This window comes from Sphingomonas sp. Leaf62, assembly GCF_001421915.1.
Classification (GTDB): domain Bacteria; phylum Pseudomonadota; class Alphaproteobacteria; order Sphingomonadales; family Sphingomonadaceae; genus Sphingomonas.
The window spans coordinates 516,567-574,237 of record NZ_LMLN01000028.1; the positions used below are offsets into that span (position 1 = coordinate 516,567).

Genomic DNA, 57,671 nt, shown 5'->3' on the forward strand with positions numbered 1-57,671 from the left:
ACCGCGCGGCCCTGCACCGGCAGGCCATCGAACGGCGTGTTCGCCGCCTTGCCCGCCAGTGCGTCGGCGCGGACCTGCCACGGCGTGTCCTGATCGACGACGATGAGGTCGGCGGGCGCACCGGTGGCCAATGTGCCGGTATCGAGGCCGAGCAGCTTCGCCGGGTTCCGCGCCAGCAACGCGAAGAGGCGGTCGAGTTCGATCAGCCCGTCGCGAACCAGCCCCAGCCCAAGCGCCAACAGCGTCTCCGCCCCCGCCATGCCGGGTTCCGAATCGGCGAAGGGCAGGCGCTTGGCCTCGGGACCGCGCGGATCATGCCCCGAACACAACACGTCGATCGTCCCGTCGGCCAGCGCGGCGCGCGCGGCGCGACGATCGCCTTCGTCGCGCAACGGCGGCGAGAGATGGGCGAAGGTCCGGAAATCGCTCATGACGATGTCGGAGAAATAGAGATGGGCGGGGGTGATACCGCAGGTGACGCGAACGCCGCGTCGCTTGGCCGCCCGGATCAGATCGAACCCGGCGGCAGTCGTCACCTGTCGGAAATGCAGCCGCGCGCCCGTATCCTCCGCCAGCATCACGTCGCGCGCGATCGCCAGCGCTTCGGCGATGGCGGGTGCAGCGGGCAGGCCGAGCCGCGTCGCCGTCTCACCCGACGTCGCCACCGCGTCGCCAGCGACGCCGCCGTCCTCGGCATGGGCGACCACGACCAGATCGCAGTCGCGCGCATAGGCCAGCACCTTGCGCATCACGCCGCTGTCGGCGATCCATCGCCGCCCGGTCGCGACCGCCACCGCACCCGCTTCGGCGTTGATCGCCATTTCGGCGAGGTCGGTGCCGCGCAGCCCTTGCGTCGCGGCCGATAGCGGGTGGATCCAGATATCGGGCTTGCCCATATGCGCCGCCCGCGCGACGATGCCCGGATCGTCGAGGACCGGGGCCTGATCGGGCATCAGTCCGACCCGGACGATCCCGCCCGCCCGGCAGGCAGCGGCATCGATGCCGAAGACGCCGAGATCGACGATCGCCGGTGCCAGCAGCTTGCCGGTTATGTCGATGCGTTCGGCGTTCGAAACGTCCGAGGCGATCGTATCGCCGCTTACGGCCAGATCGCCGCTGCGCACGCCGCTATCGGGACAGACCAGCGTGCCACCGGTAAAGATCATGCTCATGCCCAACCCTCCACGCCACGGCTGCGTCGGGTCAACACGTCGAGGCACGCCATGCGCACCGCGACGCCCATTTCGACCTGTTCGGTGATGGTAGAGCGTTCGGGATCGTCGGCGACGTCGCTGGTAATCTCGATCCCCCGGTTCATCGGTCCTGGATGCATCACGATCGCGTGCGGCTCGGCCCGTTTCAGCCGTTCGCGGGTCAGGCCGTAGCGGAGATGATATTCGCGGGTCGAGGGAATGAAGCCGCCGTTCATCCGTTCGTTCTGCAGGCGCAGCATCATCACGACATCGGCCCCCTCCAGCGCGGCGTCGAAATCGGTGAAGGGGGTGACGCCCATCAATTCGATCGCCTGCGGCATCAACGTCGTCGGCGCGACGACGCGGACTTCGGCGGCAAGCGTGGTGAGGGCGAGGATATTCGACCGCGCGACCCGGCTGTGCAGGATGTCGCCGCAGATCACGACGCGCCGGTGCGCGATTTCCCCCAGCCGCCGGCGGATGGTCAGCGCATCCAGCAGCGCCTGCGTGGGATGTTCGTGCCAGCCGTCGCCGGCGTTCAGCACCGGGCAATCGACCTTGTCGGCGATCAGCTGCACCGCGCCCGACGAACCGTGGCGGATGACGATCACGTCGGCGCGCATCGCGTTGAGCGTCACGGCGGTGTCGATCAGCGTCTCGCCCTTCTTCACGCTCGATTGGCCGGCATGCATGTTGACTACGTCGGCCCCCAGCCGCTTGCCGGCGATCTCGAACGACAGCAGCGTGCGCGTGCTGTTTTCGAAGAAGGCGTTGATCTGGGTCACGCCGTCCAGCCGATGGTCGCTGGGACCGCGGCTGCGATTGGCGTCGATCCATTGTTCCGCTTCGTCGAGCAGGAACAGGATCTCATGAGGCTGCAACCCCTCGATCCCGGTCAGGTGACGATGCGGGAAAACGGCACCCCCATCGATCATGGCGGCGGGGCGGTGGTCTGAGCTATGCATCGAGACGACCGGTTAGGCCGGGCCACGCGCTCGCGCAAGGTCAGCCGAGCGGAACGTTGACCAGCGCGTCGATCGCCCCTTGCAGAATATAGGCGGCGGCCAGCTTGTCGACGCGTTCGGCGCGTTTGGCGCGGCTGAGGTCTTCGGCGATCATCTGCCGTTCGACGGCGACCGTCGACCAGCGTTCGTCCCACAGGAAGATCGGCAGGCCGCTATCGTCGAGATTGCGGGCGAACGCCCGGATCGACTGCGTCCGTGGCGAATCGGTGCCGTCCATGTTGAGCGGCAGGCCGACGACGATGCCGCGCACCGATTGCTGGCGGATCAGGGTCGTGAGCTGCGCCTTGTCGGCGGTGAATTTGGTCCGGTTGATCAGGATCGCCGGGCTGGCGAAGCTCCATCCGGCATCGCACAGCGCGGTGCCGATCGTCTTGGTCCCGACATCGAGCCCGATCAGTCGACCGCCTTCGGGCAGCGCGTCGCGAAAGACAGCGCGGTCGTCGGTAATCATCGTTTCTCCCACGCGGCCAGCCGGCGCAGTGCGTCGGCGCGGACATTCGCCCAGAACAGGCTGTAATCATACACGTGCCAGTTGTTGCCCGGCAGCACATAGGGGCCGAGATTGGGCGGATCGTCACCGATCAGCAGGAAACCGCGTCCGTCGCAACGGGCGGGGACCAGGCCCGGCGTCATCGTCGCGTCGATCAGTTCCTTGTCTGGGATCAGCGTGCCCTGATTCGCGCTAGCCGGCGCGGCGGCGTTGGCGGTGCCGGTCAGCGGGTTGGTGCATACCATCGGCGTCCCGCTGCGTGCACGTCCATCGAACCCGGTCGACGCGTCATATCGTTCGACGATGAGCGTCGGGTCGGCAGGTTCGGCGAAGCTCTGCCACGACAGCAGACAGCGCACCTGATCGGCGGTGGTGCATTCGGGCAGGCCGAGCGCGGTCAGGTCGGTTACCTTCGATACCGGCCAGCCGGCGACATAAGCCGCGATGATGCGGCGGGCGAGCGGGGTGCCGGCAACCTTCTCCCGCAGCAGTCGCGTCAGGTGCAGTGCGCCCTGGCTGTGCCCGGCGAGAATGATCGGGCGCTTCGGATCGGCTTCGGCGACGAACGTATCGAACGCCGCGGCAACGTCACGATAGGCGAGATCGAGCGCCTGCGTGGCCGCGGCGTCGCCGGTCAGGAAGGCACCGAACGTCGCTTGGCGATAGCGCGGTGCCCAGACCCGACCGGCGGCGCGGAACGCGCTGGCCTGTCCGCGCAGGAACACCTGCGCCCGGCCGTTCGATTCGCGATCATCGAGCGCGGCGTTCCAGCGATCGGTGCCTACGAACGACGTCGGATGAACGAAGAAGACTTCGGCATCGCCCGGTGCCGTCGGTGCGATACCCTGCGGCAGCCAGTCGACCGGCGTATTGGTCAGTCCCGGCCGGGCGAACCACAGGGCGCGGTCGGCATAGGCGTTGGCCGGCATCGCGGGTTCGGCGCGAAACGCGACGCCCGGGACCATCGCCCGGCGCAACAGGTCGTTGCCGAACAGGCGAAAGGCGAACAGCGCGGCGATCGCCAGCACGATCAGTGCCGCCACCACATACAGGAATTTGCGCGCCAACCCCGTCTCCGCCGTTATCGCGGCATTGGTGGGGGAAGCGGCGTTCCCGTGCAACCGCTTTGCGGTGCTTGTGGGGGGCTCGCCGGAATGCTAGCCGCCCATGCCATGTCCGTCGAACCTGCAACCGTCAAACGCGTGGCCGGCCTTGCCCGTATCGCGATCACCGATGCCGAAGCCGAAAAGCTGGCACCCGAACTCGGCAATATCATCGGTTTCATCGAGCAACTGGGCGAGGTCGATACCAGCGGCGTCGAGCCGATGACCGCGGTCATCCCCAATCATCTGCGCCTGCGCGACGATGTCGTCACCGATGGCGACGTCCGCGACCGTGTGCTCGCCAATGCGCCGCAGGGCGAGCATGGCTTTTTCACCGTTCCGAAAGTGATCGAATAGTGTCGAACCTGACCGACCTTGGCGTCGCCGCGATCCGCGACGGCGTGCGCGGCGGCGATTTTTCCGCCCGCGACGTCGCCGATGCGTTCATCGACGCGGTCGCTGCTGCGAAGCCGCTCAACGCCTTCCTTGTCGAGACCCCCGACCATGCGCGCGCCGCTGCCAAGGCAGCCGACGATGCGCGCGCCGCCGGCGAGACGCTCAAGCCCCTTGCCGGCGTGCCGATCGGCATGAAGGACCTGTTCTGCACCCAGGGCGTGGAGACCACGGCGGCGAGCGACATCCTGAAGGGCTTCGTGCCGCAATATGAATCGACCGTGTCGGGCAATTTGTGGAATGCCGGTGCGGGGATGCTGGGCAAGCTGAACCTCGACCAGTTCGCGATGGGATCGTCCAACGAAACCAGTGCGTTCGGCAACGTCATCTCGCCATGGCGTCGGCCGGGCGATACCGCGCCGCTGGCACCGGGCGGTTCGTCGGGTGGTTCGTCGGCGGCGATCGCGGCGCGGCTATGCCCGGCGGCGACCGGCACCGATACCGGCGGCTCGATTCGTCAGCCGGCCGCGTTCGTCGGGATCACCGGCATCAAGCCGACCTATGGCCGCTGCTCGCGCTACGGCGTCGTCGCCTTCGCCTCGTCGCTCGATCAGGCGGGGCCGATGGCGCACGATACCCGCGACTGCGCGATCATGCTGGAGGCGATGGCCGGGTTCGATCCCAAGGATGCGACCTCGCTCGACCTGCCGGTCCCGGCATGGGAAGCGGGGCTGAACGCCGACCTGCGCGGCAAGCGCGTCGGTATCCCGAAGGAATATCGTGTCGACGGCATGTCCGCCGAGATCGAGGCGCTGTGGCAGCAAGGCATCGACTGGCTGAAGGATGCCGGCGCGGAGATCGTCGAGGTCTCGCTGCCGCATACCAAATATGCGCTGCCGGCCTATTACATCATCGCTCCGGCCGAAGCGTCGTCGAACCTCGCCCGCTATGATGGCGTGCGCTATGGTCAACGGGTGCTGCCCGATGGTGCCGGCCTGCAGGACATGTATGCCGCGACCCGCGCCGCGGGCTTCGGCGACGAGGTGAAGCGCCGGATCATGATCGGCACCTATGTGCTGTCGGCCGGTTTCTACGACGCCTATTACACGCAAGCACAAAAGGTGAGGACGCTGATTGCGCGCGATTTCGAAGCGGCGTTCGAGCAGTGCGACGTGCTGTTGACCCCGACCGCGCCGTCGGCGGCGTTCGCGCTGGGCGAAAAGAGCGCCGATCCGATTGCGATGTACCTGAACGACGTCTTCACCGTGCCGTCGTCGCTGGCGGGCCTGCCGGCGATGAGTGTGCCGGGCGGCGTCGACAAGGACGGGTTGCCGCTGGGGTTGCAGATTATCGGCCGACCGCTCGATGAACAGGGCGTATTGAACGCCGGACTGGCGATCGAGCAGCGGGCCGGATTTGTTGCCCGTGCGGATAAGTGGTGGTGATTCATTTCCTTGCCGAATTGCTCTTCCAGGCGATCGGCGAGGTCATAACGGAATTGTTCGGAGTGTTGTTTGATCGGTGTGAAAATGCCGTCACCAAACGCTTTGGTCGGAGCAGAAGAAAAAGACGATGACCGAATCCACCTATCGCATCCGTGGCGCGACCGGCGACTGGGAGGTCGTGATCGGCCTCGAAGTCCATGCTCAGGTCACGTCGAACGCCAAGCTGTTCTCCGGGGCGGCAACCGCGTTCGGTGCCGAGCCGAATACGCAGGTGTCGCTGATCGACGCCGCGATGCCGGGCATGTTGCCGACGCCGAATCGCGAATGCATTCGGCAGGCGGTGCGGACCGGGATGGCGATTGATGCGGTCATCAACAAATGGTCGCGCTTCGACCGCAAGAATTATTTCTACGCCGATCTGCCGCAGGGCTATCAGATCAGCCAGCTCTACCACCCGCTGGTCGGCGAGGGGTCGGTCACGGTCGTGCTCGACGAGAAGAATCCCGACAGCCCGACCAAGACGATCGGCGTGGAGCGCATCCATGTCGAGCAGGATGCCGGCAAGCTGATGCACGACCAGCATCCGACCCGCTCGTACGTCGACCTCAACCGGTCGGGCGTCGCGCTGATGGAGATCGTCAGCCGTCCCGACATGCGTTCGCCAGCCGAGGCAGGGGCGTATCTGTCGAAGCTGCGGACGATCCTGCGCTATGTCGGGTCGTGCGACGGCAATATGGATCAGGGGTCGATGCGCGCCGACGTCAATGTCTCTGTGCGCCGGCCGGGCGAGGAACTGGGCACGCGGACGGAGACCAAGAACGTCAACTCGGTCCGGTTCGTAATGGCCGCGATCGAATATGAGGCGAATCGGCAGGTCGCGGTGATCGAGGATGGCGGCCGCATCGTGCAGGAAACCCGCCTGTTCGATCCGGACAAGGGCGTGACCCGGTCGATGCGATCGAAGGAAGACGCGCATGATTATCGCTACTTCCCCGATCCCGACCTGCTGCCGCTCGAACTCGACGACGCATTCCTCGACGAATGCCGTGCGAGCCTGCCCGAACTGCCGGATGCCAAGCGCAATCGCTATGAGGGCGAGTTGGGCCTGTCGGCGTACAACGCCGCCGTACTGACCGCCGAGGTTGAAACGGCGCGCTGGTTCGAGGCGCTGCTGGCCGAATGCGGTTCGGACGTGCCGGCAAAGTCCGCCGCCAACTGGTTGATTTCTGACCTGTACGGGGCGCTGAACCGGTTGGGTAAGGGCATTGTCGACAGCCCGGTCTCGCCGGCACAAGGCGCGGAATTGCTGAAGCTGGTCGCCGACGGCACGCTGTCGGGCACGCTGTCGAAGCAGGTATTCGAATTCATGCTCGAAACAGGGCAGGGGGCGAACGCGATCGTCGAGGAACGCGGCCTGAAGCAGACCAGCGACACCGGTGCGATCGAGGCGGTGATCGCCGAGGTCATGGCAAAGAACGCCGACAAGGTCGCCGACTACCGCGGCGGCAAGGACAAGCTCTTCGGGTTCTTCGTCGGCCAGACGATGAAGGCGATGGGCGGCAAGGCCAATCCGGGCGTGGTCAACGACCTGCTGAAGAAGGCGCTGGGATGATGAAGACGACGCGACGCGCGTTGCTGTTGGCGCTGGCATGGGCAGGACCGGCGCTGGCACAGGCACCGGTTTCGACACCGGCCGAAGCGCCGCTGCCGCGCGTCGCGATCGTCACGACGGCGGGAACGCTGGTCGTCGAGGTGGAGACGAAGCGCGCGCCGATCACCGCCGCCAATTTTCTGCGCTATGTCGATCAGAAGCGGCTCGACGGCGTCAGCTTCTACCGCATCGTCAAGGTCGGCCCCGATTTCGGCTTCGTGCAGTTCGGCCCGCACACCGACGCGAAACGGTATCTGCCGCCGATCAAGCACGAACCGACGACTCAGACCGGTCTGTCGCACACCGATGGCACGCTATCGGTCGCGCGACTCGGCGTCGGAACGGCTCGGGGCGAGTTCACGATCTCGGTCGGGGATCAAAGGCGTTCGCTCGATGCCGCTCCGGGCGTACCGGCCGACGGGCAGGGCTATGCCGCCTTCGCGCGGATCGTCGAGGGGCGCGATGTTCTGACCAAGATACTCGATACGCCGGTCGATCCGGCGAAGGCGACCAATGGCGCGTTCAAGGGCGAAATGCCCGCCGCGCCGGTGAAGGTCATCACCGCGCGGCGGGTCGTTTCGCGCTGACCTATTGGCCGTCGCTTTCCTGATTGCGGACGACCCCGCCCGATCCACCGGCGCTGTCGGGCGAGACGGTCGGCTCGGTGGGTGACGTGGCACCGGCGTCGGTACCGGCCCGTTCGACATCGCCATTGACGGTATCGACTGTCTTTTCGATGTCGCTGCGGCGATCGGTGTCGCCTTCGGGCGGGCTGTCGGGGTGGCTGCTGCGATCCCGGTCGCTCATGTCAGTTCCCATCCATCACGGGTTGGCCGGGTACCGGCGTTACCCCGGGATCGCTGCCGGGCATGGGCGATGGCACGTCGATGTCAGGGCCGGGGACGTCGATTTCGGGCGGCGGGGCGGTCGGTTGTCCCGGCTCGGTCTGCGGCACCGGATATTCGGGCGGCGGCGTGGTCGGTGCGACGCCGGGATCGGGGGCGGGGGTTTCGGCGGGAATGGGTGGTTCTACGGGCATGAACGCGCTCTCCTTCATTTCTCCCAACGCGTCCCGCGGACGCGGGTTGCGGCCCGCACGCAACTCTGCGAAGCGTGGCGACTTGCCCCGGCGTGCATGGCTGCTATAGACGCGCCCGTGCCGGCGGCGTCCGCTCGGCGGGCGTGGCGGAATTGGTAGACGCGCTGGATTTAGGTTCCAGTATCGAAAGATGTGGGGGTTCGACTCCCTTCGCCCGCACCAGTGACGCCGCCGCCCGGTCGAGGCTGGAGCCGCCCCGAATCGATTCCTTTGACGAAAGCTTCGAGAATGCAGACTGTCGAGACGTTGAACGAGGGCCTGAAGCGCGCCTACACGCTGACCATCACCGCGGCGGATATCGACTCAAAGGTCGATGCCGAGGTGAAGCGCGTTGCCCCGACCGTGAAGATGCCCGGCTTCCGCCCCGGCAAGGTGCCGGCGAACCTGGTTCGCAAGATGCACGGCGAGGCGTTGGCGCAGGATGCGCTCAACAGCTCGATCCAGGACGGCATCCAGACGCTGATCGCCGAACAGAAGCTGCGCCCGGCCACCGCCCCGCAGGTGTCGCTCGACGGCACCTATGCGCCCGGCGAGGACGCTGCGGTTTCGGTCTCGCTGGAAGTCCTGCCCGACGTGCCGGCCCCGGCGATCGACGGGCTGCAGCTGGAGCGCCTGACCGTCCCCGCCGACGAAGCGGTGGTCGATCAGCAGATCGAACAGCTCGCCAGCAACAACAAGCGCCACGAAGACGCCGAGGAAAACCATGAGGCCGCGACCGGCGATCTGGTCGTGATGGATTTCGTCGGCAAGGTCGACGACGTCGCGTTCGACGGCGGCACCGGCGAAGGCATGTCGATCGAGATCGGATCGGGTCGTCTGATCCCCGGTTTCGAAGACCAGCTGGTCGGCGTGAAGAAGGGCGACGAAAAGACGATCAACGTCACCTTCCCCGACGACTATCAGGCCGAAAACCTGAAGGGCAAGGCCGCGACCTTCGACCTGAAGATCACCGATGTGAAGGTACCTGCCGAAGGCGGTCCGGACGACGAGTTCGCCAAGTCGCTGGGTCTCGAAAGCCTCGAGCAGCTGCGTGGCCTCATCAAGGGCCAGATCGAGCAGGAGCTCAACGGCCTGACCCGCACGCACATGAAGCGGAAGCTGCTCGATCAGCTCGCCGCGGGCCATGATTTCGAAGTGCCGCCGTCGATGGTCGAAGCCGAGTTCGAGCAGATCTGGGCACAGCTTCAGCATGAAGCCGGCCACGAAGCCGATCCGGAAGCCGCCCGTGCCGAGCTGGAAGCCGAGCGTGAGGATTATCGCCAGATCGCCGTCCGTCGCGTCCGTCTCGGCCTGCTGCTGTCGGAAATCGGCCAGGCCAACGGCATCGAGGTCAGCCAGCAGGAAATGCAGCGCCTGATCATGCAGGCCGCGCAGCAGTATGGCCCGGAAGATCGCCAGCGTTTCATGCAGTATGTGCAGCAGGAGCCGATGGCGGCCGCCCAGCTGCGTGCCCCGCTGTACGAGGACAAGGTCGTCGACTTCCTGTTCGGCAAGGCCGAGATCACCGACCGCGAAGTGTCGCGCGAGGAACTCGAAGCAGCGATCGAGAGCGAAGAAGGTGCGGTGCCGCACGTGCACGGCCCGGACTGCGGTCATGATCACGGCCATGACCATGACCATGACCATGCTGCGGCGAAGCCGGTAACGGCCAAGGACGTCGAGCCGGCAGCGCCCGACGCATCGGCCGAAGCCGAAGCGCCCAAGAAGAAGGCCGCGACCCGCAAGGCACCTGCGAAGAAGGCCGACGATGCGCCGGCCGAAACCGCTGACGCGGAGGCCGAACCGGCACCGGCCAAGAAGCCACGCGCCAAGAAGAAGGTCGAGACCGAAGCCGAAGAAGGCTGATCGGTCCGGACGGAACGGCATAAAGGCCGTCCGCTTCCCGAACGGGAGCGGGCGGTCTTTTGCTGTCGGGATGCTTGCTTTCGGCGACGCGGGATGTTGTACGCCCGGGCATGTCCATGACCGTCGCCGTCCTGCTGCCCTGCTATAACGAAGAAGCCGCGATCGCGGCGACCGTCGCCGAGTTCCGCGCCGCGCTGCCGCAGGCGACCGTCTATGTGTACGACAACAACTCCACCGATCGCACGATCGAGGTCGCGCAGGCGGCGGGGGCGGTGGTGCGGACCGAGCGCCTGCAGGGCAAGGGTGCGGTCGTGCGACGGATGTTCGCCGACATCGACGCCGACATCTACGTCATGGCCGACGGCGATGCGACCTATGACGCGGAGGCGGCACCGCAACTGGTCGCGCGGTTGATCGACGAACAACTCGACATGGTCGTGGGGCAACGGGTAAGCGAGGCCGTACTGGCCTATCGGCGCGGTCACCGCTTCGGCAATGCCATGCTGACGGGCATGCTTGCCCGGCTGTTCGGCCGGAGTTTTACCGATATCCTGTCAGGCTACCGGGTATTTTCGCGCCGGTTCGTAAAGAGTTTTCCGTCGCTGTCGGCCGGGTTCGAGATCGAGACGGAGATCAGCGTCCACGCGCTCGAACTTCGCATGCCGGTGGCGGAGATCGCTACGCGCTATTTCGCCCGTCCGGAGGGATCGGCCTCGAAGCTGTCGACCTATGGCGACGGCTTTCGCATCGCCCGTACCATCGCGACTCTCTACCGGATCGAGCGGCCCTTGTGGTTCTTCGGTGCGATCGGACTGGCGCTGGCGGTGCTCGCCGTGATCCTCGCGGTGCCGCTCGCGATCACCTATGCAAAGACCGGACTGGTGCCACGCTTTCCGACCGCGATCCTCGCGACCGGCCTCGTAATTCTGGCGTCGCTCTGCCTGTTCTCGGGGTTGATCCTCGATACCGTCGTACGCGGCAGGCGGGAGGTTCGGCGGCTTGCCTATCTCGCGCACCGCGCACCGGGTGGCCGCTAACCATCTTTCCGGGTGCGCTGCGGCGGGGTAGCCTCTTGCGTCGTCTTCCACGAGCGCCGATGTAGGGGTCGAAATCTACTCAGCGGGAACCCAATGCAGGATATTCACGACGGCCTCGTCCCTATCGTCATCGAACAGTCGAGCCGCGGCGAGCGCAGCTTTGACATCTATTCGCGCCTGTTGCGTGAACGCATCGTGTTCGTGACCGGCGGCGTCGAGGATCATATGGCCTCGCTGATCACCGCGCAGCTGCTGTTCCTCGAATCGGAAAATCCGAAGAAGGACATCTGGATGTACATCAATTCGCCGGGCGGCGTGGTGACGGCCGGTATGGCGATCCACGACACCATGCAGTATATCCGTCCACGCGTCGGCACGGTCTGCATCGGTCAGGCGGCGTCGATGGGCAGCTTCCTGCTGGCGTCGGGCGAACCCGGCATGCGTGTCGCGTTGACCAACGCGCGCATCATGATCCACCAGCCGTCGGGCGGCGCGCAGGGTATGGCGTCGGACATCGAAATTCAGGCCAAGGAAATCCTGCGTATTCGCCGTCGGATGAACGACCTTTACGCGAAATACACCGGGAAGCCGTTGGATGTGATCGAACGGGCGATGGACCGCGATACCTTCCTCGAAGCGGACGAGGCCAAGGCGTTTGGACTGGTCGATCAGGTATTCGACAAGCGTCCGGGCGCGCCCGAGGAAGGAAGCTCGGGAGCCTGAGGCGGTTCGGCTGACCGCGCATGAACCGGCGGCGCGTTCGGATAAACTTTTAAGGCATTGCCGGATATGAGCCTGTGTGTATCCTGACAGGCGGCAAGACGCGCCACGGCGGCGCGGGAGATGATTTGAATGACGAAGCTCAGCGGCGGCGACTCCAAGAGCACACTGTACTGCTCGTTCTGCGGCAAGTCGCAGCATGAGGTGCGTAAGCTGATCGCGGGTCCGACCGTGTTCATCTGCGACGAATGCGTCGAACTGTGCAACGACATCATCCGTGAGGAAACGAAGTCGGCTCTGGTCGCCAAGAAGGACGGCGGTGTCCCGACGCCGCAGGAAATCTGCAACGTGCTCGACGATTACGTCATCGGGCAGAAGCAGGCCAAGCGTGTCCTGTCGGTCGCGGTTCACAACCATTACAAGCGGTTGAACCATGGTCAGAAGGGTGCCGACGTCGAACTGGCGAAGTCGAACATCCTGCTGGTCGGCCCGACCGGTTGCGGAAAGACGTTGCTGGCGCAGACGCTGGCACGCATCCTCGACGTGCCGTTCACCATGGCGGACGCGACAACGCTGACCGAAGCCGGCTATGTCGGCGAGGATGTCGAGAACATCATCCTCAAGCTGCTGCAGGCGTCGGACTATAATGTCGAGCGGGCGCAGCGCGGGATCGTTTACATCGATGAAATCGACAAGATCAGCCGCAAGGCCGAAAACCCGTCGATTACGCGCGACGTGTCGGGCGAGGGCGTGCAGCAGGCGCTGCTCAAGCTGATGGAGGGCACGACCGCGTCGGTTCCGCCGCAGGGCGGGCGCAAGCATCCGCAGCAGGAGTTCCTGCAGGTCGATACGACGAACATCCTGTTCATCTGTGGCGGTGCGTTCGCGGGTCTCGAAAAGATCATCGCCGACCGTCTGCAGGGCAAATCGATCGGCTTCGGTGCCTATGTCGCGGCACCCGAAGAGCGCCGCACCGGCGAGGTGCTGCGCCAGACCGAGCCGGAGGATCTGCTCAAGTTCGGCCTTATCCCCGAATTCGTCGGCCGTTTGCCGGTGATCGCAACGCTGGAAGATCTCGACGTTGCGGCGCTGTTGAAGATCCTGACCGAACCGAAGAACGCGCTGGTCAAACAGTATCAGAAGCTGTTCGACATGGAGGGTGTGAAGCTCGGCTTCAACGACGAGGCGCTGGTCTCGGTGTCGAAGCGCGCGATCGAGCGCAAGACCGGTGCGCGCGGTCTGCGGTCGATCCTCGAAGGCATCTTGCTCGACACGATGTTCGATCTGCCGTCGATGGATGGCGTCGATGAAGTCGTGATCGACAAGGACGTGATCGAGGGTCGCAAGGAACCGGTCCGCGTTTATGCCGAAAAGAAAAAAGCGGGTGACGCGGCGTAAGCTGCCTACCTTGCAGTGACAGACGGGCGTCGGGTAACCGGCGCCCGTTTCGTTTATGGGCTTTCGACGGGCCGGGCCGTTCGGTATTGCCTAAGTCATGCCGATCGAACTCATCTGCCTCGATGCCGACGACACGCTGTGGCACAATATGCGGCATTTCGAGGAGGCGCATGCCGCCTTCGTCGCGATGCTTCGGCCCTTTGCGGACGGCGACGTGGCGATGGAAACGCTAGAGGCGTGCGAGGCGCGCAACCTTAAACTCTATGGCTATGGTGCCAAGGGGTTCACGCTGTCGATGATCGAAACCGCTCTGGAACTGGGCGGCGAGCGATTGCCGACTGGGGTCATCGCCGACCTGCTTGCGGCCGGACGGCGGCTGCTCGCCCATCCGGTCGACCTGCTGCACGGGATCGAGGCAACGCTCGATGCCCTGGCCGATCGTGGCCGACTGGTTTTGGTGACGAAAGGCGACCTGCTGCATCAGGAGGCGAAGCTGGCGGCGTCGGGGCTGGGTGACCGGTTTTCAGGGATCGAGATCGTCAGCGACAAGACGGTCGACACCTTTGCGCGGCTGTTCGATCGCTATGGTGTTCCGGCGGAGCGGGCGGTGATGGCCGGTGATTCGATGCGATCCGACGTCCTGCCCGCGCTGGCCGCCGGAGCGTGGGCGGCGTTCGTACCGCAGCCGCTGGCATGGACGCACGAAGCCGCGCCGCCGCCATCGAATCCCGATCGGTTTCGGCAACTCACCGGTCTTGGCGAGCTACCCGCGTGGATCGACACGATCGCCGCAGGATAATCGATCCAGCGCGAGGCGTCAGACCCGTGACTAACGGGTCATCGTCGTGTAGCGACCTGCCGCGCGGCAAGCGCCAGACCGGCGGCGATCTGCAGAACGGCATAGGCGCGGCGACGGTTCGGGCGGTCGACGAACGGCCGCACCAGCAGCTCCGCGCCGCCCGCACGCTCCTGCCACAGTTCGACATGGCGGCGCGGCTGCAACAGGCCGAGCATACCGTCGCCGATCATGAAGGTCGCTGCCATTTCGGCCGCACGTTTTCCAAGCTGTTTCATGGCGTTGCAACGTTTGGCGGCGCGATCGGTGCCTGCATCCGCTCGACCGCGATCGATCGGCGCAGCAGCCGCGCCATCGGATCGATCACGACATGTGCGTCGGCAGGCAAGACGAGGGTGCCGCTGCCATCGGCCATTGGCAGGGTTCGCACGACGCCATCGACCGCCACCTCGACCGGCAGGGGGAACGGGCCATCGCCCGGCACCTTCCACCGCAGCGTCAGACGATCGCCGTCACGGGTCTCGATCAGGTCGGGAAGGGTGCCCCGCCGCAGATAGGTGTCGAAGAACCAGCCGAGGTCGCGGCCGCTTTCCTGCGCCACGGCGATCTCGAAATCGCGGGTGGTCGCAAACCGCGGCTGGAAATTGCCGGGTTTCGGGTCGGGCCGCCCGTATACCAGCCGTCGGGTCGCAGCGAAAAAGGCCCGATCGCCGATCAGGTGGCGCAGCGCGTGGAGCATCCACGCGCCCTTGAAATAGACGTCGCTACCGGGACCGGCTTTGCCCTCCATCTCGCGCGCGGTGCGGGGAACGCCCGATACGACAGGCACCCTGGCGGCGATCCGGTCGCGCTGGACCAGCATCATGGCGGTGTAACGGGCATCGCCCTCTCGCCATTTCGCATAGAGGGGCTGCATGTAGGCGGCGAACGATTCGTGGAGCCAGAAATCGTCCCAGTCGGCCGCCGTCATCTGATTGCCGAACCATTCGTGACTGAATTCGTGCTGGAACAGCCAGTCGAAACCCTCCGGTGCCGGCTTGTAGCCATTGCCATAGGCGTTGATCGTCTGATGCTCCATGCCGAGATACGGCGTCTCGACCACGCCGACCTTCTGATCGGCGAACGGGTAGGGGCCTATAACCTGTTCGAAGAAATCGAGTGTCGGGGCGAATTCGTCGAACAGCTTCGCGGCCGGGGCATCCTTGCCCACCAGGTGCCAGAAATGGAGCGGGATGACGTTGCCATAACGGCTGCGATAGGTACCGCTGATTTCCCGGTACGGCCCGACGCTGATCGCCAGCGCATAGGGGTTCACCGATCCCGAATGCCAGTTCCACGTCGTGCGCCCGTCCGGTAGCCGGTCGATCCCGTGCAACACGCCATTGGCGGGCGCGGACAGGCCGGCGGGCACGGTGAAGTGCAAGTCTGCCGCGGCCGGCTCACCCGCCGGAAAATCGAGACAAGGCCACCACAGGTCGCAGCCGGTCAACTGAGCGGTGGTGCCGAACCATGGCTTGCTCTGCCATTCGCTCCATACGAAGCCGTCGTCCCATGGCGCTCGTTTGGCGACGCGGGGTTGGCCGGCATAGCGGATGTCGATTGCCGCTCGTTGTCCGGTGGACAGCGGACGATCGATGACGATCTGCCCGCCGCCCTGCCGCCACGCCGCCTTGGGCAGGGCGGTCCCGCCGATCGCTACTGCCGACACGGTCAACGCATCGTCGAGGTCGATGATAATTCGCGGCGTCGCCGCCCGTGCATCGAGCGTAAGGACGGCCCGCCCGGATAGCGCGCGCCGTGCCGGTAGCGCTTCGATCGCGAGGTCGACATGCGCCAGCCGCAACGCAGCACGTTCCGGTGCGACCTGCCCTCCAGATCGAAGCGTCATCGGATGCACCGGCGGGATCGGTGGCAGTTTTGGGGCCGGCGATAGCGCCGCCGCGCCGGCAAGCAGGAGCGTCAGGGAAAAAGCCACCGATCAGCTTCCCATCGACCGGAGATTGATGGGGCGGTAAGTACCACCATATAGGTAGGTGGGTCCGGCAGTTCGGCCGGGTCGTGGAGTGTCCATGTCCGAGATTACCAATTCCGTTTCGTCCGAGCCGCTGAAGCTGCCGGTGCTGCCGCTGCGCGATATCGTTGTCTTTCCGCATATGATCGTGCCGCTGTTCGTCGGGCGCGACAAGTCGGTCGCCGCGTTGGAAGCGGCGATGGCCGGATCGAAGGAAATCTTCCTCGTGGCGCAGCTCGACCCGGGTGAGGACGATCCGGCGCGCGAAGACCTGTACGATGTCGGTGTTTCGGCCGAAGTCATGCAGATGCTGAAGCTGCCCGACGGTACGGTACGGGTGCTGGTGTCGGGCAAGGCGCGCGCGACGCTGACCGAACTGGAAACGGTCGACAATTATCTGGTGGCGACCGTCGCTCCGGCCGAAGCGGGTGATACGACGCTGGAAGATGCCGATGCGGGCATGGACGAGCGCGTCACCGAAACCGTCGCCCAGCCGAGTGCCGAACTGAAGGCGCTGATGCGGTCGGTCGTCGACCAGTTCGAGAATTATGCCAAGCTCAACAAGAAGCTGCCCGCCGAAACCGCCGTGCAGCTGTCCGAGCTGGACGATGCCTCGCGCCTCGCCGATGCGGTCGCTGGCAACATCGCGGTCAAGGTCGCCGACAAGCAGGCGCTGCTGGTCGAGGCCGATCCGCAGAAGCGGCTGGAAATGGTGTTCGCCTTCATGGAAGGCGAGCTGGGCGTATTGCAGGTCGAAAAGAAAATCCGCAGCCGCGTGAAGCGGCAGATGGAGAAGACCCAGCGCGAATATTATCTGAACGAGCAGTTGAAGGCGATCCAGCGCGAACTCGGTAACGAGGGCGAGGATGGCGATGGCGACGAAATCGCCGAGCTGACCCAGAAGATCGCGACGCTGAAACTCAGCAAGGAAGCACGGACCAAGGCGACGTCGGAGCTGAAGAAGCTCAAGACGATGGCGCCGATGAGCGCCGAGGCGACCGTCGTACGCAATTACCTCGACGTGCTGCTGGGCCTGCCATGGGGCAAGAAGTCCAAGCTGAAGAAAGACATCGCGGTTGCGCAGACCGTCCTCGACGAGGATCATTACGCGCTGGAAAAGGTCAAGGACCGGATCGTCGAGTATCTGGCGGTGCAGGCGCGGACCAACAAGCTGAAGGGGCCGATCCTGTGCCTCGTCGGCCCGCCGGGCGTCGGCAAGACCAGCCTCGGCAAGTCGATCGCCAAGGCGACGGGGCGCGAATTCATTCGGCAGTCGCTGGGTGGCGTGCGCGACGAGGCCGAAATTCGCGGCCATCGCCGGACCTATATCGGCTCGCTGCCGGGCAAGATCGTCACCAACCTGCGCAAGGCCGGGGCATCGAACCCGCTGTTTCTGCTCGACGAGATCGACAAGCTGGGCCAGGATTTCCGCGGCGATCCGGCATCGGCGTTGCTCGAGGTGCTCGACCCCGAACAGAATGCGAAGTTCAACGACCACTATCTGGAGATCGACATCGATCTGTCGGACGTGATGTTCGTATGCACCGCCAACACGCTGAACCTGCCGCAGCCGTTGCTCGACCGGATGGAGATCATCCGGCTGGAGGGGTATACCGAGGACGAGAAGGTCGAGATCGCCGAACGGCATCTGGTCGCCAAGCAGGTCGATGCCCATGGCCTCAAAGCGGGCGAGTTCGAGCTGACGCAGGAAGGGCTTCGCGACCTGATCCGCTATTACACCCGCGAAGCGGGCGTGCGGACGCTGGAGCGCGAGATCGCGAAGTTGGCTCGCAAGGCCTTGCGCCGTATCCTTGAGGGCAAGGCAACGTCGGTCACCGTCACGCCGGAAAACCTGTCGGAATTTGCCGGCGTTCGTAAGTATCGCTTCGGTGTTGGCGAGGAAGAGCATCAGATCGGTGCGGTCACCGGTCTCGCCTGGACTGAAGTCGGCGGCGAGTTGCTGACGATCGAAAGCGTCACCGTGCCGGGCAAGGGGTCGGTCAAGACCACCGGCAAGCTCGGCGACGTGATGAAGGAATCGGTCGAGGCGGCGTGGAGCTACGTCAAGGCGCGCTCGCCGGGCTATGGCATCAAGCCGAGCCTGTTCCATCGCAAGGACGTGCATATCCATCTGCCCGAAGGTGCTGTTCCCAAGGACGGGCCGTCTGCCGGCATCGGGCTTGTCACCTCGATCGTGTCGACGCTGACCGGGGTGCCGGTACGACGCGAAGTGGCGATGACCGGCGAAGTGACGTTGCGCGGGCGCGTGTTGCCGATCGGGGGCTTGAAGGAAAAGCTGCTGGCGGCGATGCGCGGAGGCATTACTACCGTGCTGATTCCGATCGAGAATGAAAAGGATCTGGCGGAAATCCCGGCGAACGTCCGCAGCGGCTTGGAGATCATTCCGGTGTCGCATGTCGACGAAGTGCTGCGACTCGCCCTGACCGAACCACTGACCGCGATCGACTGGACCGAGGCCGACGATCTGGCCGCGCAGCCGCCGGTGCCAGTACCCGGTATCGCCGAATCGCGACCGCATTGATCGATGGCGGCGGGGCGGGTAACACCGGCCCGTCGGCGTCGCCCAACCGACGCTTGGCAGCGATATTACGCAATCCATTGGATTGCGCTGACTTTGCCAATTTGCTTTGACAGGTTTCGACGAAGCGGCCTTATTACCGCGTTCGAATCTGGCTATATTTTTTTCTGAGACGAAGGGGGTTCCACGGGATGAACAAGCAGGAGCTGATCGGGCAGGTTGCCGACCATTCGGGGCTTACCCGCGGCGATGCGATGAAGGCGGTCGAAGCGGTATTCGACGTCATCTCGGCGGCGCTCAAGAAGGGCGATGAAGTACGCCTCGTCGGATTCGGCACGTTTTCGGTTTCGAAGCGCAAGGCATCAACCGGCCGCAACCCGCGCACCGGTGAACCGATGACGATCAAGGCGTCCTCGCAGCCCAAGTTCAAGGCCGGCAAGGGCCTGAAGGATTCGGTGAATTAAGTTCTGGACACTATGGCCGGACCCCTTTAGGGAGCCGGCCTCCGGCTTTCCGGGCGCGTAGCTCAGCGGTAGAGCACACCCTTCACACGGGTGGGGTCACAGGTTCAATCCCTGTCGCGCCCACCAGATTAACGGCCGTCCTGCATGTCGAACCCCTGTCCAGAGGTTCGACATGCCGGGCGGCCGTTTCTGATTCGGGACGCTGCCGTCCCGATCCGGCGCACTGTCACAAAATCGAAACCGTACCGTCTTCGAACCTTCACCGGAATCGCATGGTGCCGTCATCCGCCGATCCTAACGGGCAAGCGTGGATCGGTCAGAGGGGGAGCCTTGGACGATCGCCGGGCCTCGCGCCCGCATAACGACAAACCAGGTTTCGGGAGTTCATCGGTGATGGCCAGCAGCAAGCGCTTCGGCTTTATTCTCATGGCGACGACGGCTTGTGCCGCGCTGGCCGGGTGCAGCGGAGCCGATGGCGTCGCCTCGCCGGGTGCCGGCAGCATCAACGTGACGGTTCCGGCACCGGCTCCCACGCCCACCCCAACCGCGTCGGCCACGCCGAGCGCGATCACCGCTGCGCAGTTCGCCGCGCAAACCACTGTCAACGGCATCACCGTGACGTCGGACGAACAGCTCGCGATCGTCAACGCCGGCACCAACAATAACGTCAACGGCGTCGGGTCGGTACTGAACGGCGTGTATCCGGTCGGCGCGACGTCGCTGACGACCGCAGCCGATCCGTCGACGATCAACAGTTTCTTCACCAGCACCAACTATGTCGGCGCGCTGAACGGTCCGACCGATACCGCGTTCCAGGGCTGGACCTGCAACTCGACCTCGGCCGAATTCGGTGGTTCGGGCGCGCGCTGCACCTCGGTGCCCTCGATCGGTACCTATGCCGCTGCGACCTCGGTCTGTCCGACCGGCACGACCGACGATGGCACGAACAGCTCGACCAGCCCGACGCTGCGCTATTGCCGCCTGCCGCAGAACATCACCACCGATCTGTCGCTGCCGAAGATCGCGGGCGTCGTGTATCGCCTGCGCGGCCAGACCGAAGTTGGTCGCGACGAAGGTAGTGTTGGTGCCAATGGGGTGACGCTGACGATCGCTGCCGGTGCGGTGATCGCGGCCGATTCGTCGGAAAACACCAACGACCTGTTGCTGGTGAACCGCGGTTCGAAGATTTCGGCGATCGGTACGCGCGACGCACCGATCATCTTCACCTCGCAGCAGAACCTCGCAAACAACGGCGTGTCGGACGCGTCGCAGGGTCAGTGGGGCGGTATCATCCTGCTCGGCCGTGCGCCGACCGCCGTCTGCGCCACCGGCACCGGCCCGAATACTGCCGACGGTTCGTCGACGACGTGTCAGCAGGCGATTGAAGGCGTGACCGGCCGCTTCTACGGCGGGCCGAATGCCGCCGACAATTCGGGCCAGATGTCCTATGTCCAGATCCGCTATTCGGGCATCGCGATCAGCGACGGCAACGAATTGCAGGGCCTGACGCTCGGCGGTACCGGCAGCGGCACCGTGCTGGATCATATCCAGAGCCACAACTCGGCCGATGACGGCATCGAAATCTTCGGCGGTACGACCAACCTGAAGTACATCGCCATTACCGGTGCCGATGATGACGGCTTCGACATCGATAACGGCTATCGCGGCTTCATGCAGTTCATGATCGCGGCGCAGCGCGTGCTCGGTGCGACCGCCGACTCGTTCTCGACCGAGATCGACTCGAACAACGGCGAAGACCTGCTGCCGCGTACCTATAGCACCTACGCCAACTTCACCTTCATCCAGACGGCACTCGCGCCGGCGGCGATCCGTCAGCGCGGCGGTTCGGACATGCGCTATGTCAACGGCGTGGTGAAGTCGGTCGGCAACGTCGCCTGCATCAACCTGATTGCTGGCGAAACCAGCGCGACGGACCGCTCGACGATCCGTGCGGCCGACACCACCAAGCAGGATGCCGGCCCGCCGGTCTTCTCGTCGGTCTACTTCGCCTGCCAGGGCCGTTGATCCGACCCGTCGCGTAACCCGCGATGACACGCCGATGCCGGGGCGGGCCGATACGCCCGTCCCGGCATTCGCTCTTTTACGAATTACAAGGTGGATCAACGGTCATGCAGCACCGCCGCACTTACGCAACACTCCTCCTCCTGACCTCGCAGCTGGTTGCGCCGGCCGTGCTGGCACAGTCGACGACGCCGGCCGCCCCGGCGACCACGACGCCGCCGGTCGTCCAGACCGGCACCGAACCCGATACCGCGGCATCCGCGCCGCACGACGGCACGACGACCGACGCTCCGGCCGAAGTCTCGTCACCCGGCTTCGACGAAGCTGCCGGCGAGGAAATCGTCGTCGTCGGCCGCAATATTCCGAACGTCGTGCGCGCCACGCCGCAAATCGTGTCGGTGCTGTCGGAAGCGGACATCGCCCGGACCGGCGACGGCGACATCGCCGGCGCACTGACCCGCGTGACCGGGCTGTCGGTTGTCGGTGGTGGTTTCGTCTATGTCCGTGGTCTCGGTGATCGCTATTCGTCGTCGCTGCTCAACGGTTCGCCGTTGCCCAGCCCCGAACCGCTGCGCCGGTCGGTCCCGCTCGACATCTTCCCGACGTCGATCGTCGGGTCGGCGCTGGTGCAGAAGACTTATTCGGTCAATTTCCCCGGTGAATTCGGCGGCGGTGTCATCAACCTGACGTCGAAGGCGATCCCGAAGAAGAACTTCCTGACGATCGGCGGATCGGTCGCGGCCGATACGGTCACCACCAGCGAGCTCGGCTATGTCTATGCCGGCGGCAAGAGCGACTGGATCGGCTATGACGACGGGACGCGCGGCGTGCCGTCGTTCATCCGCAATGCCGACAAGGGATCGGGTCTGATCCCCGTCGGGCAGGTCGCACAGCTCGACAACGCCCGCACCTCGCTGTTGCAGGTCAACAACCAGCTGCCGGCAAACCTGTCGGGCGAGATTGCCGGCGGTTCGGTGTTCGATGTCGGCAGCGATCGTCTGGGCGTCATCGCCTCGCTCGGCCTGTCGAATACGTTCCGGACGCGTGACGCAACCCAGCAAGACAGCGTCAGCGAAAATGGCACGGTCCGCAATGACTTCCATACCGTGCTGACCGACAACCGGATCGTCGCCAACGGGCTGGTCGGGTTGGGCTATGAGTTCAACGACAATACGCTGCGCTGGACCAACGTCTACATCCACGACACGCTGAAGCAGGGTCGTCTGGCGGCGTCGGACAATTACAACAACTTCAGCGGCTTGCGCGTTCAACAGAACACCAACTGGTTCGAACGCCAGCTGATCGAGAGCCAGCTGGTCGGCGAATTCAAGCTGACCGACGCGCTAAAGTTCGACGCCCGCGGTGCCTTTGCCAATTCGAAGCGTAATGCGCCGTACGAACGCCAGTTCGACTATCTCTGCTCGAACCGCACCACCAACGGCTATCCGATCACGGTGACCGATGCCCCGGTGTCGCGCGGGTTCAACTGCAACGGCGCCTATCAGGTGACACAGCGCTTCTCGCCGTTTGCCAGCGTCGTGTTCAGCGAACTGAACGAAGACCTGTACACGGGACAGGCGGACCTTGCGTACAAGCTGCCGACCGATCGTCCGATGACCGTATCGACCGGCTATTTCTATTCGAACACCGACCGTTCGTCGCGCCGGTTGCAGTTCAACTATCAGACCAGCGACGGTGCCGGCACCGCCCCCGGTTTCCCGAACAATCTGTTGCGACCCGACTATCTGCTGTCGCCCGATTCGCTGTTCAACGCCTGTCCGCAGCGCGGTGCTGGTGCCTGCACGATCGAGCTGCAGTTCAATACCCAGGCCGGTGCCTATGCCTATGACGCCAGTCTCGAAATCCATGCCGGCTATGTACAGGCCGAGGCGGAAGTGTCGGACGGGCTGCGCGCCGTGGCCGGTGTCCGGTACGAAACGGCGAACGAGCGGGTCACGCCGATCAATCTGACGCCGACGATCCTGAAGAATGCCTATTGGTTGCCGGCGGGCACGCTGACGTGGAACTTCGCGTCGGACATGCAGCTTCGCCTCAGTGGCGCGAAGACGATCTCGCGTCCGCAGTTCCGCGAATTGGCCCCGCAGCAGTTCCGCGATCCAGACTCGGATCGCCTGTTCTTCGGTAACCCGAACCTGCGCGATTCCAAGCTCTGGAACCTCGAGGGTCGCTACGAATGGTTCTTCGGTCGCGATCAACGCATTACCGCTGCAGGCTTCTACAAGCGTATCGACAACCCGATCGAACAGGCGGGCTTCTATCCCAGCCCCGACGCGACGTTGCAGACCGGCTTCACCTATCTGCCCAAGGCGACGCTCTATGGTGCCGAGGTCGAGGCGCTGAAATACGTGCCGCTGAGCGGTCTCGGAAATGTCTTTGCGACCCGCCGCCTGCTGCTGCTGGCGAACTATACCTACACCCAGTCGCAGATTACGGCGGACGGCACCTGCGTGCCCAACCCGGCGGCGGCGCTGGGATCGCCCGGTATCGGCGGCTGTCAGGCCGGCTTCGGTCGGGCGAACGCGCTGTTCCGCGACGGCGCGCCGCTGACCGGCCAGTCGGACCATCTGGTCAACGTCCAGCTGGGGGTCGAAGATGCGGCGGCTCTGTCGCAGCTGACCTTGCTGTTCAACTATGCCAGCGACCGCGTGACCAATCGCGGTCCGTCGAACCTGTCAGGCAGCGGGTTCCAGCCCGATATCGTCGAGCGTCCGGGCATCCGCCTCGACCTCGTCGCACGGCAGGGCATCGAAGTCGCCGGCGCGCAGCTGGAAGTGAAGGCAGAGGCCCGCAACCTGACCGGTACGCGCTTCTCCGAAGGTCAGGATTTCGGCGGAAATCAGGTCTATATCAACCGCTACAATCTCGGCCGGATGTTCTCACTGGGAATCACCGCCCAGTTCTGATCCCGTTCGGAACGGATCGACGGGCCGTCGGCAGCGATGCCGGCGGCCCGTTCGCCTATCCCCACCGGTGCTCGCGAAACCATTTCGTCAGCACATATTTGCTACCGTCGCGGACCTTCATCCCGTGATGCAACGTCGCCGGATTGGGGCTGCCATCGGCGCGCAGGTTGTTCCACGCCAGCAATTTGCCGGTTTCCGGCTGGACGATCTTGTCGATCGCCTTGAACCGCGTCGCGCCGCCCGCGTCGGGTTTGTTCAGGTACAGCATCACCGTCCAGGTCCGGTTGCCGGCAACCGAGCAATATCGCGCGAAGTCGCCGCCGTGCGGGTCGAAATAGTCGGTATGCGCCTTGAACTCCTGTCCGACGGCATAGCGCTGCCCCTGCAACGGCTCGCCATGCGCGGGGTCGAGGCCACAAAAGTCTAGGATCAGCGTCTCGGCCGCCGCCACGACCGGATCGGTCGAATCGAGGTCGCAGGTTTCGCTGGTGCGGAAGGTCGGGTCACCATTCGCGTCGGCGATCGTCGACGGGCGGCGTTTGGCGTCGATCCGCTCGATCAACGCCTCGCACAGCTCGGCCGGGATCAGCGCGCGCCGGATGAACAGCGACAGCCTGGCGCTGGGCACGCGCTGCACGCCCGGGCGGGTCATGATATGCGCCACGACCGGTTCGCTCGGAAAGCCGGAGCCGAAATTCGGGCGGGCGGGGGCAGGGGCTGGGACCGTTTCCATGGTCTTTTTCCTGCCAGAAGGATTGTCGGCACGCCACTGCTTGACCGATGCCTGCGGCCCGGCTAATCGCGCCCTTCCACGGCGACCGTAGTTCAATTGGTTAGAGCGCCGGCTTGTGATGCCGGAAGTTGCGGGTTCAAGTCCCGTCGGTCGCCCCATCCCTTACAGCGCTGGAGCCGCCACCGTGCAGACCGATTGGGGCTATCCCGACTTCGACGATCACGAAGGCATCCACCTGTTCTCGGATCACCGGACCGGCTTGCGCTGCGTCATCGCGGTCCATTCGACCACGCTCGGACCGGCGGCGGGCGGTGTCCGCTTCTGGCGGTACGCCAGCAGCGACGCGGCCGTGACGGACGCGCTGCGCCTGTCGCGCGGCATGAGCTTCAAGAATGCGATGGCCGGCCTGCCGATGGGCGGTGGCAAGGGCGTGGTATTGGCGCCCGAGGGCGGGGCCAAGACCCCCGAATTGCTCGGCGCGTTCGGTCGAGCGGTCGAATCGCTCGGCGGTCGCTATGTGACGGCCGAGGATGTCGGCATGTCCGAAGCCGACATGATCACTATTTCCAGCGCCACCAGATATGTTTCGGGCCTGCCGGTCGCGGCGGGCAATGCCGGCGGCGATCCCGGCCCGTTCACCGCGATGGGCGTCTATCTCGGCGTGCGTGCAGCGGCGAAGCGGGCGCTCGGTACCGACGACATGCGCGGCGTGCGCGTGGCGGTGCAGGGCGTCGGCTCGGTCGGTGGTGGCCTTGCCCGGCTGCTCGCGAAGGACGGCGCGGTGCTGACGCTGGCCGACGTCAACGAGGCGCGGGCGGAAGCGCTGGCCAGCGAACTGGGGGCCACGACCGCCGATCCGGCATCGGTACTGACGCTGGACGCCGACATTGTCAGCCCGAACGCGCTCGGCGCGGTGCTGGATGAGGCCACGATCGCGGCGTTGCGGTGTAAGGCCGTGGCCGGCGGCGCGAACAACCAGCTGGCGACGGCAGGGGACGGCAAGCGCCTGCAGGAGCGTGGCATCCTTTATGCCCCGGACTATGTCATCAACGCCGGTGGCATCATCAACGTCGCGCTCGAATATCTGGGGCAGGGCGACCGTGCCGAGGTCGAAAGCCGTATCGCGCGCATTCCCGACCGGCTGGTCGAAGTGTGGGACGAAAGCGACGCGAGCGGACTGCCGCATTCGGACGTCGCCGATGCGATCGCCCGCCGATTGATCGGTCGCGGCTAGGCAGCGACGAACAGCGCCGCCCCGGATCGATGCCGGCGGCGGCGCTCTTTGCACGGACAGGACGTCAGGTCGGATCGTCGACCCGCCGCAGCCGCCGGATGCGCGGCTCGCGCTCGATGCTTGCCTGTTCGCGGATCATCTGGCGCAACTCGTCGCGCTTTTCGTGGATCGAGGCGATGACCGGTCCCATCGCGACGCCGAGATCGACGAGCACCGCTTCGGATAATTGCAGCGAGCTTTCGAGCGTTTCGGGCACGGCATCGCTCACCCCGGCGGCGTAGAGTTCGGCGGCATGCGCGGCGTCGCGGGCGCGGGCGAGGATCGTGAGGTTCGGCACCCACCCTCGCACGCGCCGCGTCAACCGTACGGTCAACACCGGATCATCCATCGTCAGTACCAGTGCGGTGGCCCGGCCCAGATCGAGCCGATCGACCAGCTCCGACCGCGCGACGTCACCGAACAGGATCGGGTGCCCCTCGGCTCGCGCCAGCGCGACATTGTCGATGTCCGAGTCAACGGCGATATAACGCTTGCCGTGGGTCTTGAGCATTTCCGCGACCAGACGACCGACCCGGCCAAACCCGATGATCACCACGCCCGATCCGGTCGGGTCGACCGGTGGCGATTCCTCGTTGCCGGTCCGGCGTTCGATCCGCCGCGATGCCCGCTTGCCGAGCATTGCCAGCAGCGGCGTGATGGTAAGGCCGATCGCGGTGACCGTCTGCCAGAAGGCGGCGGTCGATGCCTGGATCAACTGCGCCTGCGTCGCCGCCGCCAGCACGATCAACGTTGTTTCGGACGGGCTGGCCATCAACAGCCCGGTTTCGGTCGCGGTGCCGGGGCGCACGCCGTTCAGCCACAACAATATACTGGTGACCAGTGCCTTCACCACCACCACCCCGGCGATCGCACCGAGCAATTCGGGCCAATTCTCGACGATCGTCGCGATGTCGAGGCTCATGCCGATGGTGATCAGGAACACGCCGAGCGCCAGCCCCTTGAACGGCGCGGTGATGACCTCGACCTCGCTATGATATTCGGTCTCGGCGATCAGTAGCCCGGCGAGCAGCGCGCCGACGATCGGCGACAGGCCTGCGGCGGTGGTGACCAGACTGGCGACGATGACCACCAGCAGGCTGGCCGACAGGAACAATTCGGGACTTTTGGTCCGCGCTGCCTGTGCGAACAGCTTCGGCAGGATGAACCTTCCAGCCAGATACAGCGCCGCGACGCTGACCCCGCCCCATAGCGCCGTGTTGGCAAGGCCGACCCAACCCTCATCGGTTGCGGTCGGTGCCAATGCGCCCAATGCGAAGATGATCGGCACCAGCGCCAGATCCTCGAACAGCAACATCGCGAAGGCGGTGCGCCCAACCGGCCCGGTGGTGCCTGCCATCGGCAGCACCAGCGCGGTTGAGGAAAGGGCAAGGGCAAGGCCAAGGCCGATCGCACCGGTGCTCGCCTGCCCCATGACCATCAGCGCAAGGCCGATCAGCAGACCCGATCCCAGCAGCTCGGCGGCACCCAGCCCGAACACCTGCCGCCGCATCGCCCAAAGCCGTTTGAACGACAGTTCAAGACCGATCGAGAACAGCAGCAGGATGATGCCGAATTCGGCAAACGGCTCGATCGAATGCCGGTCGGTAATCGTGATGTGATAGAGCCACGGCACCCGATCGACCAATGCGCCCAGCCCGAACGGACCGACAAGAACGCCGACCAGGATGAACCCGATCACCGGGTTGACGCGAAACCGCGCAAAGGCAGGAATGACGAGGCCGGCGGCCCCCAGAATGACCAGCGAATCGCTGAACGGCGTGGAATCAATCGGCAACGGCATGGGCGCATTGTTGCGGATGCGACACGGTGGCGGCAACCGCTAACGCACGAACGGCGCCCATCCGATGGGATGGACGCCGCTCATTCGGCAGTCAGGTCGGCGTGGATCAGCCCTGCGAACCCATCGCCGATTCAAGGTTGACGCGAACCTGTTCGAAGAACTGTTCGGTGGTCATCCATGGCTGGTTCGGGCCGATCAGGATTGCGAGATCCTTGGTCATGTGGCCCGCCTCGACGGTCTCGATGCAGACGCGCTCCAGCGTTTCGGCGAACTTGGTGACTTCGGGCGTATCGTCGAACTTGCCGCGATACTTCAGACCACCGGTCCACGCGAAGATCGACGCGATCGGGTTGGTCGAGGTCGCCTTGCCCTGCTGATGCTGGCGATAGTGACGCGTAACGGTGCCATGCGCCGCTTCTGCCTCGATTGTCTTGCCGTCCGGCGACATCAGGACCGAGGTCATGAGACCCAGCGAACCGAAGCCCTGCGCAACCTGATCCGACTGCACGTCGCCGTCATAGTTCTTGCAGGCCCAGACGAACTCGCCGTGCCACTTGAGCGCCGAGGCGACCATGTCGTCGATCAGACGATGCTGATATTCGATGCCGGCGGTCTGGAACTTGTCCTTGAACTCTGCCGCGAACACCTCTTCGAAGATATCCTTGAAGCGGCCGTCATACGCCTTGAGGATCGTGTTCTTGGTGGACAGATACACCGGCCAGCCGCGGCCAAGGCCATAGTTCATCGACGCGCGCGCGAAATCACGGATCGATTCGTCGAGATTGTACATGCCCATGGCGACGCCGGCGGCCGGGAAGTCGAACACTTCCTCCTCGATCACCTGACCATCGGTGCCTTCCCACTTCATGGTCAGCTTGCCGGCACCGGGAACCTTGAAATCGGTCGCCTTATACTGGTCGCCGAACGCGTGACGGCCGACGACGATCGGCTTCGTCCAGCCGGGGATCAGGCGCGGAACGTTCGAAATCACGATCGGTTCGCGGAAGACCACGCCGCCGAGGATATTGCGGATCGTGCCGTTGGGCGAACGCCACATCTTCTTCAGGCCGAATTCCTCGACGCGCTGTTCGTCGGGGGTGATGGTGGCGCACTTCACGCCCACGCCGTACTTCTGGATCGCCTTGGCGCTGTCGACGGTGATCTTGTCGTCAGTCTCGTCACGCTTTTCGATGCCGAGATCGTAATAGTCGAGGTCGATTTCGAGGTAGGGCTGGATCAGCCGCTCGCGAATCCATGCCCAGATGATGCGGGTCATTTCGTCGCCGTCGATTTCCACGACCGGGGTTTTGACCTTGATCTTCGCCATGCGCCTGCTCTCGATGTCTGTTGCGATTGCCGCGGCCTTACGGGGTCGGTTGGCAAGGATCAACCGGGTCGGGAATGCGCGGCGGTTGTCAGCACGGCCCGCCTTGGGTACACCACGCTTCATGGCATCGCTCGAAAAGCCCGCGGTCGGCACCACGACCGTCAAGTGGCGCTGGCCCTCGGTTCATCCCGAAGGGCGCAAATACGTCCTCATCGCCGCCGCCGTCACCGCTTTCTTCGCTTTCATGGCGTGGGAGACGCTGGCCTGGCCGATGGCGCTGGTCACCTTGTGGGTCGCGGCCTTTTTCCGCGATCCGATCCGCACCACGCCGCAGGGCGAGGGGCTGATCGTCGCGCCGGCCGACGGGCTGGTGACGATGATCGAGCGCGTCGAACTGCCGCCGGAATTGCGCGGGCCGAACGGTCTCGGCGATCAGCCGCTGGTGCGCGTATCGATCTTCATGTCGGTGTTCGACGTCCATATCAACCGCACCCCGATCGCCGGAACGATCCGGCAGGTGGTCTATATTTCGGGCAAGTTCCTCAACGCCGATCTCGACAAGGCGAGCGACGAGAATGAACGCCAGCATGTCGTGGTCGAGAGCCTCGACGGCCAGCGGGTGGGCTTCACCCAGATCGCGGGACTCGTCGCGCGGCGGATCGTCGGTTTCGTGAAATCGGGCGACTTCGTTGCCGCCGGGCAGCGGGTCGGACTGATCCGATTCGGCAGCCGGGTCGACGTGTTCCTGCCTGAAGGGATCGCGCCGCAGGTCGTCCTCGGCCAGCGCAGCGTCGCCGGGGAGACGGTCCTTGGTCGACCGGGCCTGCCCGCGCCCTTCGGGATTGCGCAGTAACGATGCGGCGCCCCCTGCCAGTCCGCGGTATTCCGCTGCGCGCCCTCGCTCCGAACGCGGTCACCGCGCTCGCTTTATGTTCCGGCCTGACCGGCATCCGGTTCGCCATCGGTGGCGAATGGGAACGCGCCGTGCTGATGGTGCTGCTGGCCGGCGTACTCGACGGCATCGACGGCCGGGTCGCGCGCATGTTGCGCGGCGAGAGCCGGTTCGGAGCGGAACTGGATTCGCTGTCGGATGCGATCTCGTTCGGCGTATCGCCGGCGCTGATCATGTATCTATGGGCGTTGCTCAACGAACCGCGCGTCGGCTGGATCGTATCGTTGATCTATGCGGTGTTCACCGCGCTGCGGCTTGCCAGGTTCAATGCACGGATCGACGTTGCCGAACAGCCGCATAAATCGGCGGGTTTCCTGACCGGCATTCCGGCGCCGGCCGGCGCGGGCCTTGCGATGTTGCCGCTCTATGCCTGGATCTGGAGCGGTGAGGCGATCTTTCGCTCGCCATGGATCGTGGCGCCATGGGTGGCATTCGTCGCGTTTCTAATGGTGTCGAGCCTCGCGACGTTCAGCTGGTCGTCGCTTAAGCTTCGCCGCCACATCCGCTTTGAAGCGATCGTCGGACTGGTCGTGGTGGCCGCGGCACTGGTATCCGCCCCGTGGCAGACGCTGACGGTGGTATGCGTCGCCTATCTGGCGACGCTACCGTTCAGCATCCGCAGCTATGGCCGGATCAGGCGGCAGCGCGAAGCGGCTGCGGCGCGACCGTAACAGCGCGCTGCCGGATAACGCCGCGTCGCGACGTCAGGCGAACCGGCGGCAGCGGATCGATCGACCATTCCGGACCCCGGCGCAGCAGGCGCAGGATGCGATCGCTCGCCGGCAGGATGGTGGCGACGATCGTTCCCATGGCGATCAGGAACGCGGCGGCGAACAAGGCGTAAGCAAACAGGGCCATCTCAAAACTCCCCGGAACAGATGCGATTCCAAAAAACCGCAATTTGTCGAACATCTCGGCCGGATCACGGTTCCATGATCCGCTTCTGGACCTGTAATGTTCTCATATCGTTCCAGCGTCAAGACTTGATCGTCGGTACGTCCTGCGCTAAGGGCGCCGGTCTCAACCCCACATGGGAAGCGCACATACCGGTGCCCGAGCCTTTGGCTCGATAAGGGTTCCTGCTTCCCAGAGGATCAACCGGAAGGAATTATCCTATGGCGGCACCCGTCGTCACCATGCAGGCGCTGCTCGAATCGGGCGCGCACTTCGGCCACCAGACCCACCGCTGGAACCCGAAGATGAAGCCGTACATCTTTGGCGATCGTAACGGCGTCCACATCCTCGACCTGTCGCAGACCGTGCCGCTGTTCGCGCGCGCGCTCGAATTCGTGTCTTCGACCGTCGCGTCGGGCGGCAAGGTCCTGTTCGTCGGCACCAAGCGTCAGGCGCAGGAGCCGATCGCCGAAGCCGCTCGCAAGTCGGGCCAGCATTTTGTCAACCATCGCTGGCTGGGCGGCATGCTCACCAACTGGAAGACGATCAGCAACTCGATCAAGCGTCTCAAGGCGCTCGAAGAGCAGCTGTCGGGCGACACGCACGGCCTGACCAAGAAGGAAGTGCTGAACCTGACCCGCGAGAAGGACAAGCTCGAGTTGTCGCTCGGCGGTATCCGCGATCTGGGCGGCATTCCCGACATCATGTTCGTGATTGATGCGAACAAGGAAGAACTGGCGATCAAGGAAGCCAACACGCTGGGTATCCCGGTCGTCGCGATCCTCGATTCGAACGTCTCGCCGGACGGCATCGCTTTCCCGGTGCCGGCGAACGACGACGCCAGCCGCGCGATCCGTCTGTACTGCGAAGCGATCGCGATCGCCGCGACTCGTGGCGGTCAGCAAGCGATGGCGCATTCGGGCCGCGATCTCGGCGCGATGGACGAGCCGCCGGCGGAAGAGGCGCTGAGCGTCGAGCAGTCGGAAGCTCCGGTCGAAGCGTAAGCTGTCACGGAACTGACGTGCGGGCGGGGCAGGGCGAAACACGCGCTGCCTCGCCCGCAAGCATATCGAACACCAAACAGGAGCCAGATCATGGCAGAAGTTACCGCCGCCGCCGTCAAGGAACTGCGTGAGCGCTCGGGCGCCGGCATGATGGATTGCAAGAAGGCGCTGACCGAAAACAACGGTGAGATGGAAGCCGCCGTCGATTGGCTGCGGACGAAGGGCCTAGCCGCCGTCGCCAAGAAGTCGAGCCGCACCGCCGCCGAAGGTCTGGTCGGCGTTGCCGTTGCCGGGACCAAGGGCGTTGCCATCGAGGTCAACAGCCAGACCGACTTCGTTGCGAAAAACGACCAGTTCCAGGGCTTCGTTCGTGACGTCGTCGCCATCGCGCTGGAAAAGGGGGACGATGTCGACGCGCTGAAGGGCCAGACGATGCCGAACGGCGGCACCGTCGAGGACGCGCTGGTCGCCAACATCTCGACCATTGGCGAGAACCAGGTGCTGCGTCGCGCGAAGGCCGTCGAAGTTACCAAGGGCGCGGTGATCCCGTACGTCCATAACGCCGCCGCACCGGGCCTCGGCAAGATCGGCGTGCTCGTCGCACTCGAATCGGACGCCGGTGTCGACGTGCTCGAGCCGCTCGGCAAGCAGATCGCGATGCACATCGCCGCCGCTTTCCCGCTGGCGCTCGACGAGAGCGGTCTGGACCAGGACATTCTCGAGCGTGAGCGTCAGATCGCGACCGAGAAGGCTGCCGATTCGGGCAAGCCGGCCGACATCATCGCCAAGATGGTCGAAGGTTCGGTGAAGAAGTTCGCCAAGGAAAACGCGCTGCTGAGCCAGCCGATCGTCATGGACGGCAAGACGCCGGTCGCCGACGTCGTCGCCAAGGCAGCGAAGGATGCCGGCACCGCGATCGTGCTGAAGGACTATGTCCGCTTCCAGCTCGGCGAAGGCATCGAGAAGGAAGAGAGCGACTTCGCCGCCGAAGTCGCCGCGACGGCAGGCCTCGCCCGCTAAATTCGCGCTTCCGTTTCACGGCCTTGCGGGCCGCGAGGATAGACCATCCTCGCGGCCCGTTTCGGTTCGACATAACGCCGCTTGGCTTTGCGGACGCTCACGGCTAGGGTCCGCCGCGCTCCCGATCGGCTATTTTCGCAGGTGTCATGTCCCGTCCCCGTTTCAACCGTATCCTCCTGAAACTCTCGGGCGAGGTCCTGATGGGATCGGGGCAGTTCGGCATCGATCCGGCGATGTGCGACCGCGTCGCGCGCGAGATCAAGGCGGCACGGGGCGAGGGCCATGAGGTGTGCGTCGTCGTTGGCGGCGGTAACATTTTCCGCGGCGTGGCGGGTGCGGCGCAGGGCTTCGAACGGGCCAGTGCCGACTATATGGGCATGCTGGCGACCGTGATGAACGCGCTGGCGATGCAGAATGCGCTGGAACAGATCGGCGTGGAGACGCGCGTCCAATCGGCGATCCCGATGGCATCGGTGTGCGAACCCTATATCCGCCGTCGTGCCGTCCGCCATATGGAGAAGGGCCGCGTCGTGATCTTCGCTGCCGGCACCGGCAGCCCGTTCTTCACCACCGACACCACCGCCGCGCTGCGCGCCGCCGAAATGGGCTGCGAAGCACTGTTCAAGGGCACCAGCGTCGACGGCGTGTATGATGCCGACCCGAAAAAGGTGCCGACCGCGACCCGGTACGACACGCTCGGCTTCGGTCGGGTGCTGGCCGACGACCTGAAGGTCATGGACGCATCGGCCGTGGCGCTGTGCCGCGACAACAATATCCCGATCGTGGTCTTCAACATCCGCGACGAAGGCAATCTCGCCGCCGTACTGGCGGGTGATGGTGTTTCGACGATCGTTCAGAACAACGCTTGATTCAAAAGGAAGTCGGTTATGGCCGCATATAACAAGGCCGATCTGGAACGTCGCATGGCCGGCGCGGTCGAGGCGCTGAAGGGCGACCTGAGCGGACTGCGTACCGGACGGGCGGCGGTATCGTTGCTCGATCCGGTCACTGTCGAGGTGTATGGCGCGCACATGCCGCTGAACCAGGTCGCGACCGTGTCGGCACCCGAACCGCGCATGTTGTCGGTGCAGGTGTGGGACAAGTCGAATGTTGGCCCGGCCGACAAGGCGATCCGTTCGGCCGGCCTCGGCCTCAACCCGATCGTCGATGGTCAGACGCTGCGCCTGCCGATCCCCGACCTGACCGAGGAACGCCGCAAGGAACTGGCCAAGCTGGCCGGCAAATATGCCGAATCGGCACGCATCGCGGTCCGCAACGTCCGGCGCGACGGCATGGAAAGCCTGAAGACCGACGAGAAGAAGGGCGTCTATTCGGAAGACGAGCGCAAGCGTCATGAAACCGAAGTCCAGAAGCTGACCGACGCGACCATCGCCGAGCTCGACGCGACGGCAAGCGCGAAGGAAAAGGAAATCCTCGGCAAGTGACGTCGTTCGCCGCTCGCACCTCGGTTCCGGCGGACGATCGCGCGGCACCGGGGATGCCCCATACCGCTTCGATTCCCCGCCACGTCGCGATCATCATGGACGGCAATGGCCGCTGGGCAAAGGCCCGGCGCCTGCCGCGGATTGCGGGGCATCGGCAGGGTGTGGAGGCGGTGCGGAACATCGCGCGTGCGGCACGCGAGCAGGGCGTCGAGGCGCTGACCCTCTACGCCTTTTCCTCGGAGAACTGGCGCCGTCCCGAACAGGAGATTGGCGACCTGATGGGGTTGCTGCGCCATTTCCTGAAAAGCGAGATCGACGAACTGCATCGCGAGGGCGTGCGGCTAAGAATTCTTGGCAATTATCAGGCGTTGCAGCCCGATCTGGTCAAGCTGATCGAAGGTGCCGTTGTCCGCACCGCGACCAATACCGGCCCGATCCTCGCCATTGCGCTGAACTATGGCGCGCAGGCCGAACTGGTCGCGGCGGCCCGTCGCCTTGCCGAGCGGGTCGCGGCGGGCATGCCGGTGTCGGCGATCGACGAAGCGGCGATCGATCGCGAACTCGATACGCACGACCTGCCGCCGCTCGACCTCATGATCCGCACCTCGGGCGAACAGCGGCTGTCGAATTTCCTGTTGTGGCAGGCGGCCTATGCCGAACTGCTGTTCGTCGACACGCTGTGGCCGGACTTCGACGGTGCGGCACTGGCGGAGGCGATCGCCGCCTATGGCCGGCGGCAGCGCCGGTTCGGGGGCCTGTGACGCAGGGTCCCGTCGCCGATCCCGCAGCACGCCGCAAGTCCGACCTCGCCACCCGTACGTTCGCCAGTGTCGGGATGATCGCGGTCGCCGCAACCGCGCTGTGGCTGGGAGGGTTCGCCTTCTGGCTGCTGGTCGCGATCGGCTCCCTGTTCATGATGGCCGAATGGGCCGATCTGCATAACGTGTCGCGCCAGCACAAACGGCTGGCGCAACTGGCGCTGACGGTGCCGCTGGCCATCCTGTCGCCTCTGGCGGCGGGGGCGGGGTTTCTGGCGCTCGGGCTGATCATCGGTGCGGCGTTCTTCGTCGTCATCACCACCCGCCTGCCGAAGCTGGCGCGCGGTATCCTGTATTGCGGTTTTCCGGCGCTGGCCGTCGTGTTCCTGCGCGATCGGCCGGACGGGCTGCTGCTCGCCTTCTGGGCGATGGCGCTCGTTTGGGCATGTGACATCGGTGCCTATTTCGCGGGCCGGACGATCGGCGGACCGAAGCTGGCACCGACGATCAGCCCGAACAAGACATGGGCCGGGCTGATCGGCGGGGTCATCGCCGCGTCGGTATTGGGCGGCATGCTGCAATATGCCGGTCTACCGCTGCATCTGGTGCTGGCGACGCCGTTGCTGGCGGTGCTGGCGCAGGTGGGCGATCTCTATGAGAGCCAATTGAAGCGTATGGCCGGCGTCAAGGATTCGGGCAATGTCCTGCCCGGCCATGGCGGGGTGATGGACCGGCTCGACGGGCTGGTGCCGGTCGCGCCGGCTGCGGCGCTGATGCTATTGGCAGGACTGTATTTGGCATGAAGCGCGTCAGTATATTGGGAGCGACCGGATCGGTCGGCACGTCGACGCTCGACCTGATCGAGCGCGCACCCGGCGAGTTCGAGGTCGAGGCACTGACGGCGAACCGGGATGTCGGCAAGCTGGCGGCAGCGGCGCGGCGGGTGGGTGCGAAGCTGGCGGTGGTCGGCGACGAGGCTTGTCTGCCGGCACTGCGCGACGCGCTGGGCGATAGCGGGATCGAGGCAGCGGGCGGTCAGCAGGCGGTGATCGATGCCGCCGCCCGTGCCGTCGACTGGACGATGGCGGCGATCGTCGGCACCGCTGGTCTCAAACCGGTGATGGCGGCGCTCGCCCGTGGCGGCGCGGTGGCGCTCGCCAACAAGGAAGCACTGGTTTCGGCAGGCGACGTGATGATGGCCGCGGCTCGCCGGGCCGGCACCACGTTGCTGCCGGTCGACAGCGAACATAATGCCGTGTTCCAGTGCCTCGACGATTGTCCGCCCGAACGCATCCGCCGCATCATCCTGACCGCGAGCGGTGGGCCGTTCCGTGAACGCTCGCTCGCCGAGATGCAGGGTATCACGCCCGAACAGGCAGTGGCCCATCCCAACTGGTCGATGGGTGCCAAGATCTCGGTCGATTCGGCGACGATGATGAACAAGGGTCTCGAACTGATCGAGGCCTATCACCTGTTCCCGGTCACGCCCGAGCAACTCGACGTGCTGGTCCATCGGCAGTCGGTCATCCACTCGATGGTCGAATATGTCGACGGGTCGACCCTGGCGCAGCTTGGATCGCCCGATATGCGAGTGCCGATCGCACATGCGCTGGCATGGCCCGATCGCATGGAAACGCCGTGCGAACGTCTCGATCTGGCGCGGATCGGCCGGCTCGACTTCGAAGCGCCCGATCTGGAGCGCTTTCCGGCGCTGGCATTGGCGCGCGCCGCACTGTCGGCAGGGGGCGGGCGGCCGGCGATCCTGAACGCCGCCAACGAGGTCGCGGTGGCTGCGTTTCTCGACCGGCGGATCGGTTTCCTCGAAATTGCCGCAATCGTCGGCGATGTCTTGCAGCGCTTCGACCCGGCAGGGCCGCAGACGCTCGACGCCGTGTTGGCGATCGATGCCGAAGCGCGTGCATTGGCGCGGGAGCGTGTGAAGGATTGCGCGGCTTGATCGAATCCCCCGGGTTGCTGATTACCGTCGTCGCGTTCCTGCTGGTGCTGGGGCCGCTCGTGTTCCTGCACGAACTGGGGCATTATGCCGCAGGGCGCTGGTTCGGCGTAAAGGTCGACGCCTTCGCCGTCGGTTTCGGCAAGGAAATCGCCGGCTTTACGGACCGTCACGGCACACGCTGGAAATTCGGATGGCTGCCCTTGGGGGGCTATGTTCGCTTTGCCGGGGACATGAACCCCGCGTCGCAACCCGATGCCGAATGGCTGCAACTGCCCGCCGCCGAACGGGTGCGGACGTTTCAGGCAAAGCCGGTCTGGCAACGGGCGATCATCGTCGCGGCGGGACCGGCGGTGAACCTGTTGCTGGCAGTTGCGATCCTTGGCGGGTTCGCGGCGGCCTATGGCGTCGACCGGACCCCGGCGACGATCGGTCGCGTGGTCGCGGGCAGCGCGGCCGAGCGCGCCGGGCTGCAGGCGGGTGACCGGATCACGGCAATGGGTGGCCGCCCGATCGACACCTTCTCCGAGCTTTCCTTCTACACCGTGATGCGTCCCGGTGAGCGCGTGCGCGTCGACTATCTGCGCGACGCTGCCCCACGGACGACCGATGCCACGATCGGCGCGGTGCGGCAGCGCGATCGCTTCGGCAACGAAGCGCGGATCGGCCGGTTCGGGATCGAGCGTGGGGCACCGGTCTTCGCGGCGTTGCCGCTCTGGCAGGCACCAGGCGAGGGCGTCCGCATGGTCGGCACGATCCTGCGCGGCACGGTCGACGGGCTGGGACAGATCATCACCGGCCGGCGTTCGGTCGAGGAAATGGGCGGGCCGCTCCGCATCGCCAAGGCGTCGGGCGAGCAATTCTCGCTCGGTTGGCCGGCGCTGGTCACGTTCGTGGCGTTCGTTTCGATTAATCTTGGATTCATCAACTTGTTGCCAGTTCCGATGCTGGATGGCGGCCACCTGATGTTCTACGCGATCGAGGCGGTGAAGCGGGGGCCGGTCCGTCCGCAGACGATGGAATGGGCGTTTCGTGGTGGATTGGCCCTGTTGCTGGCGTTGATGATATTCGTCACGGTGAACGATCTGGGGACGTTCGGCGTGTGGCGGGGGCTGGCCGGCTTGATCGGCTGACGTGGTTAGGGCAGTGCGCGCACGTCCTGTGGTGAAAGTTCCTCCGATTGGGGTGGGTTTGGTGACGCTAAGCAAGTTTTCGATTCACGGCGTGCGCGGTGCCGCGCTGCTCGCGGGCACGATGCTCTCGAGCACGGCCTTCGCGCAGGCGCAGCGTGCGCCCGCCGCTGCCGCGCCGGTGGTGCGCGCGCCTGCCGTACAGGCCCCTGCCGTACCCGCCGCACCGGTCCGCACCATCCGCTCGCTCCGCGTCGAGGGATCGCAGCGCATCGAACCCGATACGGTGCTGTCCTATACCAAGTTGCGTATCGGCATCCCCTACACCCCCGAAACCCTCGATCAGGCGATCAAGGACCTGTATGCGTCGGACCTGCTCGCCGACGTGGCGATCGAAGGCGCCGAGACCGGCGACATCATCGTCCGGGTCCGCGAAAATCCGATCATCAACCGCGTGGTGCTGGAAGGCAACAAGCGGCTGAAGGACGACAAGATTACCAAGGAGATCAAGCTCGCGCCGCGGCAGATCTTCACCCGCACCGCCGTCCGCGCCGACGTCGCGCGGATCATCGAGCTGTATCGCCGGCAGGGCCGCTTCGCCGCGCGGGTCGAACCCAAGATGGTCATGCTCGACCAGAACCGGGTCGACGTTATTTTCGAGGTTTCCGAAGGCGCGAAGTCTAAGGTTCGCCAGATCAACATCCTCGGCAACGAGGTGTTCAGCGACAGCCAGTTGCGCGGCGAGATGTACACCAAGGAGTCGCGGCCGTGGCGCATCTTCAGCTCGGCGACGAGCTATGACGAAGATCGCATGGCCGCCGATCAGCAGAAGCTGCGGCAATTCTACCTGACCGAAGGCTATGCCGATTTCCGCGTCATCTCGGCCGTCGCCGAACTGACGCCGGACAAGGAAGACTTCATCATCACCTATGTGGTGGAAGAAGGCGCGCGCTATAAGTTCGACGACGTGAAGGTCGAGAGCGCGATCCGCGACTTCGACAATGCGGCGCTGACCAAGACGCTGCCGATGAAGAAGGGCGATTGGTACAACGCGAAGCTGGTAGAGGATACGATCGACCAGCTGAGCGAATATGCCGGCCTGTTCGGCTATGCCTTCACCGATGTTCGCCCGGATTACGTGCCGGATCGCGAAAAGCATACGATGGCGATCACCTTCGTCCTGAACGAAGCGAACCGCACCTATGTCGAAAAGATCAACATCACCGGCAATACCCAGACGCAGGACCGCGTCATCCGCCGCGAATTCCGCGTGGCGGAGGGCGATGCGTTCAACGCCTTCCTGATCAAACGGTCGCAGGATCGCATCAACTCGCTCGGCTATTTCCAGGACAAGTTCGAGATCGACCGCACCGAAGGCTCCTCACCGGATCGCATCGTGCTGGGCGCGAATGTCGAGGAAAAGTCGACCGGCGAACTGACGCTGTCGGCAGGCTTCTCTAGCCTCGAACGTTTCATCATCCAGGCGTCGATCCGCCAGCGCAATTTCCGTGGCAAGGGGCAGGATCTTCAGGCGTCGGTCAATTATTCGACCTATCAGAAGTCGGTCGAGCTGGGCTTCACCGAACCCTATCTGTTCGACAAGAACATCGCGCTGGGCGGAACGCTGTTTCGGCGCGATCTGAACTCGTTCAATTTCCTCGGGACCGGCCGCAACTCGCTCTATTCGCAGGTTTCGACCGGTGGGCAGATCGTGGCCAGCGTGCCGCTGACCGAATTCTGGACGCTGTCGGGCCGCTATCAGCTGAGCCAGGACAATGTCGGGCTGGACCAGGGGACGTATTTCACCAACGGCGTCTGCGATCCGCTGAAGGCCGGTCGCTATCTGTGCGACTCGATCGGCAACCGGCTGACCAGCATGGTCGGCGGGAACCTGATCTTCGACAATCTCAACAACCGTCTGCGGCCGTCGCGTGGTCAGCGTCTCGTCACTGGACTTGATTTCGCGGGTCTGGGCGGTGACGTCCGGTTCGCGCGTATCCGTGGCGATTTCGACAAATACTGGAATGTCGGCGGCTTCATCCTGTCGGCAGGGGTCGAGGGCGGCTATATCCACTCGCTGCAAAAGCGCGCCGGCGAGGGGATCGATCCGGTCCGCATCGTGGATCGCTTCTACCTCGGCGAACCGCAGTTCCGCGGCTTCGACATTCGCGGCGTCGGCCCGCGCATCCAGCGCCAGCAATATACCGGTTCGGTCGCTGGCGGCGATCAGACGCTGGTGACCGCACGCGATCAGACGCTGAACGATCCGCTGGGCGGCAAGGCCTATTATCTCGGCAAGATCGAACTCGAACCGCCTCTGGGTTCGGGCATCGCCGAACTCGGTCTGCGGCCATCGATCTTCATCCAGGCAGGCGCGCTGTTCGGCGTTACCCGGCCGCGGCCGACGCTGGCATTCGAACAGGCGCGTAGTGCCGATGGCACGTTGCAGTTCAACAAGGACGGCTCGCCCTCGCTGCTGCCGTTCAGCTCGCCAATCAAGACGTCGGACGGGTTGCAGGTCTACAACAACCAGTTCACCGACGGGTCCGGCCAGCCGGCGATCCGGCAGACGACCTGTTCGGTCGGCTATGCGACAACGGTCGGCGGTACCTGTCTGGGCGGCGAGCCGAACACGGTCGCGATCAACACCACGCAGCCGTTCCTCGAACAGTTCCTTGGCGATTCGGCCAAGCCGCGTCTGTCGATCGGTATCGGCGTGAACTGGAACTCGCCGTTCGGCCCGTTGCGGATCGATCTGGCCAAGGCACTGCTGAGCCAGCCGGGCGACGACAAGAAACTCATCACTTTCAACGTAGGAACTCAATTCTAATGCGTAGCCTCACCAAGGCGGCGATCGCCGCATTCGTTTTTGCCGCTCCGACCGCCCCGGCGTTCGCGCAGGCGCTGCCCGACGCGAAGATCGCAGTCGTCGATTCCGAGCGGATCTTCCGTGACTGCACCGCGTGCAAGGCGGCGACGACCCAGCTCCAGTCGCAGCGTCAGCAGCTTCAGTCGCTCGCTACCTCGCTCGGCCAGCCGCTCCAGACCGAAGCCCAGTCGCTGCAGACCGCGGTGACCGCCGCCAAGGGTACCCCCGACGCCGCGCTCCAGACCCGCATCCGCACGTTCGAGCAGCGTCAGCAGCAGGCGCAGCAGCAGATCAGCCAGCAGGAACAGCAGGTTCAGCGCAACATCGCCTATGTCCGTGAACAGATCGGCACCCGCCTCGGCCCGATCATCACCCAGATCGCGCAGCAGCGCGGTGCGACGCTGGCCGTCGACAAGGGCAACAGCTTCTACAACGCGCCGGCGACCGAAATCACCGACGCCGTGCTGACCACGCTCAATTCGCAGCTGCCCAGCGTCAGCGTGACCGCCCCGGCACAGGCCGCTCCGACGGCCCCCGCCGCTGGCACGCGTCCGGCCCCGGCAGGCCGCTGATCGTGGAAGGGGAGGCGACCTCGATCGGACCGTTCGACATCACCCGGGTGATGGCGGCGATCCCGCATCGCTATCCCATGCTGCTGGTCGACCGTGTCGTGGAACTGATCCCCGACCGGTCGATCACCGCGATCAAGGCGGTGACGATCAACGAAGGCTTTTTTCAGGGGCATTTCCCCGGCCGTCCGATCATGCCGGGCGTGCTGATCGTCGAGGCGCTGGCGCAGGCCGCCGGCATCCTCGCGGTCGAAAGCCTCGGTCTCGTCGGTTCGGGCAAGTTGGTCTATTTCATGTCGATCGACGGCGTGAAATTCCGCAAGCCGGTCGAACCGGGCGTTCTGCTGACGCTGGAAGCCGAATTCGTGCAGAAGCGTTCGCGGGTCTGCAAATTTGCGGGGAAGGCGCGCATCGACGGCGAACTCGCCGCCGAATGCGAATTCACCGCGATGATCGCCGACCCGCCCAAGGCGTAAGCCGGTGCGGATCATTGCTATTGTGGGCGCGTCCGTGTACGGGCGCGCCTTCCTATTTCCGGGCTGGTCGGAACCAGCCGCTTGTGGAGAAGACCGATGAAGAAAGAAACGCACCCCGACTATCACACCATCAAGGTCCAGATGACCGATGGCACCGTGTTCGAAACCCGTTCGACCTGGGGCAAGGAAGGCGATCTGATGACGCTGGACATCGATCCGCTGGCGCACCCGGCATGGACCGGCGGCCGTGGCCAGATGCTGGATTCGGGTGGTCAGGTCGCACGCTTCAACAAGCGTTTCGGCGGTCTCACGCTCGGCAAGAAGTAAGCTGGCGGCGCGGGCGACGCCCGCGCGCTGCACTTTATGGAAAGGCCGCGGTGGCGTCTGCTATCGCGGCCTTTTTATCGTCTGTTATAGTGTCGCGGAGGTGGGGTGCGCCGCCGCGACAGGGCAGGCTTACTTTCCCCGATTGTCCAGCGTCGCTGGCGCGATCTGTACGCTCGTCCGTGCAACGATGTCGGTCGCGCTGTTTGCCAGCAGCAACTGATACGCACCCCCAGCAATCTTCCAGCCGCGCGTCTGGCTATCGAACGTCGCCAGCAGTCGCGGATCGACCGTCACGTCCATCGTTCGCGTTTCGCCGGGGGCCAGATCGACCTTGGCAAAGCCGCCCAGCCGCTTCGGCGCTTCCCATCCGGCACCCGCGACATAGAGCTGCGCTAGCCCCTTGCCGCGCACCTTGCCGGTGTTGGTGATGGTGAAGCGCGCCTGCACGCCCTTGCCGGACGGTTGGGCGGTCAGCCCGCCTAGCGTAAAACTGGTGTAGGACAGGCCATAGCCGAACGGGAACAGCGGCTTGGCCCCGGTCTTGTCGAACCATTTATAACCGACCGCGGCCCCTTCGATATTATAGTTGCCCATCGGGTGCGAATCGCGGTCGAGCTTCGGATCGCCCTCGATCACCGGACGCGGCAGTTGCGTGAGCGATGCGGGGAAGGTCGCGGGCAGGTGGCCCGACGGGTTGACCTCCCCGGTGAGTACCCGGGCGATCGCATCGCCCCCCGACGTCCCCGGATACCATGCCTCCAGCACGGCTCCGACCTTACCCAGCCATGGCATCAGCACCGGACCGCCGGTTTCGAGCACGACCACGGTCTTGCGGTTGGCACGGGCGACCGCGTCGATCAGGGCGTCCTGATTATCGGGCAGGTTCAGGTTCGGGGCGTCGATCGATTCCCCGGTCCATTGTTCGCCGAAGACGATGACGACGTCGGCCTTGCGCGCGGCGGCGGCGGCGGCCTTCACGTCCTTGCCGTCGAGATAGGTAATTTGCGCGCGGCTCCGTACCTGCAACGCCTTCATCGGCGACGACGGGTGGTAGAGCTTCGGTCCCGGAAAGCCGCCGGGATATTCGTCGGGGACAGCAAGGCCGCCGACCGGGCCGCCATGCGGATACACCTGGCTCGACCCGCCGCCCGACAGCACGCCGACATCGGCATGGGCACCGATCAGCAGGATCGATCTGGCGGTGGCGGCAAGCGGCAACACCCCGGCGCTGTTCTTGAGCAGCACGATGCCTTCCTCGGCATCGGTGCGGGTGATGGCGGCATGGGCGGCATAATCGATCGTCGTCGCGCGGTCGCCGGCGACCGGCGTATCGAACAGGCCGTTCCTGAACATCGCCCACAAGATGCGCCGCGCCATGTCGGTCGCCCGTGCTTCGGGAACATAGCCGTTGTTCACCGCCTCGCGCAGGGCATCGGCGAAATAGGCGGAGCGATCGAACGCCCAGCCCGATTGCTGGTCCAGCCCGGCATTGGCCGCCTGCGTCGTCGAATGGGTCGCGCCCCAGTCCGACATCACATAACCCTTATAGCCCCAATCCTTCTTCAGCGTGCGGTTGAGCAGCCAGTCATTTTCACACGCATAGAAGCCGTTGACGCGGTTATAGGCGCACATTACCGATCCCGGATCGCCGGTCTCGACTGCGAATTCGAACGCGAGCAGGTCCGACTGGCGCGCCGCTGCCTCGTCGATGCGATGGTCGATGTTGAAGCGGTTGGTTTCCTGTCCGTTGAACGCATAATGCTTCATCGTCGATACGACGTGCTGCGACTGGATGCCCTTGATCTCATGGCCGGTGATGATGCCGGCGAGCAGCGGGTCTTCGCCGCCATATTCGAAGTTCCGGCCACCGCGCGGTTCGCGCATCAGGTTCATGCCGCCGGCCAGTTGCACGTTGAAGCCCGACAGAAACGCCTCGCGCCCGATCATCGCACCGCCGGCTTGCGCGACCTGCGGGTTCCACGTCGCGGCGGTGGCGATACCCGAAGGAAGCGAGGTGCGCAGCCGCGGCGTCGGCGAACGCTGCGTCGCGACGCCGAGGCCGGCATCGGTCTGCCACTGGCCCGGAATGCCAAGCCGCGGAATGTCCGGAACATAGCCTGCCGAATCGGGCAGTCCGTCCTTGGGCGGTTCGTAATTCTTGATCGGTGTGCGCTGCCAATCGGCCTTGGTCGAGAAATAGCCGAAGGTCAGCTGCAATTTCTCGTCGAGCGTCATCTCCTTCAGGACCAGTTCGGTGCGGGCATCGGCATCGAGCGCAGGGTTCATCCACGGCCGCGCCTGAGGGCCGTCGGTCGGGCGGGTGGCGGCTTGTGGAGCGTTGTTGGTAGTTTGCGCCAGCACCGGCGCAGCGGTGAGCAGCGTGCTGCCGAGCAGGGCGGCAAGGCGAAGGGATGCGGACATCGATGGTATCTTTCGCAAAGGGGAAGAACGCTCGGACGAACGTGACTGGTCGAACGGGATCACAAGCTTGTCGGTCAAGCGGCGGTGGGGCGGGCCATGGCGGCGTGGCGCGATCCGGCGCATGCTGTTCCTCCCCCCGTTCGGTTGCCGCATCGGTCCGGCGAGTGTACCGGGACAGGCCGTTGCGCGCCATATCCGCGTCGCATTCCCTGGCAGTGTGATAGCGTTGTCAGAACAGGAAAATCAATCCGTCGGGCGCAGGCGGTATCCGGTGGTCGCGGCGTTCGCGGAACAGACGGGTAATTAACCGCATTTTCGGTTTCCCGGCCTAAGCGCTGCTTATCAGGTTTCAGGGGGCGACGTGACACATCCCATCTTTTACGATGCCAGCGGGCAGCGCGCCCGGCGGGTGCGATGGGGCGCGGCGATCCTGGTCGTCACGATGCTCGCGATCGTCGCGCTGGTCGTTTCGGCACTGACACGGACGCCGCAGCGGGGCGCACTGGCGCTCCCCGAGGATGCCGCGCGTCCGCATGCGATTGCCACTGCGCCCCTCCAAACGAGCGCCGGTCCCTGGCTGCCGGCGGGGGAGGCCGCTGCCGGTGCACGCCGCCTGCCGGTGCTCGGCTTCTATATGCCGTGGGATGCGGCATCGCGGCAGTCGCTGGGGCGTCATGTGGACGAGGTCGACTGGCTGGCACCGGGCATCGCGTCGGTTGCCGGGCGCGACCATCGCTTCGCCTATGAAACGGATGACTATCTGCACGCGGTACTGGCGAAAGCGAAACGTCCGCCCGCGCTGATCCCGATGGTGCAGAATGCGCGTGAGGATGGCAGCTGGGACGGTGCCGGCACCGCTGCGCTGCTGGCCGATGGGAAGGCGCGGAGCCGCTTCGCCGGACAGATCGAAGCGATGGTGGCGGCGGAGCGGGGAATGGGCGTGATGCTCGACCTCGAAAGCCTGCCCGCAAGCGCGCACGCCGATTATCGCCGTTTCCTGTCCGAACTCCGCACGCGGTTTGCCCGCCGTCACTGGCAGGTGATGATCGCGACCCCGGTCGCGGACGCGGAATGGGATCTCGCCCGCTATGCGACGGTCGTCGATCGGCTGGTGCTGATGGCCTATGACGAGCATTGGATGGGTGGTGCGGCGGGACCGATCGCGTCGCAAGCCTGGTTCGCGCAGGTGGTCGCCGACGCAGTGCGCGCCGCCGGTCCCGGCGCGATCGTTGCGCTAGGCAATTACGGCTATGACTGGAACGGTCGCACGACCGAACCGCTGCGCGTGGCCGACGCGTGGAACCTCGCGCGACAGGCGGGGACCGTGCCGACATTCGATCGGGCAAGCGGCAACTGGCACTTCGCCTATCGCGAACGGGGGCGTGACCATCAGGTCTGGCTGCTTGATGCGGTCACCGCCGCCAACCAGCTCCGCGCGGCGTCGGTCGCCGGCGCGAACGCGGTCGCGCTCTGGCGCATGGGGAGCGAGGACCCGCATTTCTGGACCGTCGCCCGTACCGGTTCCGCCGCCGGGACCGGAACCTTGCCCCAGCCAGCCGGCGTGACGCTGCTCGGACAGGGCGAGGTATTGCGGCTGGATGCCGGCGCGACCGCCGGACACCGCACGCTGCGGTCCGATGCCAGCGGCATGGTCCGCGCGGCGCAGGTCGATCGCCTGCCCGGACCCGATATCGTCCAGCGCACCGGCGCGCAGCGGCGCATGGTCGCGCTGACCTTCGACGATGGACCCGACCCGCTCTGGACGCCCAAAATCCTTGACGTGCTGAAGCGCGAAGGCGCGCCCGGCACCTTCTTCGTCACTGGTGCCAATGCGCTGGGGCAGGGGCCGATCCTGCGACGAATCGTTGCGGAGGGTAGCGAACTCGGCAACCACAGCACCTCGCATGCCAATCTGTCGCACCGCTCGCCGGAAGCGATCCGGCTGGAACTGACCGCGACCGAACGGCTGGTCGAGGCCTATACCGGGCGGGCGATGCGGCTGTTCCGTCCGCCCTTCCTCGGCGATGCCGATCCCGATCGCGGCGACGAGCTGCATGCGACCCGGATCGGGGCCGAACTCGGCTATCTGACGGTAGGCCTGAACGTCGACCCCCATGACTGGCAAACGCCGTCGCCGCAGCAGATCGTCGCGCGTACGATTGCGGAGGTTCAGGCCGGTACCGCCGATCGCCCGACGCAGATCGTGCTGCTCCACGATTCGGGCGGCGATCGCAGCCGGACGCTGGCGGCGCTGCCGGGGATCATTCGCGGTCTGCGCGCGCGTGGCTATGAACTGGTCGGCGTGTCGCGGCTCGCCGGGCTGTCGCGCGATCAGGTGATGCCGGTATTGCAAGGCGTGCAAGCGAACGAAGCGGCGAGTGCGCGGGGCCTGTTCGGCGGTGTCAGCCTGACCCGCGACCTGTTGATGACGGCATTCCTGCTGGTGATCGCCATCGGCATCGCCCGGTCGGTCGCACTGGCCGGACTGGCGATGCTGGCCGCGCGCCGGGGCGGTCCGCCGCCGGTTGCGCCGCATCTGGTCCCGACGTCGGTGTCGGTGTTGATCCCGGCGTTCAACGAAGCGCGCGTGATCGAGGCATCGGTGCGCCGCATCCTCGGTAGCGTCGGCGTCCGGATCGACGTCATCGTGATCGACGACGGCTCGACTGACGGTACGTCCGATATCGTCCGGACCGCGTTCGGCATCGATCCGCGCGTCCGGCTGCTGACACTGGAAAATGGTGGCAAGGCACGTGCGCTCAACACCGCGCTACAGATCGCCAGGGGCGACGTCGTCGTCGCGCTCGACGCCGACACCCAGTTCGAAGCGGATACCATTGCGAAGCTGTTGCGCTGGTTTGCCGATCCGGCGATCGGCGCGGTCGCGGGCAATGCGAAGGTCGGCAATCGCGTCAACCTGATTACCCGGTGGCAGGCGCTGGAATACATTACCGCACAGAACCTCGAACGGCGCGCGTTGCATGCGCTGGGCGCGGTGACGGTCGTGCCGGGGGCAGTCGGGGCGTGGCGGCGGGCGGCACTGGATTCGGTCGGCGGATATCCCGACGATACGCTGGCCGAGGATCAGGACCTGACCATCGCTATCCAGCGCGCCGGCTGGCACGTCGCCTGCGACATGGAGGCGATCGCCTGGACCGAAGCGCCGGAGACGGCACGGGCTCTGTTCCGTCAGCGCTATCGCTGGGCCTATGGCACGCTGCAATGCCTGTGGAAGCACCGCGCGATCATCGGCCGGGGTCGTCCGCGCGGGCTGGCCTTGCTGGGGCTGCCGCAGGCGCTGGTGTTCCAGGTGCTGTTCACGCTGGCCGCACCGCTGATCGACCTGGCGCTGATCGGGAGCATCGCCACCACCGCGTGGCGCATCGCCGATCGCGGGTGGGAAGCGGCGGGCGGCGATGTCGGCTGGGTCGTGCTCTACTGGGCGGCGTTCACCGCGATCGATCTGGCATGTGGCTGGGTCGCCTATCGGCTGGAGGGCAGGGGCGAACGCCTGCCGCCGCTGCGGATGCTGGCGCAGCGGTTCGGCTACCGCCAGTTGCTGTACGCGGTGGTCCTGCGCGCGCTGGCGGCGGCGATGAACGGACCACGCGTCGGCTGGGGCAAGCTGGAGCGCAGCGGCAGCGTGACCGCACCGGACATTGCGACGGTCGTGACGCCGATCGGCGAACGCGCCGCTCCGTCTGTCGCGCCGGAGGTGGCCGCCGCCGCATGAAACCGTCGCACGCGTTGACACACAATATGAGTTGCATGAGATGTTCGCGATGACCGGACGACGTACCAGCACCGTATCGCTGTCCCCCGAACTGGAAGCGTTCATCGCCGATGCGGTGGCGGGCGGGGGCTATGCCGATGCCGACGAGGTCGTCCGTGCCGGCCTGCGTGCGTTGCGCTCCGCCAGCGCGGGATGCGGCATGGTGGCGAAGGACTGGCCGGCAGCCGGCGGCGAATGCGGCGCGCTGATCCGGTCGCGCGACTGGGCTGACACGCCGCTCGGCCCGCCAGCGGACTGGCCGTCGCAGATGCGGGCGACGATCGCGAACATCGTCAATTCGCCGGTGGCCAAGATGCTGGTATGGGGTCCGGACCACATCCTGTTCTACAACGACGCCTATCGCGCGATCGTTGGCGAACGCCATCCGGCCGTGTTCGGCACCCCGGTCAGAAGTGCGTTTCCCGAACTGTGGGACCACTATCAGGACGTGCTGCCGGCAGCATTGCGCGGCCAGAGCCAGTCGTTCCGTGACCGGCCGACCGTCTTCTCGCGCGCGAACGGTTCGGAAACGCTGACCCTCGACCTGTACTACACGCCGGTCGTCGACGGTCAGGGCGTCGCCGATGGCGTCTTGTGCACCGTTATCGACAACAGCGTGCGCAAGGTGATCGAAGCACGTCTGGCGGCGAGCGAGGCCGAACTGCGCCGCATCGCCGATGCCGTGCCCATGCTCGTTTCGTATATCGACCGGGATCACCGCTACCGCTTCGTCAACGCCAACTATGAAAGCTGGTTCGGCGGCGCATCGAACGCGATGGTCGGCCGGCATATCCGCGAGGTGATCGGCAAGGAACTGTATCGCGACCGGCAGGGTGATATCGATGCGGCGCTGACCGGCGAGTGGATCGTCGGCGAAACCGTGCTGCAGCACCGGACGCTCGGCCACCGAGCGTTCGAGATACGCTATGTCCCGCATCAGGACGATACCGGGCAGACGGTCGGCGTATATATTCTGGGCATCGACATGACCGAACGCGCCCGGGATGCTGCCGCGATCAAGGCGAGCAACAGCCGGTTCCGCACCGCGATGCAGGCGGTGCACGGGGTATTGTGGACCAACAGCGCCGATGGCCGGATGGTCGGCGAACAGGCCGGCTGGGCGGCGTTGACCGGGCAGGCGTTCGACGAATATCACGATTTCGGCTGGGCATCGGCGGTCCATCCCGATGATGCCGCCGCGACGATCGCTGCCTGGAATACCGCGGTCGCCGCGCGTAGCATGTTCGTGCACGAACACCGCGTCCGGCGGCATGACGGTGAATGGCGGATCTTTGCTATCCGTGCCCTGCCGATCCTCGGCGACGCCGGTGAAATCACCGAATGGGTCGGCGTCCATACCGACATTTCGCACCAGCGCGCTGCCGAGGCGGCGTTGCGCGAGCAGGCAGACAGCCTCGCCCGGCAGGTCCGGCATCGCGAACGTGCCGAGGATCAGCTGCGCAGCCTCAATGAAACGCTCGAAAGCCGGGTGATCGCCGAGATCGCCGAGCGGCGGCACGCCGAGGCGCAACTCGCGCAATCACAGAAGATGGAGACCGTCGGCAAACTGACCGGGGGTATCGCGCATGATTTCAACAATCTGTTGCAAGTCATTGGCGGCAATCTGCAATTGCTGACGCACGACGTGGTCGGCAATGCCAAGGCGGAACGTCGGGTCGACAATGCCATGGCAGGCGTTTCGCGCGGCGCACGCCTTGCCAGCCAGTTGCTCGCCTTCGGTCGTCGACAGGCACTGGAGCCGAAGGTCGTCAACGTCACCCGCTTCGTACAGGGCATGGACGACATGCTGCGCCGGGCGATCGGCGAGGCGATCGAGATCGAGACGGTTTTTGCCGGTGGTCTGTGGAATACCTTCATCGACCCGGGCCAGATCGAGAATGCGCTGCTCAACCTCGCCATCAACGCGCGCGACGCGATGGAAGGGCGGGGCAAGCTGACCATCGAGCTGTCCAATACCCATCTCGACGACAGTTATGCCCGCACGAACGAAGAAGTGATTCCGGGGCAATATGTCATGCTGGCGGTGACCGATACCGGCAGCGGCATGTCCCCCGACGTCGTCGCGCGGGTGTTCGAACCGTTCTTTTCGACCAAGGCCGAGGGCAAGGGGTCGGGGCTGGGCCTGTCGATGGTCTATGGCTTCGTCAAACAGTCGGGCGGCCACGTAAAAATCTATTCGGAAGTCGGGCACGGCACCTCGATCAAGCTGTATCTGCCGCGGGCGATGGAGTCCGAGGATGTCGAGGTGCAGGTCGATACCGGTCCGGTGCGCGGCGGGACCGAGACGGTGCTGGTCGTCGAGGATGACGAGGAAGTCCGCACCACCGTGGTCGAGATGCTCGGGGACCTCGGCTATCGCGTGCTCAAGGCGTCCGACGCCGCCAGCGGCCTCGCGGTGATCGAAAGCGGTATGTCGATCGACCTGCTGTTCACCGACGTCGTCATGCCGGGCGCGCTCAAGAGCCCCGAAATGGCGCGCAAGGCCCGCGAGCGGTTGCCCGGTCTCGCCGTATTGTTCACCAGCGGCTACACCGAAAACTCGATCGTCCATGGCGGGCGGCTGGACAAGGGCGTGCAGCTGTTGTCGAAACCCTATACACGCGAGGCGCTGGCGCGGAAAATCCGCCATGTCCTGTCGAACCAGCAACAGCGTAATCTAGCGACGCTGCAACCGCAGATCGTCGACAGCCGGCCGGTCGCGATCACCACGCCGCCGACCATCCGGCGCACGATCCTGCTGGTCGAGGACGACGGGCTCATCCGCATCAGCAGCGCCGAAATGCTGGAGGAAGCGGGTTTCGTCGTGGTCGAGGCGGCGAGCGCCGAAGAGGCGATCACCGCGTTGCAGACCGCGCCCGTCGACATGCTGGTCACCGACGTCAACCTGCCCGGCGCGTCGGGTCGCGAACTGGCTCAGCGGGCCCGCATGCTGCGCCCCGGAGCGCTGGTGGTGTTCGCAACCGGCGATCCCGGCGCGGTCGCCGAGGAAGCGGATGCGATCGTTCTTGCCAAACCCTATACCAGCGGCGCGTTGCTGGCGGCGTTGCGCAGGGGCGAGACGGCGCGGGTGACGACCGGTGAACCGGGCGCCTAGCCCCCCGGTGCGGCCGCAAGTGAATCGCGTTCGACCAGATGATGTTCGTGCGCGATATTGGCCGGTACCTCCGCGCCGCTCAGCTGGTCGAGCAACAGCGTGGTCGCGCTGACCGCCATGTCGAACACCGGCTGGCGCATCGTGGTGATCCGTGGCCAGGTGATGCGCGCGATTTCGGAATCGTCGAAACCGACGATCGACAAGTCGCCCGGCACGTCGATCCCGGCCTCCCGCGCGGCCATCAGCGCACCGACTGCCATGTCGTCATTCTGCGCGAGGATCGCGGTCGGCCGATCGTGCCGCGTGAGCAGCGTCTGCGCAGCCGCGAACCCGGAATCGAACGTGAACAGACCATCCAGCACGAGATCGGGATCGATCGACTGGCCGGCGGCGGCGAATGCCTTTGCATAGCCCGCCATGCGCGCCTCGGCGGCGGCATGGGTCGGATCCCCCTTGATAATGCCGACCCGCCGGTGCCCCTGCTTCAGGACGAGTGCCGCGACCTCGCAGGCGGCGACGACGTCGTCGACGACCACGCCGGGGGTCAGTTCGGGCCAGCGCGTCGGCGCGATCCGGGCAAACGGCATGCCGATCGCGGTCAGTTCGTCGAGGATGCGGCGGCTGTCCGATGCCGGCGGGGCCAGCACCACGCCATCGACCGCCGCCGATCGCAGCAGCCCGACGACCTCGTCGGCATGGTCGGTGACCGATCGAACCGGCAGCACCACCAACCGATACCGTTCGCCGCGCAACCGGTCCAGCACGCCCATTTGCAGGTCGACGACATAGCTGGGCGAGGGATTTTCATAGACCAGCCCGATCAGATGTGACCGTTGCCTCGCCAATCCCTGCGCCATGATGTTGGGGTGATAGTCGAGCGTCCGGACCGCTTCGCGCACCCGGTCGCGCACTGCGTCGGTGACATGCGGCTCGCCGTTCAGCACGCGCGATACGGTCTTGGTCGATACGGCGGCGTGACGGGCGACGTCGACGATGGTGATGCGCCGCGGCGGACGCGATCGGGGTGGCTGCATGACCGCATCACCGCCACGCCGCCGCGCCCGTGTCAATCGCAACATGACCGCATCGTCATCTGTCGCCCATCGTCCGGTCGGGTCGCGCCGTGTACGACCGGCATGGAGGAGTTGCAGGATGTCGGTTCACGACGCACCCCGTTTCGCTATGGTCCGCGACATGACGCTTTGCGGACTGGCCGCCTGCGCATTGTTGGTCGCCGGGTGGCTCGGTGTCGCCCCCGATGGCGCGACCTTCGCGGCGGACGGCGCGACTTTAGCGCCGCACCGCCTGCCCGATGGTTGGGTCGTCACCAGCCTGCGCACCGGTGGCATGGCGGCGCGGTCGGGCTTGCAGGTCGGCGACGTCATCGATGCCGTTGCGGGCCATGCGCCAGTCTCCGCCGACGTTTCGACCCTCGCTGCCGGGTCCGTCATACTGCATGTCGCGGCAAGGGGTGACGTCGGCGCCCACTCGCTGATATTGCGGCCGCCGGAGGTGGCGTCACGTGAAGATCCTGACCGTCGAGGACGATGAAGAAACGGCAGCCTATATCGGCAAGGGGCTGACCGAAGCCGGGTTCGTGGTCGATCGCGCCGCCAACGGGCGCGACGGATTATTCCACGCGATCGACGGCGGGTATGACTGTATCATCATGGACCGAATGCTGCCGCAAATGGACGGCATGGCAACGATCGCGGCGATGCGCGCCGCCGGCGTGACGACGCCGGTGCTGATCCTGTCGGCGATGGGATCGCCCGACGACCGGGTCGCGGGGTTGACGCAAGGGGCCGACGATTATCTGACCAAACCGTTCGTCTTCGCCGAGTTGCTGGCGCGGGTGCGGCTGCTGACCCGGCGTCAGCCGGCCGGCGCACCGGCGGCCGAGACCATGCTGACCTGCGACGATCTGACGATGGACCTGCTGGCGCGCCGGGTGCGGCGCGGCGCGCGGGTGATCGACCTGCAACCACGTGAATTCCGTCTGCTCGAATATCTGTTGCGCCATGCCGGACAGGTGGTGACGCGCACCATGTTGCTGGAGGGCGTGTGGGATTATCATTTCGATCCGGGCAGCAACGTGACCGACGTGCATATCAGCCGCCTGCGCCGCAAGATCGACGATGGCGAGCAGCGCCGCCTGCTGCATACCGTGCGCGGGTCGGGCTATAAGCTGGGGGTCGAACCCTGACGCTGCTCATCCGGTCGGCGACGCTGCGATTTGCCGCACTGGTCTTTGCGCTGCAACTGGCCGGTGCGGCAGTGACGCTGCTGACGGTGCGGACGATCACCGAAAGCCGCCTGACCGCCAGCGCCACGCAAGAAGCGCAACGGCTCCGCGCGACCTTGCTGGAGGCATGGGCGGCGCGGGGTGTGACCGGTTTGCGCGCTGCGGCCGAACTGCGGCTCGACCGTAGCGACCGGCCCTTGTCGGTGGCGCTGGTGACGGCGCGCGATGGTACGCCGCTGGCCGGGAATGTCGGAGCCTGGCCGCCTAACGTGTCCCCCGGATCGCCCGCCACCATCGAATTGTTCCGCGTCCGTCGTGACCAGCCCGAATCGATGCGGGTGATCGGTACCGTCCTGCCCGACGGCACCCGGCTGCTGACCGGGCATGTGATCGAGGGCGAACGGGCCTTTGTCGGCGCCATGGAAATGGCGATGGTCGCCGCGATGATCGTCGCGTTGTCGCTCGCCACGCTTGCCGGTTGGGTCGCCGCACGGATCATTGCCCGGCGGCTGTGGCGCACCGTGGATACCGTCGCGGCGGTGACCGATGGCGATCTCGACCGTCGCGTCGCCTTGCTCGGCGGGCGTGACGCGTTCGACAGGCTTGGACAGTCGGTCAACGCCATGCTCGACCGGATCGCGATGCTGGTCGGCGAATTGAAGATGGCGACCGATGCGCTGGCCCACGACCTCCGGTCGCCACTTACCCGGCTGCGCGCGACGCTGGAACGGGCGCTGGCCGCCGCCGATACCGAAGACGGCCGGATCGCGGTGCTCCGCGCGATGGACGAAGGTGACCGGTTGCTGGGGATGCTCGACACCGCCCTGCGCATCACGCGCGCCGAAGCAGGGATCGGTCGCGATGCCTTCAGTCCGACCGATCTGACGGCGCTGGTCGCCGACTTTGCCGATCTGTTCGAACCCCTTGCCGAGGATCGCGGACTGGCGATTGTGGTCCTTCCGGCCGCGCCGGCCACTGCCGACGTCCACCGCGAAATGGTCGGACAGGCCGTGTCAAACCTGATCGATAACGCATTGAAATACGGTGCTGGAACGATCCGCTTGTCGGTCGAGGCCGATGCCGGCACCGTTGCCGTCGTGGTTCGCGACGATGGCCCCGGCATCCTTCCCGAACACCGGGCGGCGGCGCTGCAACGTTTCGGTCGGCTGGACCCGTCGCGGCACGAGAGCGGGGCGGGGCTGGGCCTGCCGCTGGTCGCGGCGGTCGCCCGGCTGCATGGCGGGACGCTGGAACTGGGCGACAACGATCCCGGCCTCATCGTCCGGATGACGTTGCCGCGCTGATCGTCTGGTCCGCCGATGCGGGGTCGGGCTCGGACGCTTGGTGCGTATCGATAGCGCGGCTGGCGAACGGCTCACGCCGCCGCCTGCACGCTCCCGGTCCGCTCCAGCTTGCCCCATCCGACCACGAACCCGCCGATGGCCGACGCGATCGCCCGCAGCACGACCCAGTACATGATCTGACGATAGACCAGCCGCTGCGCGACCAGCAGGTGCGCCGGATAGCGGGCCTTGTTCCCGTCCAGCCGATAGGCGACCCAGCCGCACGCCACGTCGATCGCGGTGAAGCACAGCCAGTACAGCCCCATTTGCGACACGTCGCCGCTGGTCTGTGCCCAGCCATGCTGCGCCACCCGCACCGCCGTACCGACGATCGACAGCAGCAGCGCCAGATCGATCAGCGGCGAGACCGCGGCAAAGGCGATCTGGAACAGCCACGCCTGCGGCAATCCGATCCGCGCCAGTCCGGCGGGCCTGCCGGTGCGCAGGATCGCGCGGTGTTTCCACAGACATTGCAGCGTCCCGAATGCCCAGCGATAGCGCTGCTTCGCCAATGCCTTGAACGTCTCCGGTGCCTCGGTCCACGCGACGGCATTGGGGTCGTAGGTGACGCGCCACCCGGCGCGCTGGATGGCGATGGTCAGGTCCTGATCCTCGGCCAGCGTATCCTCGGGATAGCCGCCGACCGCATCCAGCGCCGCGCGCCGCCAGGCACCGACCGCGCCCGGCACCACCGTCATCGCATCGAATCCGGCAAGGGCGCGACGCTCCAGGTTCTGCGCGGTGATATATTCGACCGCCTGCCAGCGCGTGACCAGATTGACCCGGTTGCCCACCCGCGCATCGCCCGCGACCGCGCCCAGCGTCGGGTCCGCGAACCAGCGTGCCAGCCGGGCGATGGTCGTCGTCTCGAACTGGGTATCGGCGTCAAGCGCGATGATGACCTCACCCTCCGCCTGCAAGAGCGCCCGGTTGAGCGCTGCCGCCTTGCCGCCATTGGCCAGCGTCAGCAGCGTGACGCGCGGATCGTCGTCGAACCGGGCGCGGACCACCGCGCTCGTCCCGTCCTTCGACCCGTCATCGGCGACGATGACGTGCAGGCCCGGATAGTCGCTGGCCAACACCCGCGCGACCGAATCGGCGATCACCCGCTCCTCGTTATAGGCGGGGATGATGACCGTGACGCTCGGCTGGAACACCGGCGGCGTTGGCCGTTCGCGCCGCGACTGGAACCATGCCAGCCCCGCCATCAGCACCGCCCGCGCCATGCCCAGCGCGATGGCGAGGTAGAACAGCCACGCCAGCAGCACCGATATCGCGGCGATGACGATGAAGATCGCGACATCGGTCCGCACCGCCGCCAGATCACGCCCGGCAACCACCGGCATCGCGACCGCGCGCGGCACGCCGACCAGCGCGGAGGCGGTGACGAAGTGATAGCCCTTGGCCCGCAGGATCGCGATGATCCGGGGCAGTGCCGCCACCGTCTGCGCCCGGTCGCCGCCGCCGTCGTGCAGCAGCACGACGTTGCGCGAACTGTCGGCGCTGGCGTCCTCGACCTGTTCGACCACCTGCCGGACGATCGCATCGGTGCCCGGCCGTTGCCAGTCATTGGGATCGACGTGCAGCCCGACCACCGTATAGCCCAGATCCTGCGCCAGCAGTGCCGGCGCGATCTCGTCCATCGTCGTCGGCTCGGCATCGCCGAAATAGGGCGCGCGGAACAGCGTCGTCGACCGGCCCGTATACGCCTCGATCAGTCGCTGCGTGGCATTCAGTTCCAGCGTCGTCGTCCGCTCCCCGGTCGTCGCCAGATTGGGGTGGGTATAGCTGTGGTTCCCGATCTCGTCGCCGTCGCGAACGATCCGCTGCAACAGCCCGGGATGCTCGATCGCATTCTCCCCGACGACGAAGAAGGTTGCGGGGACATGCGCCGCCTCCAGCGCGTCGAGGATCGGCGGCGTCCACGTCGCGTCGGGTCCGTCGTCGAACGTCAGCGCGATCGCCTTCGGATCGGCGGCACCGGCACGCTGCACGACATAGGGTGTCGGCAGTGCGGCATAGGCTTCGTTCGCGATCATGCCGTTGCGATCGAAGGTGACGCTGCGTTGTCCCGGGGTCGGCCGCGCG

At 65.5% G+C, this 57,671-nt stretch carries 47 protein-coding genes, 3 tRNA genes and 1 pseudogene (1 of these 51 only partly in view); 36 read left to right on the top strand and 15 right to left on the bottom strand.

Translation table 11 applies throughout. The annotated features are described in order from the left end of the window. From ASE91_RS13950 to ASE91_RS13965, 4 genes and pseudogenes are all read right to left on the bottom strand, one after another. Positions 1–1,172: pseudogene (locus ASE91_RS13950) on the bottom strand (dihydroorotase); the annotation flags it as partial. Further along, complete coding sequence (locus ASE91_RS13955) at positions 1,169–2,158, bottom strand: aspartate carbamoyltransferase catalytic subunit (RefSeq protein ID WP_056627053.1); 990 nt, start codon at positions 2,156–2,158, stop codon at positions 1,169–1,171. The pseudogene ASE91_RS13950 and the gene ASE91_RS13955, both read right to left, overlap by 4 nt. 40 nt (positions 2,159–2,198) lie before the next feature. After that, positions 2,199–2,669: a Holliday junction resolvase RuvX gene (gene ruvX / locus ASE91_RS13960; RefSeq protein WP_056627055.1), complete on the bottom strand. Its 471-nt coding sequence runs from the start codon at positions 2,667–2,669 to the stop codon at positions 2,199–2,201. Continuing rightward, a complete protein-coding gene (locus tag ASE91_RS13965) occupies positions 2,666–3,775 on the bottom strand; it encodes a DUF3089 domain-containing protein (protein WP_056627057.1) in 1,110 nt (369 codons plus the stop codon). The genes ruvX and ASE91_RS13965 overlap by 4 nt, the downstream gene beginning before the upstream one ends. 105 nt (positions 3,776–3,880) lie before the next feature. Between ASE91_RS13965 and gatC the strand changes: the two genes are divergently transcribed. The 4 genes from gatC to ASE91_RS13985 all read left to right on the top strand — a co-directional run bounded on the left by gatC (position 3,881) and on the right by ASE91_RS13985 (position 7,887). Continuing rightward, positions 3,881–4,168, top strand: coding sequence for an Asp-tRNA(Asn)/Glu-tRNA(Gln) amidotransferase subunit GatC (gatC, locus tag ASE91_RS13970; protein WP_055994643.1), 288 nt, complete (start codon positions 3,881–3,883; stop codon positions 4,166–4,168). Continuing rightward, on the top strand, positions 4,168–5,649 hold the full coding sequence (gatA, locus tag ASE91_RS13975) for an Asp-tRNA(Asn)/Glu-tRNA(Gln) amidotransferase subunit GatA (RefSeq protein ID WP_056627059.1): 1,482 nt from the start codon (positions 4,168–4,170) through the stop codon (positions 5,647–5,649). The genes gatC and gatA overlap by 1 nt, the downstream gene beginning before the upstream one ends. Before the next feature lie 127 nt (positions 5,650–5,776). Continuing rightward, positions 5,777–7,261 (top strand): Asp-tRNA(Asn)/Glu-tRNA(Gln) amidotransferase subunit GatB, encoded by a 1,485-nt coding sequence (gene gatB / locus ASE91_RS13980; protein ID WP_056627060.1) that lies wholly within the window; start codon positions 5,777–5,779, stop codon positions 7,259–7,261. Further along, positions 7,261–7,887, top strand: a complete 627-nt coding sequence (locus tag ASE91_RS13985) for a peptidylprolyl isomerase (RefSeq protein WP_443024541.1) — start codon at positions 7,261–7,263, stop codon at positions 7,885–7,887. The genes gatB and ASE91_RS13985 overlap by 1 nt, the downstream gene beginning before the upstream one ends. Before the next feature lies 1 nt (position 7,888). Here ASE91_RS13985 and ASE91_RS13990 read toward each other — a convergent pair whose 3' ends face one another. Both ASE91_RS13990 and ASE91_RS13995 read right to left on the bottom strand, forming a co-directional pair. Further along, positions 7,889–8,107, bottom strand: coding sequence for a hypothetical protein (locus ASE91_RS13990; protein WP_056627062.1), 219 nt, complete (start codon positions 8,105–8,107; stop codon positions 7,889–7,891). A 1-nt stretch (position 8,108) separates the two neighbouring features. Continuing rightward, complete coding sequence (locus ASE91_RS13995) at positions 8,109–8,339, bottom strand: hypothetical protein (protein ID WP_056399734.1); 231 nt, start codon at positions 8,337–8,339, stop codon at positions 8,109–8,111. Between the two features lie 137 nt (positions 8,340–8,476). Here ASE91_RS13995 and ASE91_RS14000 point away from each other — a divergent pair. The 6 genes from ASE91_RS14000 (at position 8,477) to ASE91_RS14025 (ending at position 14,198) form a co-directional block, all read left to right on the top strand. Beyond that, positions 8,477–8,561 (top strand) — tRNA-Leu (locus ASE91_RS14000). Positions 8,562–8,627: 66 nt separating this feature from the next. Beyond that, entirely contained in the window at positions 8,628–10,244 is a 1,617-nt protein-coding gene (gene tig / locus ASE91_RS14005; RefSeq protein ID WP_056627063.1) for a trigger factor, read from the top strand. A 110-nt stretch (positions 10,245–10,354) separates the two neighbouring features. Then, on the top strand, positions 10,355–11,281 hold the full coding sequence (locus ASE91_RS14010; protein WP_055994626.1) for a glycosyltransferase family 2 protein: 927 nt from the start codon (positions 10,355–10,357) through the stop codon (positions 11,279–11,281). Between the two features lie 93 nt (positions 11,282–11,374). Continuing rightward, a complete protein-coding gene (locus ASE91_RS14015) occupies positions 11,375–12,004 on the top strand; it encodes an ATP-dependent Clp protease proteolytic subunit (RefSeq protein ID WP_055994623.1) in 630 nt (209 codons plus the stop codon). 129 nt (positions 12,005–12,133) lie between these two features. After that, a complete protein-coding gene (gene clpX, locus ASE91_RS14020) occupies positions 12,134–13,399 on the top strand; it encodes an ATP-dependent Clp protease ATP-binding subunit ClpX (protein WP_055994619.1) in 1,266 nt (421 codons plus the stop codon). A gap of 97 nt (positions 13,400–13,496) precedes the next feature. After that, entirely contained in the window at positions 13,497–14,198 is a 702-nt protein-coding gene (locus ASE91_RS14025; RefSeq protein ID WP_056627071.1) for an HAD family hydrolase, read from the top strand. Between the two features lie 38 nt (positions 14,199–14,236). Here the strand turns inward: ASE91_RS14025 and ASE91_RS14030 are convergent, their stop codons facing one another. Both ASE91_RS14030 and ASE91_RS14035 read right to left on the bottom strand, forming a co-directional pair. After that, positions 14,237–14,443: a hypothetical protein gene (locus ASE91_RS14030; protein WP_235530490.1), complete on the bottom strand. Its 207-nt coding sequence runs from the start codon at positions 14,441–14,443 to the stop codon at positions 14,237–14,239. A 26-nt stretch (positions 14,444–14,469) separates the two neighbouring features. Next, on the bottom strand, positions 14,470–16,170 hold the full coding sequence (locus tag ASE91_RS14035) for a M1 family metallopeptidase (protein WP_056627074.1): 1,701 nt from the start codon (positions 16,168–16,170) through the stop codon (positions 14,470–14,472). A 94-nt stretch (positions 16,171–16,264) separates the two neighbouring features. On the opposite strand from ASE91_RS14035, the gene lon reads away from it, so the two are divergent. The 5 genes from lon to ASE91_RS14060 all read left to right on the top strand — a co-directional run bounded on the left by lon (position 16,265) and on the right by ASE91_RS14060 (position 24,155). Continuing rightward, positions 16,265–18,748 (top strand): endopeptidase La, encoded by a 2,484-nt coding sequence (lon, locus tag ASE91_RS14040; protein WP_056627076.1) that lies wholly within the window; start codon positions 16,265–16,267, stop codon positions 18,746–18,748. 188 nt (positions 18,749–18,936) lie between these two features. After that, on the top strand, positions 18,937–19,209 hold the full coding sequence (locus ASE91_RS14045) for an HU family DNA-binding protein (protein ID WP_055756411.1): 273 nt from the start codon (positions 18,937–18,939) through the stop codon (positions 19,207–19,209). Positions 19,210–19,260: 51 nt separating this feature from the next. Then, positions 19,261–19,335: transfer RNA gene (locus tag ASE91_RS14050), tRNA-Val, on the top strand. 267 nt (positions 19,336–19,602) lie between these two features. Further along, entirely contained in the window at positions 19,603–21,234 is a 1,632-nt protein-coding gene (locus ASE91_RS14055; protein ID WP_055994604.1) for a hypothetical protein, read from the top strand. A 104-nt stretch (positions 21,235–21,338) separates the two neighbouring features. Beyond that, on the top strand, positions 21,339–24,155 hold the full coding sequence (locus tag ASE91_RS14060) for a TonB-dependent receptor domain-containing protein (RefSeq protein WP_056627078.1): 2,817 nt from the start codon (positions 21,339–21,341) through the stop codon (positions 24,153–24,155). A 55-nt stretch (positions 24,156–24,210) separates the two neighbouring features. On the opposite strand, the gene ASE91_RS14065 is transcribed toward ASE91_RS14060, so the two are convergent. Further along, positions 24,211–24,888: a prolyl hydroxylase family protein gene (locus ASE91_RS14065; RefSeq protein ID WP_056627079.1), complete on the bottom strand. Its 678-nt coding sequence runs from the start codon at positions 24,886–24,888 to the stop codon at positions 24,211–24,213. An 81-nt stretch (positions 24,889–24,969) separates the two neighbouring features. Between ASE91_RS14065 and ASE91_RS14070 the strand changes: the two genes are divergently transcribed. After that, positions 24,970–25,046, top strand: a tRNA-His gene (locus ASE91_RS14070). Positions 25,047–25,072: 26 nt separating this feature from the next. Continuing rightward, a complete protein-coding gene (locus ASE91_RS14075; RefSeq protein WP_056627081.1) occupies positions 25,073–26,122 on the top strand; it encodes a Glu/Leu/Phe/Val family dehydrogenase in 1,050 nt (349 codons plus the stop codon). A gap of 64 nt (positions 26,123–26,186) precedes the next feature. Here the strand turns inward: ASE91_RS14075 and ASE91_RS14080 are convergent, their stop codons facing one another. Both ASE91_RS14080 and ASE91_RS14085 read right to left on the bottom strand, forming a co-directional pair. Beyond that, positions 26,187–27,962 (bottom strand): cation:proton antiporter domain-containing protein, encoded by a 1,776-nt coding sequence (locus ASE91_RS14080; RefSeq protein WP_056627083.1) that lies wholly within the window; start codon positions 27,960–27,962, stop codon positions 26,187–26,189. 106 nt (positions 27,963–28,068) lie between these two features. Beyond that, the gene (locus ASE91_RS14085; protein ID WP_055994589.1) at positions 28,069–29,289 is read right to left on the bottom strand and encodes an NADP-dependent isocitrate dehydrogenase; all 1,221 of its coding nucleotides are present in this window, start codon (positions 29,287–29,289) and stop codon (positions 28,069–28,071) included. A 121-nt stretch (positions 29,290–29,410) separates the two neighbouring features. Here ASE91_RS14085 and ASE91_RS14090 point away from each other — a divergent pair, with 121 nt between their 5' ends. After that, positions 29,411–30,142: a phosphatidylserine decarboxylase gene (locus tag ASE91_RS14090; RefSeq protein WP_056627085.1), complete on the top strand. Its 732-nt coding sequence runs from the start codon at positions 29,411–29,413 to the stop codon at positions 30,140–30,142. Between the two features lie 2 nt (positions 30,143–30,144). Then, positions 30,145–30,912, top strand: a complete 768-nt coding sequence (locus tag ASE91_RS14095) for a CDP-alcohol phosphatidyltransferase family protein (RefSeq protein WP_055994583.1) — start codon at positions 30,145–30,147, stop codon at positions 30,910–30,912. Here ASE91_RS14095 and ASE91_RS14100 read toward each other — a convergent pair. After that, positions 30,875–31,153 carry a hypothetical protein gene (locus ASE91_RS14100; protein WP_156357841.1) on the bottom strand — a complete coding sequence of 93 codons (279 nt, stop codon included), beginning with the start codon at positions 31,151–31,153 and terminating at the stop codon, positions 30,875–30,877. The two genes, ASE91_RS14095 and ASE91_RS14100, sit on opposite strands and share 38 nt — an antisense overlap. 203 nt (positions 31,154–31,356) lie before the next feature. Between ASE91_RS14100 and rpsB the strand changes: the two genes are divergently transcribed. From rpsB to rpmE, 12 genes are all read left to right on the top strand, one after another. After that, a complete protein-coding gene (rpsB, locus tag ASE91_RS14105) occupies positions 31,357–32,139 on the top strand; it encodes a 30S ribosomal protein S2 (protein ID WP_055994578.1) in 783 nt (260 codons plus the stop codon). A 90-nt stretch (positions 32,140–32,229) separates the two neighbouring features. Continuing rightward, positions 32,230–33,159 (top strand): translation elongation factor Ts, encoded by a 930-nt coding sequence (gene tsf / locus ASE91_RS14110; RefSeq protein WP_055994575.1) that lies wholly within the window; start codon positions 32,230–32,232, stop codon positions 33,157–33,159. A gap of 146 nt (positions 33,160–33,305) precedes the next feature. Continuing rightward, entirely contained in the window at positions 33,306–34,028 is a 723-nt protein-coding gene (gene pyrH / locus ASE91_RS14115) for a UMP kinase (RefSeq protein WP_055994572.1), read from the top strand. Between the two features lie 18 nt (positions 34,029–34,046). Further along, on the top strand, positions 34,047–34,604 hold the full coding sequence (gene frr / locus ASE91_RS14120) for a ribosome recycling factor (protein WP_055994569.1): 558 nt from the start codon (positions 34,047–34,049) through the stop codon (positions 34,602–34,604). A gap of 53 nt (positions 34,605–34,657) precedes the next feature. Beyond that, positions 34,658–35,365, top strand: a complete 708-nt coding sequence (locus ASE91_RS14125) for an isoprenyl transferase (RefSeq protein WP_055997004.1) — start codon at positions 34,658–34,660, stop codon at positions 35,363–35,365. Then, the gene (locus ASE91_RS14130; RefSeq protein WP_056627091.1) at positions 35,362–36,165 is read left to right on the top strand and encodes a phosphatidate cytidylyltransferase; all 804 of its coding nucleotides are present in this window, start codon (positions 35,362–35,364) and stop codon (positions 36,163–36,165) included. Before ASE91_RS14125 ends, ASE91_RS14130 begins: the two co-directional genes overlap by 4 nt. Beyond that, positions 36,162–37,319, top strand: coding sequence for a 1-deoxy-D-xylulose-5-phosphate reductoisomerase (locus ASE91_RS14135; RefSeq protein ID WP_056627093.1), 1,158 nt, complete (start codon positions 36,162–36,164; stop codon positions 37,317–37,319). Before ASE91_RS14130 ends, ASE91_RS14135 begins: the two co-directional genes overlap by 4 nt. After that, positions 37,316–38,449, top strand: a complete 1,134-nt coding sequence (locus tag ASE91_RS14140) for a M50 family metallopeptidase (RefSeq protein WP_056627234.1) — start codon at positions 37,316–37,318, stop codon at positions 38,447–38,449. Before ASE91_RS14135 ends, ASE91_RS14140 begins: the two co-directional genes overlap by 4 nt. Before the next feature lie 61 nt (positions 38,450–38,510). Continuing rightward, positions 38,511–41,276: an outer membrane protein assembly factor BamA gene (bamA, locus tag ASE91_RS14145; protein WP_056627236.1), complete on the top strand. Its 2,766-nt coding sequence runs from the start codon at positions 38,511–38,513 to the stop codon at positions 41,274–41,276. Continuing rightward, positions 41,276–41,887 (top strand): OmpH family outer membrane protein, encoded by a 612-nt coding sequence (locus ASE91_RS14150; RefSeq protein ID WP_056399725.1) that lies wholly within the window; start codon positions 41,276–41,278, stop codon positions 41,885–41,887. Before bamA ends, ASE91_RS14150 begins: the two co-directional genes overlap by 1 nt. Before the next feature lie 50 nt (positions 41,888–41,937). After that, the gene (fabZ, locus tag ASE91_RS14155; RefSeq protein WP_055996996.1) at positions 41,938–42,360 is read left to right on the top strand and encodes a 3-hydroxyacyl-ACP dehydratase FabZ; all 423 of its coding nucleotides are present in this window, start codon (positions 41,938–41,940) and stop codon (positions 42,358–42,360) included. A gap of 96 nt (positions 42,361–42,456) precedes the next feature. Beyond that, positions 42,457–42,687, top strand: a complete 231-nt coding sequence (rpmE, locus tag ASE91_RS14160; RefSeq protein WP_055994557.1) for a 50S ribosomal protein L31 — start codon at positions 42,457–42,459, stop codon at positions 42,685–42,687. Positions 42,688–42,816: 129 nt separating this feature from the next. Here rpmE and ASE91_RS14165 read toward each other — a convergent pair whose 3' ends face one another. Further along, positions 42,817–45,108, bottom strand: a complete 2,292-nt coding sequence (locus ASE91_RS14165) for a beta-glucosidase (protein ID WP_056627094.1) — start codon at positions 45,106–45,108, stop codon at positions 42,817–42,819. 361 nt (positions 45,109–45,469) lie between these two features. On the opposite strand from ASE91_RS14165, the gene ASE91_RS14170 reads away from it, so the two are divergent. After that, positions 45,470–48,841, top strand: coding sequence for a glycosyltransferase (locus ASE91_RS14170; RefSeq protein ID WP_156357842.1), 3,372 nt, complete (start codon positions 45,470–45,472; stop codon positions 48,839–48,841). A 49-nt stretch (positions 48,842–48,890) separates the two neighbouring features. Continuing rightward, entirely contained in the window at positions 48,891–51,995 is a 3,105-nt protein-coding gene (locus ASE91_RS14175; protein WP_082454046.1) for a hybrid sensor histidine kinase/response regulator, read from the top strand. Here ASE91_RS14175 and ASE91_RS14180 read toward each other — a convergent pair. Further along, positions 51,992–53,029 carry a LacI family DNA-binding transcriptional regulator gene (locus tag ASE91_RS14180; RefSeq protein ID WP_082454030.1) on the bottom strand — a complete coding sequence of 346 codons (1,038 nt, stop codon included), beginning with the start codon at positions 53,027–53,029 and terminating at the stop codon, positions 51,992–51,994. The genes ASE91_RS14175 and ASE91_RS14180 overlap by 4 nt on opposite strands. Positions 53,030–53,147: 118 nt before the next feature. Here ASE91_RS14180 and ASE91_RS19720 point away from each other — a divergent pair, with 118 nt between their 5' ends. The 3 genes from ASE91_RS19720 to ASE91_RS14190 all read left to right on the top strand — a co-directional run bounded on the left by ASE91_RS19720 (position 53,148) and on the right by ASE91_RS14190 (position 55,544). Further along, entirely contained in the window at positions 53,148–53,546 is a 399-nt protein-coding gene (locus ASE91_RS19720; protein WP_156357843.1) for a PDZ domain-containing protein, read from the top strand. After that, complete coding sequence (locus ASE91_RS14185; protein ID WP_056627096.1) at positions 53,518–54,201, top strand: winged helix-turn-helix domain-containing protein; 684 nt, start codon at positions 53,518–53,520, stop codon at positions 54,199–54,201. Before ASE91_RS19720 ends, ASE91_RS14185 begins: the two co-directional genes overlap by 29 nt. Positions 54,202–54,272: 71 nt before the next feature. Beyond that, positions 54,273–55,544, top strand: a complete 1,272-nt coding sequence (locus ASE91_RS14190) for a sensor histidine kinase (RefSeq protein ID WP_235530491.1) — start codon at positions 54,273–54,275, stop codon at positions 55,542–55,544. A 71-nt stretch (positions 55,545–55,615) separates the two neighbouring features. On the opposite strand, the gene ASE91_RS14195 is transcribed toward ASE91_RS14190, so the two are convergent. Continuing rightward, positions 55,616–57,671, bottom strand: the 3' portion of a protein-coding gene (locus ASE91_RS14195) for a glycosyltransferase (protein ID WP_056627102.1). The gene runs 1,247 nt beyond the window's last position; only the last 2,056 of its 3,303 coding nucleotides appear in the window; its start codon lies beyond the right edge, outside the window; it ends in the stop codon at positions 55,616–55,618.

Coding starts and splice junctions, on each gene's coding strand:
- ASE91_RS13955 (WP_056627053.1), bottom strand. CDS start 2,158: ATGCATAGCTCAGACCACCGCCCCGCCGCCATGATCGATGGGGGTGCC.
- ruvX (WP_056627055.1), bottom strand. CDS start 2,669: ATGATTACCGACGACCGCGCTGTCTTTCGCGACGCGCTGCCCGAAGGC.
- gatC (WP_055994643.1), top strand. CDS start 3,881: ATGTCCGTCGAACCTGCAACCGTCAAACGCGTGGCCGGCCTTGCCCGT.
- gatB (WP_056627060.1), top strand. CDS start 5,777: ATGACCGAATCCACCTATCGCATCCGTGGCGCGACCGGCGACTGGGAG.
- ASE91_RS13985 (WP_443024541.1), top strand. CDS start 7,261: ATGAAGACGACGCGACGCGCGTTGCTGTTGGCGCTGGCATGGGCAGGA.
- ASE91_RS13990 (WP_056627062.1), bottom strand. CDS start 8,107: ATGAGCGACCGGGATCGCAGCAGCCACCCCGACAGCCCGCCCGAAGGC.
- ASE91_RS13995 (WP_056399734.1), bottom strand. CDS start 8,339: ATGCCCGTAGAACCACCCATTCCCGCCGAAACCCCCGCCCCCGATCCC.
- tig (WP_056627063.1), top strand. CDS start 8,628: ATGCAGACTGTCGAGACGTTGAACGAGGGCCTGAAGCGCGCCTACACG.
- ASE91_RS14010 (WP_055994626.1), top strand. CDS start 10,355: ATGTCCATGACCGTCGCCGTCCTGCTGCCCTGCTATAACGAAGAAGCC.
- ASE91_RS14015 (WP_055994623.1), top strand. CDS start 11,375: ATGCAGGATATTCACGACGGCCTCGTCCCTATCGTCATCGAACAGTCG.
- clpX (WP_055994619.1), top strand. CDS start 12,134: ATGACGAAGCTCAGCGGCGGCGACTCCAAGAGCACACTGTACTGCTCG.
- ASE91_RS14025 (WP_056627071.1), top strand. CDS start 13,497: ATGCCGATCGAACTCATCTGCCTCGATGCCGACGACACGCTGTGGCAC.
- ASE91_RS14030 (WP_235530490.1), bottom strand. CDS start 14,443: ATGGCAGCGACCTTCATGATCGGCGACGGTATGCTCGGCCTGTTGCAG.
- lon (WP_056627076.1), top strand. CDS start 16,265: ATGTCCGAGATTACCAATTCCGTTTCGTCCGAGCCGCTGAAGCTGCCG.
- ASE91_RS14045 (WP_055756411.1), top strand. CDS start 18,937: ATGAACAAGCAGGAGCTGATCGGGCAGGTTGCCGACCATTCGGGGCTT.
- ASE91_RS14055 (WP_055994604.1), top strand. CDS start 19,603: ATGGCCAGCAGCAAGCGCTTCGGCTTTATTCTCATGGCGACGACGGCT.
- ASE91_RS14060 (WP_056627078.1), top strand. CDS start 21,339: ATGCAGCACCGCCGCACTTACGCAACACTCCTCCTCCTGACCTCGCAG.
- ASE91_RS14065 (WP_056627079.1), bottom strand. CDS start 24,888: ATGGAAACGGTCCCAGCCCCTGCCCCCGCCCGCCCGAATTTCGGCTCC.
- ASE91_RS14080 (WP_056627083.1), bottom strand. CDS start 27,962: ATGCCGTTGCCGATTGATTCCACGCCGTTCAGCGATTCGCTGGTCATT.
- ASE91_RS14085 (WP_055994589.1), bottom strand. CDS start 29,289: ATGGCGAAGATCAAGGTCAAAACCCCGGTCGTGGAAATCGACGGCGAC.
- ASE91_RS14090 (WP_056627085.1), top strand. CDS start 29,411: ATGGCATCGCTCGAAAAGCCCGCGGTCGGCACCACGACCGTCAAGTGG.
- ASE91_RS14095 (WP_055994583.1), top strand. CDS start 30,145: ATGCGGCGCCCCCTGCCAGTCCGCGGTATTCCGCTGCGCGCCCTCGCT.
- ASE91_RS14100 (WP_156357841.1), bottom strand. CDS start 31,153: ATGTTCGACAAATTGCGGTTTTTTGGAATCGCATCTGTTCCGGGGAGT.
- rpsB (WP_055994578.1), top strand. CDS start 31,357: ATGGCGGCACCCGTCGTCACCATGCAGGCGCTGCTCGAATCGGGCGCG.
- tsf (WP_055994575.1), top strand. CDS start 32,230: ATGGCAGAAGTTACCGCCGCCGCCGTCAAGGAACTGCGTGAGCGCTCG.
- pyrH (WP_055994572.1), top strand. CDS start 33,306: ATGTCCCGTCCCCGTTTCAACCGTATCCTCCTGAAACTCTCGGGCGAG.
- frr (WP_055994569.1), top strand. CDS start 34,047: ATGGCCGCATATAACAAGGCCGATCTGGAACGTCGCATGGCCGGCGCG.
- ASE91_RS14125 (WP_055997004.1), top strand. CDS start 34,658: ATGCCCCATACCGCTTCGATTCCCCGCCACGTCGCGATCATCATGGAC.
- ASE91_RS14135 (WP_056627093.1), top strand. CDS start 36,162: ATGAAGCGCGTCAGTATATTGGGAGCGACCGGATCGGTCGGCACGTCG.
- ASE91_RS14150 (WP_056399725.1), top strand. CDS start 41,276: ATGCGTAGCCTCACCAAGGCGGCGATCGCCGCATTCGTTTTTGCCGCT.
- fabZ (WP_055996996.1), top strand. CDS start 41,938: ATGGCGGCGATCCCGCATCGCTATCCCATGCTGCTGGTCGACCGTGTC.
- rpmE (WP_055994557.1), top strand. CDS start 42,457: ATGAAGAAAGAAACGCACCCCGACTATCACACCATCAAGGTCCAGATG.
- ASE91_RS14165 (WP_056627094.1), bottom strand. CDS start 45,108: ATGTCCGCATCCCTTCGCCTTGCCGCCCTGCTCGGCAGCACGCTGCTC.
- ASE91_RS14175 (WP_082454046.1), top strand. CDS start 48,891: ATGACCGGACGACGTACCAGCACCGTATCGCTGTCCCCCGAACTGGAA.
- ASE91_RS14180 (WP_082454030.1), bottom strand. CDS start 53,029: ATGCAGCCACCCCGATCGCGTCCGCCGCGGCGCATCACCATCGTCGAC.
- ASE91_RS19720 (WP_156357843.1), top strand. CDS start 53,148: ATGTCGGTTCACGACGCACCCCGTTTCGCTATGGTCCGCGACATGACG.